We start from the raw sequence: 54,569 nt of genomic DNA on the forward strand, positions 1-54,569 counted from the left end.
GAGCGCGCAGGACGCCGCCGAACTCGGCGCCCGGGCGCAACTCGCCATCGCCATCGTCGTCGCCGTCGCGGCGGCGATCACGCTGGCGGTGGCCTGGATGTCGGTGGTGACGATCTCCCTGCCGATCCGGCGCATGGCGGTGCGGATGGAGCGCCTTGCGGAGGGCGACGCGACGGTCGAGATCCCCCATGCGGGCGAGCGCAGCGAGATCGGCGCGATGGCCTCGGCGGTGCAGGTGTTCAAGGACAACCTGATCCGCACGCGGGCGCTAGAGGAGGAGACCGCCCTGGCCCGCCTCGCCGCCGAGGAGCAGCGCAAGGCCGGGATGCGCCAGATGGCGGACGGGTTCGAGGCGGCGGTGGGCGGCATCATCGGCATGGTGTCCTCCTCCGCGACGGAGCTGCAGGCCACCGCCCAGACCATGACCGCCACGGCGACCGAGACGGCGAGCCAGTCGACCACGGTCGCGGCGGCGGCGGAGCAGGCGGGCTCGAACGTCAACACCGTGGCGGCGGCGGCCGAGGAGCTGGGCTCGTCGGTGCAGGAGATCGGCCGGCAGGTCAGCGGCTCGGCGGAACTCGCCCGCCTCGCCGTGGGCGAGGCCGACCGGACCGGCGCCCTGGTGCTGGAACTGAACACGGCCGTCTCGCGCATCGGCGACGTGGTCGGGCTGATCTCGACCATCGCCGGCCAGACGAACCTGCTGGCCCTCAACGCCACGATCGAGGCGGCCCGCGCGGGGGCCGCCGGCAAGGGCTTCGCGGTGGTGGCCGCCGAGGTGAAGACCCTCGCCGAGCAGACCGCCAAGGCCACCAGCGAGATTTCCGGCCAGATCGCGCAGATCCAGTCCTCCACGACCGATGCGGTCGGCTCGATCACCGGCATCACGGCGCGGATCCGCGAGATCAACGACGTGGCCACCTCCATCGCGGCGGCGGTGGAGGAGCAGGGCGCGGCGACCCAGGAGATCGTGCGCAACGTGTCCCAGGCGGCCATGGGCACGGGGGAGGTCACGACCAACATCGCGGGGGTGGCGAGCGCCGCCGAGGAGACCGGCGCGGCGGCGAGCCAAGTGCTCGGCGCGGCCTCCGAGCTCTCGCGCCAGTCGGAGCATCTGGCCCAGGAGGTCGGGCGCTTCCTCGCCACCGTGCGGGCGGCGTAGTCGGCTCAGATCGTCCGGCGCGACACCGCCGTCAGGGCGACGCCGAGGCCGGCGAGCGCCACGGCGGCGAGCACCGCCAGGGCCGGCAGGGCGGCGGCGAAGCCCTCGCCGAGGGCGGATTGATAGGCCTCGATCGCCCAGGCGTTCGGGGTCAGCCATCCGGCCTGCTGCAGCCAGGGCGGCATGAGGAAGCGCGGCACCATCGAGCCGCCGATGGCCGAGAGGAGCAGCACGCCGAAGGTCGCCGCGAGATGCGCCTGCTGGCGCGAGGCGGCGAGCGCGCAGGCGGCGAGCGCCAGCCCCGCCGCCATGGCCGAGACGAGCAGGCAGGCGGCGAGGAAGGCGGGCCAGTGCGGGCCGATCTCGACCCCGTAGAGCAGCCCCGCCGCGAGGAAGATCAGCCCGGCCTGGATCACGCCCTGGGCGGTGAGGAAGCCGAACTTGCCGAGCACCACCACCGGCAATCCGCCCGGCCCGGCCATCAGGCGGTCGCTGAGGCCGGATTCGCGCTCCTCCACCAGGGAAAGGGCGCCCTGCATCGCCGCGAAGAGCAGGAACACGGCGGTGATCGCCCCGGCATAGTAGCTCACCCGCGCGTTGGCCGTGCCGGAGGCGGTGCTCACCCGCTCCACGAGGCTCGCGAAGGAGAAGGGCTCCTTCTTCGCCCGCTGCTCGGCGAAGGCGTCGTCGAGGAAGCGCCGCTCGTCCGCGCCGATCTTGCCGGTGCGCTCCACGTCCGCGATCACCCGCGAGAGCACCACGTCGGGCAGCGCCTCGTTCAGCACCCGCTGCAACTGGCCGAGCGCGATGGGCGTCGCCAGCGCCTTGGCCGGGTTCTCCACCAGCACGATGGGCTGGTCCGCCGGGGCGGGGGCATCGCCCGTGCTTCCCGCGATCAGGTCGCCGCGCAGGGCGAGCGCCACGTCGACCTCGCCCGCCCGCACCTCCCGCGCCACCTCCGCGAGGCTCTTCGCATCGAGGCGGGTGACGCGCAGCGACGGGTCGGCGGCGAGCGCGTCCATCAGCCGGTGGGTGGCCGGCGTGCCCGCGAGGTCGGCGAGGCCGAGATGGATGCGGATCCGATCACCGATGGCGCCGGAGAAGATCGCCGCGAAGATCGAGAAGATCACCGTCGGCAGCACGAAGGCCATGACGAGGGCCGCCCGGTCCCGCACCAGCGAGAGCAGCATCACCCGGAAGGCGGCGCCGATCATCGGGTCAGCCCGGCGGTGAGGGGCCGCGCGGCGGCCCCGGTCTCGCCCACGTCGCGGGGGCGCAGCGCTTCGAGATAGAGGGTTTCGAGGCGCGGCGAGCGCACCCGCACCTCGCTCACCGGCACGCCCTGGGCGCGCAGGGTCCCGAGGAGCGCCGCCCCGTCGAGGCCCGCCCGCTCGCCCGTGCGCCAGCGCAGACCCGAGGCCCCGGCCGGGGCGAAGCCCGCCCGGCGTAGCACCGCCTCGGCGGCGGCGTCGGGCGCGGTGTCGAGGATCAGCTCCCGCTCCGGCGGGCCGGTGCGCAGGCGCGCGAGGAGGTCGGCCAGATGGCCCTCGCGGACGATCCGCCCCTGCGCGAGGAAGGCCACCCGGTCGGCGAGGCGTTCGGCCTCCGGGAAATCGTGGGTCGCGATGAGGATCGCCGTGCCCTGCTCGCGCAGGCGCTGCAGCACGCCGTGGATCGCGGCACGGGCGGCGAGATCGACGCCGTTGGTCGGCTCGTCCAGCAGCACGAGGGAGGGTTGACCGATCAGCCCGGCGGCGATGTTGACCCGGCGCTGGTAGCCCCCCGACAGGGTCGCCACCACGCGCCCCGCCACGTCGGCGATGTCGGCCAGCGCCAGCACCCGCGCGACGGCCTCCCGCCGGTCCCGGCGGGGCAGGCCGGAGAGTTGGGCGAAGACCGAAAGGTTCTCGGCGACGGTCAGGCGCGGGTAGAGGGCGATCTCCTGCGGCACCCAGCCCACCGCCCGGCGGGCCTCGCCGGAGCGGTGCGGATCGGCTCCCCCGACGCGCACGCTGCCGGCATTGGGCGTCAGACGCCCGGCCACGAGGCGCATCAGGGAGGTCTTGCCGGCGCCGTTCGGGCCGAGCAGCGCCAGGGTCTCGCCGGCCCCGAGGGCGAGGTCGATCCCGTCGAGCACCGTCCGGCCGCGCAGGGCGAGGGAGACGCCGCCGAGGACCGCCACAGGCCCCGAGGGCATAGGCCCCAAGGGGCGCCCCATGGCTATCAGCGCCTCGGCAGGGCGCGGACGAGCCGCACGCGCAGGGAAACGCCCGGTTCGCGCAGGGTGAACGCCGCCTCGCGGAAATCCGGCCGCCCCCGCCGTCCCGATTCGTTGGAGAAGCCGTAGGGCTCCAGCGGCAGGCCGAGGCCGGTGCGGTCGAGCTGGCCGTTGCCGTTGCTGTCCTGGAAGGCCGCCACCGCGTAGGTGCCGGGTGGGACGTCCCGGAACAGGAAGCGGGCGCTGCCCGAGGCGCTGCTTCCCCGGTCGCCCCGGCCGCAGGCATCGCCGGACAGCCCGCCCTGGCAGAGCGCCACGAGCACGGGCCCAGCGCCGGGCTCCGCGCCATCGACCTCCACCTGGATCGCCGCCGCCCGCGCCGCGCCCGTGGGGGCGAGGAGCAGGGCGACGCCGCAGAGCCGGGCGAGGGCGGGGCGCGTCAAGAGACTTCGCCGGGCGCCGCCAGGGGCGCGGTCTCCGGGATTCCAGCATTCTCGGCGGCGCGGGCGCCGGCCAGCTCCTCGATGAGGAGCTTGGCCGAGATGCGCGCGCCCTCGTAGATCACCGGCAGGCCGGAGCCCGGATGGGTGCCGCCGCCGACGAGGTAGAGGCCCGGCCCGAAGCGGTTGTGCGGCCGGAACCACAGCATCTGCATCAGGTCGTGGGCGAGGTTGAAGGTCGCGCCCTCGTAGACGGCGAAATCGCTCTCCCACTGGGTCGGGTCGATGACCCGCTCGTAGCGGATGCGGTCCTCGATGTCGGGGAGGCCGAGGAGCTTCAGCCGCTCCAGCGCCAGGGCGCGGTAGGATTCGCGGATCGCCGGCCAGTCGATCCCGGCCTTCAGGTTCGGCACCGGCACCAGCACGTAGAGGGCGGTGTGGCCGGGGGGCGCCATGCCACCATCGGTGTAGCCCGCGTGCTGGACGTAGAGGGAGGGCTGCATCGGCAGCGTCCCCTCGGTGATCTCGCGGATGTTCTGCTCGTAGTTCTCGGCGAGCAGGATCGTGTGGTGCGACAGGCTCTCGGGCATTTTGCCCTCGATCCCGAGGTAGAGCATGAAGGTCGAGCAGGAGAGCCGGGCGTCGGCGATCTTGGCGTCGCGCCAGCGGGGGCGGCGCTGCTCCGGCACCAGGGCCTTCACCACCTTGGCGAAGTCGCCGTTGATGACCACCGCGTCCGAGCGGAAGGTCTCGCCGTCCACCACGACGCCGTTGGCGCGGTTTCCGTCGAAGGTCACGCGCTCGACGTCGGCGTTGAGGCGCACGTCCACGCCCATCCGCCGCGCCAGCCCCGCCATCGCCTCCGAGATGGCGCCGCAGCCACCCACCGGGTGGTACACCCCGTGCTCGTATTCGAGGAACGAGAGGATCGTGAACAGGCTCGGGCAGCGGAACGGGCTCATCCCGAGGTATTTGGTCTGGAACGAGAAGGCGAGCCGCACCCGCGGGTCGGCGAAGTAGCGCTTCAGGTCCCTGTCGACGCTGCGGCCGGGGTGGAGATGGGGCAGGGCGGCGAGCATGGCCGGGCTCGCCATACTGAGGAAGCGGTGGAACGGCTGTTCCAGGACCGGTTTGAAATAGTCGAGCTTCTTGCGGTTCTCCGTGAAGAACTTCTTCACGTTCTTCGCATCGTCCGGGGCGAGGCGGCCGATCTCCGCCTCCAGTCGGTCGAGGTCTCCGGTGGCGCGAATCTCGCCGGAAATGCCGCCGTCGCCCTCGAAGACGAGGTGGTACTGCGGATCGAGCCGCTCCAGCTTCACGTGGTCTTCGAGGCGTTCGCCGCAGCTGTTGAAGATGTCCGCCAGGATCTGCGGGTAGAGGAAGAATGTCGGGCCGATGTCGAACTTGTAGCCGCCCGGCGCCTCCACCGTCTTGGTGCGGCCGCCGACCTGGCTGTCCTTCTCGAACAGCGTGACGTGGATCCCCGCCCGCGCCAGCAGGAGCGCGGTGGCCAATCCGCCTGGGCCGGCGCCGACAACGGCGACCCGACGCCCCGAGAGCGCCCTCAACCCATCCCGCGCCTGAAGCAACGCCACGAACTCCCGTTCAACCCCTGGTCTTGTAGGGCCAAGCTAGAGATAGCGCGTCGAACGGCAATTGCAGCCCATTGTCGCGCGCCGGATTGCGGATGGAACGGAGGTATCCCCCGTTGATGCGAACCTGGAATCATTGTGCGGGGCCCGCGTTCAACCGTCCCTGTACACGCGCCAGCGCATGTAGGACGATGCCGGCCGCCGTGGCGACGTTGAGCGAATCGAAATCTCCCGCCATCGGGATGCGCAAACCCCGCGCCCGCCGGATCAAACCCGCCTCCAGTCCCGGCCCCTCCGTGCCGAGGATCAGGAGCGCGCGGGTCGGCAGGGGGCGCTCGCCCAGATCCTCCCCCGCGCCGGGGCTGAGCGCGAGGGCTTCGAGGCCGAGCCGGTCGGCCATCGCCAGCCAGTCGGCACCCTCGGACAGCCGCGCGAACGGCGTGACCAGCGCCGCCCCCGCCGAGACGCGGATCGCCTTGCGGTAGAGCGGATCGCAGGTCGTGGCATCGAGGAGCACCGCATCCGCCCCGAAGGCGGCGGCGTTGCGGAAGGCCGCGCCGACATTGTCGTGGTTCGTCAGCCCCGCCAGCGCCAGCACCAGGGCGGGGGTTGGCGCGGGCGGCACGATCGCCTCCGGCGCGGCCTCGTCCCCGCGCAGGCCGATCGCCAGCACGCCCCGGTGGATTGGGAAGCCCGTCACCGCGCTCATCACCGGCTTGTCGGCCACGTAGACCGGCGCCCCACAGGCCCCCAGCACCCCCGCGAGGCCGGAAAGCCGCTCGGGGGCGAGGAGGAGCGATTCGGCCCGGAAGCGTGAACGCGGGCCGAGGAGCAGCCGGAGCGTCACCTCGCCCTCCACCACGAACCGGCCGGCGCGGCCGACGAGGTCGCGCTCGCGCATCCTCGTGTAGGGGTCGAGGCGCGGGTCGGCCGGATCGTGGATCGGCTCAGGCGTCACGGATGTCAGACATCGCTCGGCGCGATGCGGCTCTTCTCCATCCGCGCGGCCAGCGGGTCGGCCTCGGCGCGGTTGGGCACCTTCACCCAGGCCTCGCCGTCGAGCACCGGCTCGCCGGAGACGGCGCAGAGGCAGGCGAGCCGGGCGCGGCGGCGCTCGGGGATCAGCTCGGCCACCGTCACCGTCACGTCCACGGTGTCGCCGATGCGCACGGGTGCGCGGAAGTTCAGGGTCTGGGAGATGTAGACCGCCCCCGGGCCCGGCAGGCGGGTGCCGAGCACGGCGGAGATCAGCCCGGCGGTGTAGAGGCCGTGGGCGATGCGCGTGCCGAAGGGCGTGCGCGCGGCAAAATGCTCGGAGAGATGGATCGGGTTGCGGTCGCCGGTGATCTCGGCGAAGCCCACCACGTCGGACGAGGCGATGGTCTTCGTCAGGGTCTCGGACAGACCGACTTCCAGATCCTCGAAATACAGGACGCGCAGTTCCGGCAGCATGGCTCGACGGGACCTCCGGTTGCGGCCGCTCGTGGATGTCGGCCGTCTCCCCTAGGGGGTCGCACAGGCGCGGCGGCGAATCCACCCGGACCAAGGCGCAACTTTCTTGACCCGTCCGCAGACTTTTCTGACGGCCGGCGCCTCGACAGGAGGGCCGCGCCGGGACAAGAGGCGGGCCGCATCCCTCCCGCCCGGAACCCGGATGAGTCTCGATCCCGCCGCCGCCCCGCCCGCCGCCCTGCGCCCGGTCGTGGCGCGCGTGGCCGCGCTGAACGGGGCCTGCTTCTTTGTGGAGATCGCGGTGGCGCTCGCCATCGCCTCCGTCGCCCTGGTGATGGACAGCCTCGACTTTCTCGAAGACGCGGCGATCAACCTGCTGATCCTCGCCGGTCTCGGCTGGAGCGCCCGCAACCGGGCGCGGCTCGGCACCGGACTCGCGTTCCTGCTGATCCTGCCGGCGCTGGCCGGAGCCTATGCCGCCTGGGACAAGTTCTCGGATTTCACGCCGCCCGCGCCGCTGCCGCTGATGCTCACCGGGCTCGGGGCCTTCGCGGTGAACCTCGCCTGCGCGACGATGCTCGCCCAGCACCGCGCGGGGTCCGGCAGCCTCACCCGCGCCGCCTATCTCTCGGCCCGCAACGACACGGTGGCCAACCTCGCCGTGGTCGCGGCGGGGCTGACGACGGTGTTCGTGCCCTCCCCCTGGCCGGACCTGATCGCGGCGGCGCTCATCGCGGTGATCAACGCCGATTCGGCCCTCGATATCCTCCGCGCCGCCGCCGCCGAGCGGCGCGCCGCCGGGTGAGACCTTTCATGCGCATCTTTCCGCTCTCCGACCTGCATCTCGAACGGCGGCGCCTCGACCTGATCGCGCCGCCCACGGGCAACTTCGACGTGCTCGCCTGCGCAGGAGACCTGTACGAGGGCCATCCCGAGCGGGGGCTCGCGGCGCTGCTGCACCTCGCGCAGGGGCGGCCGGTGGTGCTGGTGCCGGGCAACCACGAGCATTACGCGCCGACCGGCGACACCCGCACGGCGCCGGAACTGCTCGCTGCCCTGGTCGCGGAGGTGGAGCACCTGAACACCCTCGGCGCCGGGATCCATCTGCTCCGGGAGGGGCAATCGGCGGTGATCGACGGCGTGCGCTTCCTCGGCACGACCCTGTGGAGCGACTGGCGCCTCGCCGGCCGCTGGCTCCCGCCCGACGCCCCCGACCGGCCGGCGGACCCGGCCGCCTACGCCGCCGCGCGGATGACCGACCCGGTGACGGGCTCGCGGGAATATCGCGGTTCGATCAAGCGGGCGGACGGCCACGCGTGGCAGCCCGCCGACGCGATGGCGGCGCACCTGACCGAGCGCGAGGGGCTGCTCGCGGCGCTCGCCGCGCCGCACGGGGGCAAGACAGTGGTCATCACCCACCACCCGGCGAGCCCGCTCGCCGCCGACCGGTTCCGGGATGCCCCCGGCGTGCCCTGGTGGGTGCCGGCCTTCTACGCGACGACGCTGCTTGATGATTTAGCCGACGAAGCAAGACCCGATCTGTGGATCTCGGGCCATTTCCACGCCGGGCACGACATGCGGATCGGCCGCTGCCGCTGGGTCGCGAACCCCGTCGAGGGGGCGACCTACCGGGCGGATTTCGTGGTCGAAATCTGAGGGACGCGGGCCGGCGTGCAGCGCACCGGCCCGCAATCCTTCAGCGATGCACCAGCACGTTGCGGAACTGCCAGGGATCGCTGGTGTCGATGTCCTCCGGGAACAGGCCCGGACGGTCGGTGAGCGGGGTCCAGTCGGTGTACACGCCGACGACCGGGCCGAAATACGGCGTCTGCACCTCGAGGCAGCGGCGGAAGTCGATCTCGTCGGCCTCCACGATGCCGGCCTCGGGGTTCTCGATCGCCCAGACCATGCCGGCGAGCACGGCGCTCGTCACCTGAAGGCCGGTGGCGTTCTGGTAGGGGGCGATCCGGCGGGTCTCCTCGATGGAGAGCTGCGAGCCGTACCAATAGGCGTTCTTGGCGTGGCCGTAGACCAGCACGCCGAGCTCATCGATGCCGTCGACGATCTCGGTCTCGTCGAGGATGTGGTGCTTCTCCTGCACCGTGCCGGCATTGCCCCACATCTCGTGAAGCGACAGCACCGCGTCGTCGGCCGGGTGGTAGGCGTAGTGGCAGGTCGGGCGGAACACCGCCTTTTCGCCCTCGCGCACCGTGTAGTAGTCGGCGATGGAGATCGCCTCGTTGTGGGTCACGAGGAAGCCGAACTGCGCGCCGGCGGTGGGCACCCAGGTGCGCACGCGGGTGTCGGCGCCGGGCTGGAGCAGGTAGATCGCGCAGCGCGACCCCTTCTCCTGCTCGCGGGCGTTCTCCGGCATCCAGGTCTCGTTGGTGCCCCAGCCGAGTTCGGCCGGCTGGTTGCCTTCGGAGACGAAGCCCTCGACCGACCACGTGTTGACGAAGACGCCGCGCGGCTTCGGGTTCTTGGCCCGCTGCGTGTCGCGCTCGGCGATGTGCACGCCCTTCACGCCGAGCGTGTGCATGAGCGCGGCCCACTCCTCCCGGCTCTTCGGCTCGGGATCGGTGACGCCGGTGTCCTTGGCGATGTTGAGCAGCGCCTGCTTCACGAACCACGAGACCATGCCCGGGTTGGCGCCGCAGCAAGACACCGCGGTCGGCCCGCCCGGCTTCTGCGCGCGGGCGTCGAGGATGTCCTGGCGGAGCGCGTAGTTGGTACGGTCGCCCTGACTGCGGGTCTTGTCGAAGTAGAAGCCCGGCCACGGTTCGGCGACGGTGTCGACGTAGAGCGCGCCGAGTTCCCGGCACAGCTCCATGATCGCCCGCGAGGAGGTATCCACCGACAGGTTCACGCAGAAGCCCTGGCCGCCGCCCTCGGTGAGGAGCGGGGTGAGCACGTCGCGGTAGTTCTCGGGCGTGAGCGCGACGGTCTCGAAGCGCAGCCCGTGCTTTTCGGCGAGCGCCTTGTGGGTGTCGACCGGGTCGATCACCGTGAAGCGGGCCTTGTCGTAGTCGAAATGGCGCTCGATCAGCGGGAGCGTCCCGCGCCCGATCGACCCGAAGCCGATCATCACGATGGGGCCGCTGATGCGGCCGTGGATCGGCCAGCGCGTGGGCGCGTCGGTCATGCTGGAATCCTCGTCTGGTGGGCGGCGCGGACGCCGCGACTTCGCACGGGCGGCGGTAGGCCGCGCAGGTGACAGTTCAGCGACGGTCGGGCCACCGGGCCGCCATCGCGATCATCCCGCTCCATGGCGTCTCGCCCCGGCAGGGTCAACCGCCCCGCGCGCGGACAAACCTTGACGCTTGGTTAAGGTGCCTCGCATCTCGGTATGTGTTGCGCGCATGCCTCGGCGGCATTCCCGCCCATGGATTGCTAAAATGGGGAGGCTCATATTGCGCTGCAGCAGACGAGAAAAGCCGTCGCGGAAACGTCCGAGCCTTTCGACATGGAGTCGTCAATGCTCGCTCTCATCGCCTCTCGCGTCCCGTCCCCGGTCCAGGAATCCGCCGTCGGGGATCCCGGTTTTCTCACCCTGGCCATCGTCCTGGTGCGCGCGATCCGTCGCGAAAGCGCCGCCGCCCTGAATCGCCATTGCGATTTCATCGCCCGCGCCGGCGGTCCGCTTCCTCTCTGAGCAGGCCGATTGCTTAAGCCCCGGTGAGGCGTTAGGCGGCTTCGCGTCCGATTCGCGTTCCGGGGGAACCGTCTTCATGCCGCCGATCCGTTTGCCTGTCCGCCGCGCGGCCCTGCTCGTCGCGGCGCTGCTCAGCGCCACGGCCGCCAGGGCGCAGGACGCCGACCCGGCCGCCGAGAGCCCGCCCGCCGCCGGATCGGCTGCGGCGCCCAAGGCGCGGCCGAAGCCCAAGCCGGCCCCGAAGCCCGCCGCCAAGCCGGCTCCGACGCCGGCGGCGGCGACCCCCGCCGCGCCCGTCGCGGCGTGGCCCACGGGGGCGACGACCGTCAGCGAGAGCTACGGCGACTGGACGGTTTCCTGCGTGCGCCCGGAGGCCAAGGTGACGTGCATCGTGGTCCAGTCCCAGGGTGATTCGAAGACCGGCCGGCGCCAGTTCGGCTTCGAACTCAGCGTGCCGAAGGACGGCCGCTCCGAGGGCGTGATCCTGATGCCGTTCGGCATGGCGATCGAGCCCGGCGTGTCGTTCAAGCTCGACGAGCAGGCGCTGGGCAAGGGCGCGCCCTATTCCACCTGCACGAGCGATGGCTGCCTCGTGCCGATCAGCTTCCCGACGCTGGCGACGGACGGGATGCGCAACGCCAAGAGCCTCACCGTCTCCGCCCAGAAATCCGGCAACAACGAGCCCGCCACCATCGTGGTGCCGCTGGCGGGCTTCCCGCAGGCGTTCGACCGGGCGGTCGCCCTCGGCGGTTAAGCCGCTATTAGCCGTGCTCGTGCAGGGTCCATCCCATGGCGTCGAGGCGTGGCGGCTTTCGCCCCCGCGCCGGGATCGGATCATTAGCAAGCGATGGCGACGTTGCGCGGGCGAAACCGGACAGGACGCGGCCTTCGCGCCCGATCCGTTCCGCTCGTGGCCGCGCTCCTCGCGCCCACGCTGTTCTGGGCCGCCGGGCTCGATCCGGCGCTCGCCGCCCGCCTCGTGTCGGCCAAGGGGTCCGATACGGACGGCTACGGCCGGCTCGTCCTCACCTTCGACAAGCCCGTCACCGTCAAGGCGACGGTCTCCGGCGGCATCCTGATCCTCGGCTACGGCGAGCGCGCCACGGCGGGGCCGGAACGGCTCTCCGAGGAACTCGCGAGCTACGTCGCCGCCGTCCGCCGCGATCCCGACGGGACCGGCCTGCGCCTCGCCCTGCAGAAGCCGGTGCGGGCCAACGTCCAGCTCGCGGGCGAGCGCGTCTTCGTGGATCTCCTCCCCGAGAGCTGGAAGGGCCTGCCGCCCGCCCTGCCGCAGGACGTCGTGGCCGATCTCGCCCGCCGGGCGCGGATCGCCGAGGAGGCGTTGCAGGCACGCGCCCCCGTTCCGCCGCCGAAGGCGCTGGGCCTCGACCTCGCCCACCTGCCGACGCTCACGCGATTCTCCCTGCGCCTGCCCGAGGGCGTCTCGGCGACCCTGACGACGGAGGGCGCGGCCACGCGCCTGCGCGTCGCGGGCCGCTACACCATCGATGCGGGGGCCGTGCGCGGCCGCCCGAGGCCGGGCGTCGCCGCGCTGGCCACCGACGCCGACGAAGGCTCGGCGAGCGTGATCGTCACCCCCGCCGAGGGCTATGCCGTCCGGGGCGAGCGCGAGGACGGGCTCTACACGATCGACGTGGCCCGCAAGGTGGTCGCGCCGCCCAAGACCACGGAGGTCGCGGTGCCGGAGGGGCCCGCGCCCGTGCCCAAGGATGCGCCCGCCCCGAAGGAAGCCGCCGCCGGCCCGGCGCCCGCGAAGCCGGCTCCGCCGAAGCCCGCGCCCGTCGCCGAGGCGGTGCCGACGAAGCCCGCCGGCTCCGGCCTCGTCTTCCCCTTCGCCCAACTGCCGGCGGCGGCCCTGTTCGAGCGCGGCGGCATCGCCTTCCTCGCCTTCGAGACGACCGACCCCGTCTCCGTGCCGCCCCTCGGCGCCACGGGCCTGCGGGCCCTCGGCGAGCCCCTGCGCTCCGGCCCGCTCACCGTCCTGCGCTTCGAGATCCCGGCGGGGAAGCTCCTCGACCTCGGCGCCGTCGTGAGCGCGGGCGGACCCGCCTGGGAACTCTCGGCGGGCGACGGCCTCAACCCGAGCGCCAGCCTCGATCCCGTCCGCCGCCCGAGCCCGTCCGGGCAGGTGGCGGTCGCCGTGCCGCTGCCCCGCGCGGGCGCCGCCGGATGGCTCGACCTCGACGGCGAGCGGATCGCGGTGGTGCCGTCCTCGGCGCTGGACGCGGTCGGCAACCCCAAGAACCGCCGCTTCGTGGATTTCGAGATCCTGCCGAGCCGCCACGGCCTCGCGGTGCTGGCGGCGGCGGACGACCTCGCCGTGCGGCCCGACCTCGACGGGGTGCTCATCGCCCGCGAGGGGGGGCTCGCCACCTCCAACGCCCCGAAGAGGCCGGAGACGGTGCTCGATCAGGCCGGCACCTCCACCATCGACCGGGCGGCCTGGGAGAAGGTCCGCCTCGGCAACGTGCGCGAGACCCTGCGCGGCCTCCTCAGGGACGCGGCGATGGGCCCCGTCATCGAGCGCGGCCCGGCCCGCATGGCGCTGGCCCGCGCCTCCTTCGCCAACGGCCTGGACGTGGAGGCCCTGACCGCTCTGGAGGCGGCCGCCGCCGACGATCCGCTCGTGGCCGACATGCGCGACACCGCGATGCTGCGCGGCATCATCCTGGAGCATATCGGCCGCCACGCGGAGGCGATGAAGGCGCTCTCCGTGCCGCTGCTGACCGCCGACCCCGAGGCCGCCCTGTGGCGGGCCATGGCGGCGGCGGGGCTGGGCGACTGGACGAGCGCCGAATCGGGCTTCCAGAAGGTGCTGTCGCTCGCCGAGCGCTACCCCGCCGACTTGGCCTCGGAGATCCGGGCCACGGCGGCCGAGGCGGCGATCGAGACCGGCGATGCCGAGACCGCCGCCGCCCGCGCCGTCGAGGGGCGGGACCTGCACCCGCTGGTGCGCGACAGGCTCGCCCTGGTACGGGCGCGGGCCGCCGAGACGACGGGGCAGGATGCGGCCGCCCTGGAGGCCTATGTCAAGCTCGCCGACAAGGCCGAGCGGCCCGTCGCCTCCGCCGCGGCCCTGCGCGGCGCGCTCCTCGCCCGCGCCATGGGCAAGATCGACGTGCCCGCCGCCATCGACAAGCTGGAACGCCTCGCGCTCCTCTGGCACGGCGGTCCCCTCGAAGAGGCGATCAATGCCGGCCTCGCCCGGCTCTACCTTGCGGATGGGCGCTGGCGCCCCGCCTTCGCCGCCGTGCGCCGGGCCAACATGCTGGCCCCGGCCTCGTCGCTGTCGCGCTCCCTCACCTCCGAGGCGCAGGGCGCGTTCGAGGACCTCTATCTCGCGGGCAAGGGCGATTCGCTGCCCGGCGTCGCGGCGGTGGCCCTGTATTTCGACTTCAAGGAACTCGCCCCCATCGGCCGGCGCGGCGACGCGGTGGTGCGCCGCCTCGCGGACAGGCTGGTGGGGCTCGACCTGCTCGATTCGGCCGCCGACCTGCTGCAATATCAGGTCGACAACCGCCTCACCGGCCCGGCGCGCTCGGCCGTGGCGGCGAAGCTCGCCACCGTCCTGCTCATGGACGGCAAGCCGATGCGGGCCCTCACGGCGATCGAGAAGACCGACATGCCGGAACTGCCGCTCGACCTGCGGCGGGCGCGGTCCCTGGTGCGGGCGCGGGCGCTCTCGGACCTCACCCGCACCGACCTCGCCCTCGAAGCCATCGAGGACGAGACCGGGCCGGACGTGGCGCGGCTGCGCGCGGACATCCTGTGGAGCGCGCGGCGCTGGCGCGAGGCGGGCGAGGCGCACGAGGCGCTGCTCGGCGAGGCCTGGCGCGCGGGCGGCCCCCTCGACGAGGGCGCGCGGGGCGATTGCATCCGCGCGGCCATCGCCTACGACCTCGCGGGCGAACGGCTCGGCCTCGAACGGCTGAAGGCGAAGTTCTCCGGGCCGATGGCGCTGGGGCCGGATGCGCGCACCTTCGCGCTCCTCACCAGCGACGGGGCGACCCGCACCCAGGGCTTCCGCAGCATCGCCGCGCGGGCGACCAAGGCCGAGACCCTGTCGGCCTTCCTCGCGGAATACCGCAAGCGCTACCCCGAGGCCGCCGTGCCGGATCGCGGCACCCCGAAGCCCGAGGGCAGCCAGAGCCGCGCCGACACCCCGGCCGCACCGCCGCCGGGGTGAGGCGCCGGCCTCACTTGATGATGCGGGCCACCTTCAGCGCCTGGGAAAACATCTGGTCGAGGGCCTTGTTGATGTCGTCCGGCGTGTTGGCCGTGTAGAAATAGCCTGCCGTGGCGCAGGCCTGCAGCGGCGTCGCCAGGGTCGGGCTGAAGCCGTTGACCCGGCCGTTCTCCCACGCGACCGTGCCGCCGTAATCGACATACGAGATCTGGTTGTACGGGATGTAGAGGACCGAGATCGTCGCCCCGGCGTTCTTGAGCGCCGCGCACGTGTTCGGATCGATCTGCGACGGCTGCGAGCCGTCCCACCACGCCGCGTTGTAGCCCGAGAACTTCGATGGGTTGCCGGGATAGGTGTACTTGCCGTTCCACGTGAAGAAGTGCTGGCCGTTCTGCATCCCGTCCGTGATCAGGAACACGAACGGCTTCGGCTTGGCGGCGGTCGAGCCGTCGCCGTAGACCGCGACGGTCGATTGCATCTGCGGCATCGCCACCTCGAAATGCGTGCCGCCCGACCCCGTCCCGGTGCTCGGGTCGTTGTTGGTGTAGAGCTGCGTCGAGCCGGTATCGAGGAGGTTGGTGAAGGCGAGCGGCCAGGTCTGGCCGCATTGCGCGGCCGTGTTGAGGGTCGCGATGCTGCTCGTCAGCCCCGCCAGCGTGCCGAGCTGGTTGATGAACGGATAGAGGCCCACCCGGTACTGGTTCGGCACGACGGGCGACGCCGCCCGCTTGAGCAGGTTGCACACCGCGTTGTTCACCGCATCCGAGCGCAACTGGATCTTGCCGGCCGCCAGCGTCCAGCCGTTGTTGCCCGGGAAGTGGCAGGCGAACTGGCAGCCCTGCTTGTAGTCCGAGTACATGTCCTTGTTCTGGGCGGCGAGGTCGGTCATGCCCGTCGTGGTCGAGGGCAGGCCCATCGAGCCCGAGACATCGACCATCAGGTAGAAGTCGAGGTAGCTCGGCAGGTCCACCGAGGCCTCGACCGTGTTGCCCAGCGTCGTCGTCGGCGTGCGGAACAGCTTGCCGAAGTTGTTCTGGATCGTGGCCGCGTACTGGATCGTCGATTTGAGCGTCTGGCGGTCGCGCGTCACCGTGTTCGTCGTCAGGTTCACGGTGGTGTAGGGCACCTTGCCGGCGTTGACGTTGAACGAGTTGATCGCCTGCTGCTGCCCCGCCGCGATGGCGTTCTGGTTGAGGTTGGCGTCGGTGGGGTTGGCCGCGATATAGGCCTTGGCCGTCACCACGCCGGCCAGCGCGGCGGCGTCGGCGGCGGCGTTGAGCTTCGTCTTGGTGGTGATGGCCATGCCGTAATCCACCCCGAGGCCCATCAGGCCCAGGATCGGGATCAGGCTCAGCCCGAACATGATGCTGATGTTGCCCTCGCGGGCACGTGGGAGCGCGGCACCCCGGCCGGCGAGCCGGCTCACGCTGGTCAATAGCCTGGACATTTGGTGGCGATGCCGTCGTTGTTGGTGGTGTCGTAGTTGATCAGGGACGCGTAGCGGGGCTGCACGTAGGCGCTCCGGGCGATCTTGATCGCGGGAAAGAACTTCGAGCCCAGCGTCGGCGTGAAGTTGAACACCACGTCGATCACGATGAGCGTGGCCGGGCCGAAGACCGAGCGGGGCAGGGCGGTGCGGCTCGGCGCCGCCGTGTTGTCGGCGGGCAGCTGCGGCGTGGAGCAGGGCCGGTAATTCGCCCCGTAGGGCTGGGCCGTGCCGGTGCTCGTCCAGACCACGTTGGCCGTGTAGCAGGCGCTCTGGTCGGCCGGGTCGTTGCAGGTGGCGTTGCCCTTGAGGAAGGCGATGCTCGCGTAGTTGATCGAGATGTCGCCCCACCACGACAGGTTCTGCCGCTTGGCGTCGTTCAGCAGGTAGGGGAAGATCACCATCGCCGCGTCGAAGCTGAAATGCAGGTCGAGGGCGTTGACGGTCGCGGTCGTCGTGGAATTGTCCGACGGCGGCTTGGCCTGGGAGACCATCTGGCTGATCGAGCGCGCCACCTGCCCGACCTTGCGGCTGGCGTTGATGTAGATCACCACCTGCGTGCCCGTGAGCAGCAGCACCAGCAGGATCGGCAGGATCACCGCGAACTCGATCGCCGCGACCCCGCGCTCCGCGCCGAGGAAGCGACGGATCGGGCGGCCCAGGGCCGCCAGGAAGGCGCGGGCGGGCCGCATCAATACTGCTCGTTGCGGAACGCCGCCGTCGCGATCGCGAGGTAGGCGGCCTGCCCGTTGAAGGTGGCGCCGCCGCTCAGGATGGAGGCGAAGCCGGAGGGCAGGAAGGTGATCGGGTAGATCACCTGCAGGTACTGGAAGTCGCCCTGGGTGCCGAGGTCGAACGTGCCGGTTCCCGGCGTCAGGGCCGGGATCTTCAGGCCGCTCATGTCGGCCTTCACGTAGCTGTAATAGCCCGCCGGCTGCACCGCCTGCGGGATCTTGTAGAGGTTCACGACGAGGTTCGCGCACTTGATGCCCGGCGGCAGCCGGCCGCACAGGCTCTGCGTGAAGCTGCTGGCGGTGACGGAACTGACCTGCGCCGCGCCGGTGAGGATGTCGCGGGCGGCCGCGTTCGTCGCGTAGTCGATGGCCTGGGTGATATACAGGATCGCGCCGACCAGCATGACGAACAGCGTCGTCATGATGAACAGCGTCCCGACGAGGGCGAATTCAACAGCCGCCGCGCCCCGCCGGTCGCCGAGAAAATTCCGGAGCCTGGTCATAAGCGGATTTAAGCCGCGACAGCTTAAATCAGAGATAATTGGATTGCTGATCCCCACACACGTTAGCGGGAGAAACGCTCCAGCCCGGATTTCGGGCGCCGGTAACCTTTAGTTTCCGTAACTCTGAACGAGCGAGCCGGCCACCAGCCCCCACCCGTCCACGAGGACGAAGAAGATCAGCTTGAAGGGCAGGGCGACGGTGGCGGGGGGCACCATCATCATGCCCACCGCCATCAGCACCGAGGCGACGACGAGGTCGATGATCAGGAAGGGGATGAACAGCAGGAAGCCGATCTCGAAGGCGCGCCGCAATTCGGAGATCATGAAGGCGGGGGTCACGATCTCCAGTCCGACCTCCTCCGGGCCCTTGGGCACGGGGGCCTTGGCGAGGTCGAGGAACAACTTGAGATCCTTCTCGCGGACGTTCTTCAGCATGAAGGCCTTGAACGGGCCCGAGGCGCGCTCGAAGGCCTGCGCCTGGGTGATCCGCCCCGCGACCAGGGGCTCGATGCCGGCCGTGTAGGCCTCCCGGCCGGTGGGGGCCATGACGAAGGCGGTGAGGAACAGGGCGAGGCTGATGATCACCGCCGTGGGCGGGGCGGTCTGCGTGCCGAGCGCCGAGCGCAGGATCGAGAGCACCACGACGATGCGGGTGAAGGCGGTGGCCATCACCAGCACCGAGGGCGCCACCGCCAGCACGGTGATGAGCGCCACGAGTTGCAGGGCTCGCTCGGTCGTGCCCCCCGCGCCGAGATCGACGGTGAGGCTCTGGGCCGCGGCCGGTCCGGCGAGGAGCAGCAGCCCGGCAAGGGCGGTCAGGAGACGGGTCATCACGGCGTCGCGGCCGGGCCGATGCCGGTTCTCCGCGCCTCAAGGTTCTGCCACACCAGCAGGGCCGGAAGGCCCAGCACCACATCCGGCACGCGCTTGGCCAGCGACAGGGCGAGCGCCGTCCCGCCGTCGATCCCGAACAGGCCGCAGACCAGCACGAAGCCGCCCTCCTGCACCCCGAGCCCGCTCGGCACGAGGAACGCGACCGCCTTGATCGCCTGCCCCAGGGCCTCGATCACCACCACCTCCGTCAGGCCGAACGGATGGTCGCCGATACAGGCGAGCACGATGGCGACCTCGGCGACGCCGAACAGCCACGCCAGGGCGTGCAGGCCGAAGGATTGGGCGAGATGGCCGCGCCGGCCCTTGCCCCACACCGCGTCGAGGGCGCCCTGCACCTGCGGGCGGGGCTCCGGCTGCACCTCGGCCTCGCGCACGAAGCGGCGGCCGAGGGCGGCGATCCGTTCCTCAAGCACCCGCACGAGGCCGGTGCGCTGGAGGGCGAAGAACCCGCCGAGCAGCAGGGCCGCGACCCCCAGCGACCGCAGGGTCCAGCCCGCCAGCTCCGCCGCCTCCGGGCTCGGGACCCGGCTGAGGAACGCGGCGCCGAGCCCGGCGAACAGGGCGAGGGTGCCGACCTGGAACATCATGTCCGCCAGCACCGAGGCCGCCGCCAGGGCGCCGGGCACCCGCCAGAAGGTGAGGAGCCGCGCGCCGAGCACGTCGCCGCCCACCGAGGCCACCGGCAGGAGCACGTTGATGCCCTCGCGCACGAAGCGCAGGGTCAGGCAGGCGCCGGCCGGGGCAGGGACGAGCCCGTCGAGCAGCCGCGCCCAGGCGAGGCCGCAGACGAGGATCGCCGCCGCCCGCACCAGCACGACGCCCGCGAGGCCGAGGAAGCCGATCTTTCCGAAGGCCGTGGCCACGGCGGTGAGGTCGTTCGTCGCCACGAGCCACGCGGCGAGACCCAGCCCGACGAGCGTGCCGGCGAGCGGCAGCCGCCGCAGCACCGCGCGCCCGATGCGAGCCCGGTGCGACCGGTTCGAAGCGAAATCCAAGGCCGGGGCGTCCTCGCCGTGGCGTCTCAGGGAGAGCGGGGCGAGTCGTTCCCCGCGCCGCCAGTATCCGCGCCAGCGGCTAGACGGGCAATGGGGCCGAATTCGGGGAGCAGGGCGGCGCGGGCCCCCGCGACGCCGTCCGCCGGATCGAGCAGCAGCACCCGGCCCTCCGCGAGGCTCGCCCCCGTCGCGACCGCCACCGCCCGCTTGGGGCAGGGGCCGAGGCAGCCGGATTCGATCACGCAGAGCTTGCGCCGCTTACCCTTGCCCCCCGACGTGGGGGCGAGGTCCGCATGGGCCTCCTTGAGGAGCGTGCGGATCGCCTTGGCCGGCAGGCCCTGCCGCTTGGCGCATTTGGCGCACACCACGACGAGGCCGCCGAACTTGGACTTCGCCCTGCGAGGCTTGGCGGGGCTGGATCGTAATTCAATCGTCATCGGGCGCGACCATCGCAGGAAGGGGCGGGCAGCGGTAGGCGGCGCGATGCGGCGCAGCAACGCGGCCGGGGGGTGCCTTAAAAAGGGCCGAAAAGAACGGGATTCCGGAGCGGCGCACGGCCGTCCTCGGCCGGATTTCCCGCAAGGGAACCGGCGCAGATCAGGAACAGCGAGCGGATGAGCTTGGACGACGTCAAGGAGGACCAGCGCGAGGGCGAACTCGTCACGCTGATCCAGCCGACGATGACCGACCTTCGCCGCGAGGCGGAGACGATCCGGCCCATCCCCGAGAAGCGCGGGAAGCTGGCGCTGCTGCGCTCGGCCTCCACCCGGCTCGACTGGCGGCGCCTGCCGGGCCTGCGCCCGTCGCAGCCGGACGCCGAGGAGGCCAGCTATGCCGGCATGCTCATGCGCCGGGTCGGCCTGTTCGTGCTGCTGCCGACGGCGGTGGTCGCCCTCTACATGTTCGCCATCGCCTCGGACCAGTACACCGCCACGGCCCAGTTCGCGGTGCGCGGCAACGTCGAGCCGATGGAGCACGCCAGCCTCGGCCAGTTCACGGCGCTGATCCAGAAGCACAACAGCCAGGACGGCTACATCGTCCGCGACTACATCCAGAGCCAGGCCATGGTCGAGGCGCTGGAGAAGAGCATCCACATCTCGAAGATGTACTCACGGCCGGAAGCGGATTTCTGGGTACGGTACGACCCGCGCGATCCGATCGAGCAGCTGACGAAATACTGGCACAAGCAGACCAGCGCGGAGATCGACGCCATCTCCGGCGTGATCCGCCTGAACGTGCGCGCCTTCACCCCGGAGGACGCCGTCACCATCGCCCGCGAGGTGGTGACCCGCGCCGAGGTGCTGATCAACGACATCTCGAAACGCGCCCAGGCCGACATGGTCGCCCAGGCGAAGTCGGACGCCACCGCCGCCGAGGAACGCCTGCGCAAGGCGCATCTCGCCATCCAGAGCTTCCGCAACCAATGGGGCCTGATCGACCCGGTGAAGACCGCCGAGGGTACGCTGACGACGCTGACCCTCCTGCGCAAGGAGAAGATCAAGCTCGACAGCGACCTCCAGGTCCTGCGCTCCTCGAACCTCGACGAGCGGTCGCGCTCGATCCAGACGCTCGCGGCCCAGTCCAACGCCCTCGATCAGCAGATGACGAGCCTGCAGAACGAGATGACGAGCAGCGGCTCGGCGGACGGCCGGCAGAACCTCACCGAGGCGCTCCTCGCCTACGAGGGGCTGCTGGTGGAGCGCAGCATCGCCGAGAAGCTCGAGGAATCCGCGCACACGCTCTACGACAAGGCGCGGATCTCGGCCTCGAAGCAGCAGATCTTCCTGGCGACCTTCGAGCGCCCCGTCCTGCCGACGGAATCGCTTTATCCCGAGCGGGGGCGCACCGTCTTCGTGATGCTGTTCTGCTTCACGGTGCTGTGGAGTTCGTTCACCCTGGTCAAGGCAGGCATCAGGGATCAGCGAAGCTGATCTGGCCGGAAGCGGATACCGTTTTCGCGCCGGCTGATTTAGAGCAGGCGGCCATGGCCGCCCCGTCCCCCACCTCCCCACCCATGTCGGATTTCTCGGCCCTCGTTGCGAAGGCGATCAATCCCTCCATGTCGCGCGAGCAGCGCGAGGAGGTCTATGCCCGGGTGCGCGAGGCCGTCCTGAAGCTCCAGGAGCGCGACGGGCTCGACCCGTCCGATCCCCGCGCCGCCTATCGCCGCCACCTCGTGGAAGAGACGATCCGCGACATCGAGATCGACGTCGCGCGCTACGAATCCCTGCGCAAGCTGGACGAGGCCTTCGCCGCCCAGGCGAAGGAGCACAAGGCGCAATCCTCCGGGCGGCGGTAGGCCCCCCGGCCCTCAGCCGATCGCCGCGCTCGCCCGCGCCTGACCGGGCTCGGCCACGTCGAGGCCCGAGGCCACGTACTCGTTGAGCTTGTTGCGCAGGGTGCGGATCGAGATCCCGAGGATCTTGGCCGCATGGGTGCGGTTGCCGAGGCAATGGTCCAGGGTGTCGAGGATCAGGTCGCACTCGACCTGCGCCACCGTGCGCCCCACGAGGCCCCGCGTCACCGCCTCGGCCGCCTGGGCGGCCCGGGCCGCCGGCCCCTCCGGCGCCAGGGTGTCGCCCTCCGGGGTGAGCAGCGCCTCGGGCCCGATCTCCGGGCCGTTGGCCAGGAGCACCGCCCGGTGCAGGGTGTTCTCCAGTTCGCGCACGTTGCCGCGCCACGGGTTCTTCAGCATCAGCGATTGCGCCTGCATCGAGAGCGGGCGCATCGGCAGGCCGTTCGACTCGGCGTAGCGCCGGGCGAAATGCGCGGCGAGTTCGAGGATGTCGCCGGGCCGCTCGCGCAGCGGCGGCAGGCGCAGGGAGACGACGTTCAGCCGATAGAGCAGGTCTTCGCGGAACGTACCCTTGCGGACCTCCTCCGCGAGGTTGCGGTTCGAGGTGGCGAGCACGCGGATGTCGACCTTCACCGACGCGGTGCCGCCGACCCGGTCGATGACCCGCTCCTGCAGCGCCCGCAGCAGCTTGGCCTGCAGCCGCACGTCCATCTCGGAGATCTCGTCGAGGAGCAGGGTGCCGCCATGGGCCTCCTCGAACCGGCCGATGCGCCGGGCGATGGCCCCGGTGAAGGCCCCCTTCTCGTGGCCGAACAATTCCGATTCGAGCAGGGCTTCGGGAATCGCGGCGCAGTTCACCGAGACGAAGGGCTTGGCCGCCCGGTTCGACTTGGCGTGCAGGTAGCGGGCGAGCACCTCCTTGCCGGTGCCGCTCTCGCCGGTGATCAGCACGGAGGCCTCCGCGCGGGCGACCTGCTCGGCCAGCCGCACCACCCGCTCCATCGCCCCGTCGCGCCACACGAACGGGCTGCGGTCGGCGGCTACCGCCTCCAGCACCGCCGCGATCATTTCGGGGTCCGGCGGCAGGGGGATGTATTCCCGCGCCCCCGCCCGGATCGCCGCCACCGCCGCGTTGGCATCCGCCGAGACGCCGCAGGCGACGACCGGCGTGCGAATGCGCTCGGCCTCCAGGGCGCCGATCAGCCCGGCGATGGGCTGGCCGACATCGACCATCACGAGGTCCGCGCCCTTGGCCCGCAGGACGTTGAGGCCCTGCGGCACGCCGTCGGCCTGCGTCACGGACGCGCCGCGCGACATGGCGATCTTCGAGGCGGTGATGAGCTCGCCGTTGAGCCGGCCGATCATCAGGAGCCGCATGGGCCTGTTCCTTCCACAAACCAGTCAGAGGGGTCTGGCAGGGCGCCGCCCTGCACCCGCCGGAGGGCCCGCCCTCCGGCCACCCCGGTTCATTCGCCCTTGACGATCTCGGTCATCGTCACGCCGAGCCGGTCCTCGACGAGGACGACCTCGCCGCGGGCGACCAAGCGGTTGTTCACGTAGACGTCGATGGCCTCGCCGACCTTGCGGTCGAGTTCGAGCACCGTGCCGGGGCCGAGGCGCAGCAGGTCGCCGATGGGCATCCGCGCGGCGCCGAGCACCGCCGAGACCATCACCGGCACGTCGAACAATTGTTCGAGGTCGGCGGCGGACTTCGGCGAGGTCGGCGCGTCGCGGATCGATTCCGGGGCGAAATCGCCGTCGGTGTCGCCGAGCTGGGGCAGGCTGAAATCGTCGGACATGCGTCCTCCGCGTCAGGAGAAGGAGGGGAGGCCGAGGGCCTCCGCGACGGCGGCCTCGATGCGGGCGCGCTCGCGCACGACGCCGCCATCGGCCCATTCGATCCGGGCATCGCCCGGCAGGGTCTCGGGGTCGCCCAGCACCACGAGGCGCCCCTCGAAGCCGCGCTCGCGGGCGAGGCGCTTCACCAGGGTCTCGGCCTCGTCCACGAGACTGTCATGGACCCGCACCACGAGGTGGGGCACCCCGCGCAGGTGCTGCAGGGCGGTGCGGGCCGCCTCGCCGATGCCGATCAGCGGCTGCGCGTCGAGGGCGTCCCCCGCCACCTTGCGGGCGATGAGCATGGCGAGTTCCACGGCCTGCGCCTCGCGCTCGGCCTCCCGCGCGTCGGCGGAGGCCAGGAGCCCGGCGGCCGAGAGGGCGAGCCGGGTCATCGCGTCGGAGAGGCGGGCCTGCGCCTGCCCCTCGGCCTGGAGGCGGCCTTCCTGCACCCCGCGCGCGAAGCCCGATTGCTCGGCCTGCACGGCCTCCTCGGCGGCGCGCATGGCCTCGGCGCTCGGCTGGGGCCGGCGGAAGTCGGTGTCGAACAGGAAGGGCGTCGTCCGGCGCGCGGGGCTCAATAGACCAACTCCTCCTCGGCGCTGTTCTTGGCAATCATGATCTCGCCCTTCTCGGCAAGGTCCTTGGCCGTCTCGGTCATCTTGGCCTGGGCCTCATCGACCTCCTTGAGGCGCACGGGGCCCAGCGCCTGCATCTCGTCCGTCAGGTTCTTGGCGGCGCGGGTCGACATCTGCGCCAGGAAGAAGGCCCGCGTGCGCTCGTTGGCGCCCTTTAGGGCGCGGCACAGGGTGTCGTTGTCGATCTTGCGCAGCAGGGTCTGCACGCTGCCCGGATCGAGCTTCAGCAGGTCCTCGAAGGTGAACATCAACTCGCGGATGCGCTTGGCCGAGCCGCGGTTCGCCTGGTCGAGGGCGGCGAGGAAGCGGCCCTCGGTCTGCCGGTCGAAGGCGTTGAACACGTCCGCCATCATCTCGTGGGCATCGCGCCGCTGGGTCTGGGCGATGGTCGAGACGAACTCGACGCGCAACGTCTCCTCGATGTGGCGCAGGGCCTCCTTCTGCACGGTCTCCATGCGCAACATCCGGTTGAGCACGTCGATGGCGAAATCCTCGGGCAGGATGGTGAGGACCTTGGCGGCGTAGTCCGCCCGCACCCGCGAGAGCACCACCGCGACGGTCTGCGGGTATTCGTTGCGCAGGAACGAGGCCAGGATCTCGGGATCGACCTGGGCGATGGACGCCCAGACGCGCTTGCCCGAGGCGCCCTTGATCTCCGCCATGATCAGGGAGACCTGCTCGCTGGGGAAGATCTTGAGCAGCAGCGCCTCGGTGCGCTCGAAGTTCGAGGAGATGCCGCCGCTGTTGCCGAGCTTGGTGACGAACTCGATGATCAGCTTCTCGACGGTCTGCACCTCGAGGGCGCCGAGCTGCACCATCGCGGCGCTGACCTTCTTGACCTCCTCCTCCTCGAGGGCCTGCCAGATCGGCGCGCCCTCCTCGTCGCCGAGCATCAGCAGCAGCGCGGCCGCCCGCTGGGGGCCGTCGAGCCGCACCAATTCCCCGCCGCCAGCCCTCTCGGGATTGCCGATACCCGCCGCCATCGCTCGACCTCAGCTCCTCAATCCTCGTGGATCCACGAGCGCAGCACCTCGACCGTCTCGGCCGGGCTCGCGCGCACCATGTCCACCACGCGTTGCACCGTTTCGGCCTGCACCTGGCCGTTGATCTTGGCGAATTCCATCAGCCGGGCGGTGGGGTTGTCGCGCTCCACCATCGTCACCGCGCCGCCGCCACCGCCGTTCCCGGTGGTCACGGTGATCGTCGCGCCGGGGGGCAGGCCCTCGATCAGCCCGCCGGCCGCGCCGGCCGCCACCTCGGCGGGGGGCGCCAGCACCTGCCGCACCAGCGGGCGCACCACCGTCATCAGCACGATCAGCGTCAGGATCGCGAGCACGCCGAGTTCGCCCAGGCGCATCACGTCCTCGCGAGAGGGCGAGAGCAGCGACTGGATCAGGCCCGGGTCGTCGAATTGCGGGGTCCCGGCCGGGCCTTCCGCGAAGCGCAGGTTCACCACCTCGATCTGGTCGCCGCGCCCCTTGTCGAAGCCGACCGCGCTGCGCACCAGGGCGGCGATGCGCTCGATCTCGGCGGGCTGGCGCGGGCTGTAGGTGGCCTTGCCGTCCGGCCCGACGGCGTAGACGCCGTCCACCACCACCGCCACCGAGAGCCGCTTGAGCCGGCCGCCCTCGGCCACCTCCGTCTTGGTGACGCGGGAGATCTCGTAGTTCGTCGTCTCCTCGTTCTTGTTGGTGGCGTCCTTCTGGGCGGCGGGCTTGTCGCCGCCGTTGGCGCCCGGCAGCTCGTTGCCGACGGAGGTCGCCCCGCCGTCGGGGCCGCCGGTCAGGGAGGATTCCGTCCGCGTCTGGGAGGAGCGCACCACCCGGCTTTCCGGGTCGAAGGTCTCGGAGCGGCTCTCGATCCGGTTGAGGTCGAGTTCGGCGTTCACCTGCACCCGCGCCCGGCCGGGGCCGACGATGCCGGCCACCACGTCCTCGATCTGCGAGCGCAGGCGCTTCTCCAGGACGAGCTGCCGGTCCTCCATGGCCGCCGCGCCCTCCTGGTCGGCGCCGCGCGCGCCGTCGGCGAGCAGCCGGCCGCGCTCGTCCACGATGGAGACCCGGTCGGGCCGCAGCCCCTCGACCGCCGAGGCCACGAGGTGGCGCACCGCCCGCACCTGCCCCGGATCGAGGTCGCCCATCAGCTTGAGCACGATCGCCGCCGAGGGCGTCTCGCGGTCGCGCTCGAACAGGCGGCGCTCCGGCAGGACGAGGTGGACGCGGGCCGCCTGGACCCGGCCGATGGCGCGGATCGAGCGGGCGAGCTCCCCTTCGAGCGCCCGCAGGTGGTTCACGTTCTGCACGAAGTTCGTGGATGAGAACGCGTCGCCCTTGTCGAAGATCTCGTAGCCGACGCCCGCCTGGGTCGGCAGGCCCTTGCCGGCGAGGTCCATGCGCAGGCGCGGCAGGTCGGCGCGCGGAGCCAGGATGGTCTGGCCGGTGTCGCCCTTGGTCTCGTAGCGGATGCCGCGGGCGTCGAGGTCGCGGATCACGGCGGCCGAATCCTGCATCGACAGGTCGGAGAACAGCACGCCCATGTCGGGGCGCGAGACGCGCAGGATGATGAACGCGAAGAAGCCGATGAGCGTCAGCGTCACGGCCGCCATCGCGGCGAGCCGGGCCGGGCCGAGCTTCGTAACGAGATCGATGATCGGCTTCACGGATGGGACGCTCGGGACGCGGGCGGCCCCGGATCGGGACCACTCGGCAGAAATTGCCCGGCTTGTGGTTAGCGACCCGTTAAGATCCGTGCGGGATGTCCGGACGTGCGAAAGCCGCGCCGGGGGTGATCCGGGCGCGGCTCCAGGCCGAGGCGAAGGTGGGGGTGGACGGCTGCCGGGACCGGCGGGCACGTCCGGCCGCCATCAGTGCCGGTAGTGCTGGATGCGCGTGGTGCGCAGGCCAGCGAGGCCGTGCTGGTCGATGGAGAACTGCCAGCTGAGGAATTCCTCGGTGGTCAGCGTATAACGCTTGCAGGCCTCCTCCAGGCTGAGGAGACCGCCGCGCACGGCGGCCACGACCTCCGCCTTCCGGCGGATCACCCAACGCCGGGTGGTCGGCGGAGGCAGGTCCGCGATGGTCAGGGGACTGCCGTCGGGCCCGATCACGTATTTCACTCTCGGGCGGTGGGGTTCGGTCATGATACGCTCTACACTCGACTAACCCGTCGAGGGATGAAGCTACTTGCGCCCACCTAAGAGATGGTGAAGCGGATCGCTTGGATGTGATTCGTTACGAGCCGCTTGTGGACAACCCGATCAACTGGACGCTGGACAGGGGAACCTTCTGCGATCCCACCAGCAGCATCGGCGTGGTGCCGCTGAGATCGACTTCCGTCACCGTGCCGGTCACGCTCGTATCCACGGCGACGTTGGCGCCGGTGGTGTCCTGCGCCGCGATCTTGATGGAATAGGTGCCGTCCGGCGCCGTGAGGCCCGCCGAGGTCTTGCCGTTCCACGTGAAGGCCTGGCTGCCGGCGGTGAGGGCGGTGGTCTGCGTGGCGACCACGTTCCCCTTGGCATCGCTGATGGTGATGGCGGCCTTCGGCGCCGCGCGGGCGGGATCGAGGGTCCAGGTGGCCGTGCCGTCCTGCAACTGGGCCGAGGTGCCGTCCGTGGTGACGGTCTTGCCGATATAGCTCGTGGCCGTGGCCGTGCTCGCCGTCTTCGAGGCGGTGAGGATGCTGTCGAGCCGGTCGTTCGTCTTCAATTGCTGCTCGACGCCCGCGAACTGCACCAGCTGCTGCGTGAACTGGTTGGTGTCCATCGGGTCGAGGGGGTTCTGGTTCTTGAGCTGCGTGGTGAGCAGGGTCAGGAACTGGGTGAAGTTGTTGGCGATGCCGGTGGCGTCGCTCGTGCTGCTCGACGAACTCGACGTGGACGTGGTGCTGCTGTTGACGAGACTGGAGATGCCGGAGGTCATGGGGGTCGTCTCCTCAAATTCGGATGTCGAGGCCGCCGTAGCCGCGCAGCATGCGCAGGGGCACGGCCTCGGGGGGCATGTCGGTTCGGTCGGTCGACCAGGGGCTGGCCTGACGGCCGTCGCCGCCGGGCTGGCCGTTGGACTGCCCGCCCGCGTTGCCGCCGTCGCCGCGTAGGGACACGTTCACCCCGCCCGCGCTGGGGTCGAGCCCCGCCTGGGTCAGGGCCTGCTGCAACTGGCCGGCGTCGCGCTGGAGCAGGGCGAGGGTGTCGGGCCGGTCCACGACGAGGTGGGTCGCCACGGTGCCCTTGGCCTTGTCAATCTCGAGCTTCACGTCGATCCGCCCGAGCTCGACGGGATCGAGGCGGATCTGGAACTCGCTGGAGCCGGCGAGCGAGCGCAGGCCGATGGTCATCGGCACCTGCCCGAGGGGTACGGGGGCCTGCGTCGGCGCGGGCGCCTGGGCGGACTGAGTCGCTGCCGCCGGAGTGTTGGACGTGGTCTGCGTGACGCCCTGGGTCGCGGCGGCGGCCTGCGGCGCGGTCGTGGCGGTCGTGCCGGTCTCGCCGAGGAGGGCGAGGAAATCCTTGGCGTCGGCGCCCTTGCCGTCCGTAAGCGCGGCGGCGTCGCCGGTCCCGGAGGCCTCGACGGCGCCGGGCACCGACGCGGCGGCACTCGCCACGGTGGCGGCCTCCCCCGTGGCCGTCGCGGCGGCCTGGGCCTGGGCGGCCGGAGACGCCGCCGCCGGGTTCGGCTGGATCGGAATCAGCACCGGAGTCGGCGTGGGCGTCGCCGCCGCAGCCTCCTCCTTGGCCACGCTGTCGGTCGCGGCGGCAGCGGCCTTCGCCGGCTTGGCCCCGGTCTCCGGGGTTGCGTCGGCATCGGCCGTCTTGCCGTCGGCCGCATCCGGCTTGGCCGGGGCCTTGTCGCGGAGGGGCTTGTTGTCGTCGGAACGGGCCGCGCGGGGCGAGTCGTCGGCGGACGAACGGGCCTTGGTCGTCTCGCGGGAGTCGGCGGTTTTGTCGTCCCGGCGGGCGGCGGCGCGGTCCTGGCTCCGGGTGTCCTCGGCCTTGCGCGGGGTCGCGGCCTCCGGCTTGGCGAGCATGGCGTCGAACCGCGACGACTGTGAGTCGGCCGCGCGCCACGCCGGCTCGGCCCTCTGGCCTTGCGCGCGCCACGCCTTGGTCTCCACTCGATCCGTCCCGCCCAATGCCATGCACCTGACTCCTCCCTGCCGAGCGAGCAAGGGCCGAGCCACGGCCGGAAATCGGTTAACTTACTGAAACACAGACAGAATGCCGGAGAAGCGCCCCAGCCTTGGAGCGCCCGCGACGGCGGAAGCTGCCGTCCGGCCGGCAGGATCTGCCGGGTGGCGGTTTTCACACGCGCCCGCAACGGCTATAGACGGGGCCGGCGGACCGGCAGCCTCGGGCGCAAGGCCGCCTCACGCGGCCCGAGATGAACACCCTCGACCTTCCGAACCCACCCCACGAGACGCGCGTCGTCGTCGCCATGTCCGGCGGCGTGGATTCCAGCGTCGTCGCCGGCCTGCTCAAGCGGCAGGGGTTCGATGTGGTGGGCGTCACCCTGCAGCTCTACGACCACGGCGCGGCGACCCATCGCCGGGGCGCCTGCTGCGCGGGGCAGGACATCAACGACGCCCGCGCGGCGGCCGACCATCTCGGCATTCCCCATTACGTCCTCGATTACGAGGACCGCTTCCGCGACGCGGTGATCGACAAGTTCGCCGAGAGCTACCTCGCGGGCGAGACGCCGATTCCCTGCGTCGAGTGCAACCGCACCGTGAAGTTCCGCGACCTGCTCGGGCTGGCCAAGGAACTCGGCGCCGACGCGCTGGCCACCGGCCATTACGTGGCGAGCCGCCCCCTGCCCGGCGGCGGGCGGGCGCTGCACCGGGCGATGGATCCGGCTCGCGACCAGAGCTACTTCCTCTACGCGACGACGCCCGAGCAGCTCGCCTTCCTACGCTTCCCGCTGGGAGAGATGGGCAAGGACGAGACGCGGGCGCTGGCCCGCGACCTCGGGCTCGCCATCTCCGAGAAGCCGGACAGCCAGGACATCTGCTTCGTCCCGCAGGGCCGCTACAGCGACGTGATCGCGCGCCTGCGCCCGGACGCCGCCCGCCCCGGCGAAATCGTGGACCTGTCCGGCCGGGCGCTCGGGCGCCACGAGGGCATCCTGCATTACACGGTGGGCCAGCGCCGGGGGCTCGGCCTCTCGGGACGCGAACCGCTCTACGTCGTGCGGCTGGAAGCCGAGACCGCCCGCGTGGTCGTCGGCCCCCGCGCGGCGCTGGCCACCAGCCGCATCCGGCTCACCGAGGTGAACTGGCTCGGCGACGGCGACCGTGAGGCGGTGCGCGATCTCCCCGTGGCGGTGCGGGTGCGCTCCACCCGTCCGCCCCGGCCGGCTTTGCTCACCCTCGACGACGGGGGTGCGGAGATCGTCCTCGCGGAAGCCGAGGACGGCGTCTCCCCCGGCCAGGCCTGCGTCATCTACGACGACGATGATTCCCGCGCGCGGGTGCTCGGCGGCGGCACCATTCGCCGCGTCGATGCGTTCTCGGCCAAGCCGCTGGAAGCGGCCTAGCTTCTCCCAACCCAGGACCATCCGACAGCCATGTTGAGCGAGCCGCAGGTGGCCGGGCCGAGCACGGCCCTGATGCGCAAGGCCTATGCCCGCTGGGCGCCCGTCTACGACGTGGTCTACGACAAGCTCACCGAGCCCGCCGCGCGGGCGGCGGTGGAGGCGGCCTCCCTCCACGGGCCGCGCATCCTGGAAGCCGGCGTCGGCACCGGGCTGGCGCTGGGCTACTACCCGAAGGGCAGCTTCGTCTGCGGCGTCGACCTGTCCGAGGACATGCTGAAGCGCGCCCGCGGCAAGGTGCATCGCAAGGGCCTGTCGCATGTGCGCGGCCTTCAGGTGATGGATGTGTGCCATCTCGGCTATGCCGATGCGAGCTTCGACGCGGTGGTGGCGCAGTTCCTCATCACCCTCGTGCCGGACCCGGAGGCCGCGCTCTCCGAATTCCTGCGGGTGGTGAAGCCGGGCGGCGGCATCGTGCTCGCCAACCATTTCGGCCAGGATTCCGGGCCGCTCGCCAAGGTCGAGGAGGTGGTGGCGCCCCTCTGCACGAAGATCGGCTGGTCGTCGGACTTCAAGGCCGCGCGGATCGAGGCCTGGGCTCGGCGCAACGGCGTCGAGGTGCTGGGCCTGAAGCCGACCTTCCCCGGCGGCTTCTTCAAGATCCTGCGGATGCGCAAGGCCGGGTGAGCGCGCAGGCGCCCCCAGAGAGCCGCTGGCGGCAAGTGCGCCGCTGGCTGCCCCTGATCCTCCTCGTCGGCCTCTCCGTGGCGGTGCTCGTCTCCGGCGCGGCGCATCTCCTCAGCCTGGACCGGCTGCTCGCCTCCCGCGCCTGGCTGAAGGCCTTCGTGGGGGAGGGCTACGGGCGGGCCATGGTCGTGGCCTTCCTCGTCTATCTCGGCGCGGTCATCGTCTCCGTACCGGCGACGCTGTTCCTCACCATGGTCTGCGGCTTCCTGTTCGGCATCGTGCCGGGAGCCTTGCTCGCCGTCTGCGCGGCCACGACCGGGGGCTCCCTCGTCTTCTCCATCGGGCGCGGCCCCGGCCGGGACCTGCTGCAGCGCTTCGGCGGACCGCGCCTCGACCGGTTCGCGGCTTCCTTCCGGCGGGACGCCTTCGGCTACATCGCGACCTTCCGGGTGCTGCCGCTCTTTCCGTTCTGGGTCACGAACCTCGCGCCGGCCGCCTGCGGCGTGCGGCTGCGGACTTTCGTCGCCGCGACCTTCCTCGGCCTCCTGCCCGGCGCCCTCGTCTACGCGACCACCGGCGCGGGGATCGAGGACGTGGTCGCCGCCCACGAGACGGCGCGGGCCGCCTGCCTCGCGGAGGGCGGGACGGGCTGCGACGACGCCATCGCCCTGTCCGCCCTCGTCACGCCCAAGATGGTCGCGGGCCTCGGCTCCCTGGGCGTCTTCGGCCTCGTGACCCTCATCCTCAGCCGGCGGATGCGGCGCCGGGTGTGAGGCGCGGCATCGTTGCAGAGGTATTCATACGCAGCGGGTGATCCTGCCCTCGACGCTGGGGCGGGCGGGAGCTATCGACGGGGGGCTGCTCCACCGTCCGGCCTTCCGACGGCAGTGGAAGCGGGGGGGTGTGAGTTCGCGTGAAAGCGGAAACCGACAGCCTTGTCGGACCGGCTCGGGAGGTGTCGGCCGCCCCGGTGGCCGGTGTCGACCTGCGCCCGCGCCGGCTCGGCCTGTCCGGGCGGCTGTTCCTCGTCACCGTCGCCTTCGTGGTGGTGGCCGAGATCCTGACCTTCGTCCCTGCCGTCGCCAATTACCGCATCGAGTGGATGGACGACCGGCTGGCCGCCGCGCAGGTGGCGGCCCTGGTCCTCGACGGCCGCACGGCGGAGCCCGTCTCGGAGGATCTGGAGAGCCGGCTGCTCCAGGGCGTCAACGCGCGGGCCATCGTCGTGCGCGGCAGCGGGGCGCAGCGCCTCCTCGCCATCGAGCCGATCCCCGAGCGGGTCGCGGACACGGTCGATCTCGGGCAGGTCACGACCTGGAGCGCCCTGCGTGGGGCGTGGCGGACGCTGGTCTCGCCGGTCACGGAGCCGATCCGCGTCCTCGGCGAGGGCAAGCCCGGCTTCGGGCGGGTGGAAATCCTCCTCGACGAGGCGCCCCTGCGCACGGCGATGATCGACTACGCCCTCCGGCTCGCGGTCTCCTCGCTCATCATCGCGGCGGTGGCGGCGGGGCTCGTCTTCGTGACGCTGCAGGTGCTGATCGTGCGCCCGGTGCGCCGGCTCGCCACCAACATCACCGCCTTCGCGGATGCGCCGGAGGATGCGGCGCGGATCATCACGCCCTCCGACCGTGCCGACGAGATCGGGCAGGCCGAGGCGGCCCTGGCGAAGATGCAGCGCGGCCTCGCGGATCAGTTGCGCCAGAAGCGGCGCCTCGCGGAACTCGGGCTCGCCGTCAGCAAGATCAGCCACGAGTTGCGCAACCTCCTCACGGCGGCGCAGCTCCTCGGGGACCGCCTCGAATCCGCCGCCGACCCCTCGGTGCAGCGCATCGCGCCGCGCCTCGTCGGCACCCTGGCGCGGGCCATCCGCTTCTGCGAGGGCACCCTGGCCTATGGCAGGGCCATCGAGCCGGAGCCGCGCCTCGCGCCGACGCCGCTGGCCCCGCTGCTGGCGGATCTGCCGGACATCGCCGCCCTCGCCGCGCATCCGGTCGCGGTGACGGTCGATGGGGGCGGGCTCTCGGTCCTGGCCGATTCCGAGCAGGTGTCGCGGGCGCTCGCCAACCTCGTGCGCAACGCCGTGCAGGCCCTCGACGGGGCGGCCGTGGCGGGTCCGACGGTGCGGGTGACGGCGGCGGCCGGGCCGGAGGAGAAGGTGACGATCCTCGTCTTGGACAACGGGCCGGGTCTGCCGCAGCGGGCGCGGGAGAACCTGTTCGCGCCGTTCCAGGGCTCGGTGAAGGCCGGCGGTACCGGCCTCGGCCTGCCCATCGCGGCCGAACTCATCGAGATGAACGGCGGCCGCCTCTGCCTCGACGAGACGTCCGACGGCACCCGCTTCCGGATCGTGCTGCCGGCGGCGTGAGGATTGGGGCGAATAGGGAGTAGCGAGTAGCGAATAGTTGATTGGGAACGTGCGCCCGAACTGAACGATCTGCTTTACATTCGCAGGCTCTGAGAGCACGCTATTCGCTATTCGCTATTCGCTATTCGCTATTCGCTATTCGCTATTCGCTATTCGCTATTCGCTATTCGCTATTCGCTATTCGCTATTCGCTATTCGCTATTCGCTATTCCGCCGCCGCGCGGGTCTCCACCGGCACGCGGATGCCGAGATCGGCCAACAGGGCGACGTCCGCGTCCTCGTCGGCGTTGGCGGTGGTGAGCAGGCGCTCGCCATAGAAGATCGAGTTCGCGCCGGCCAGGAAGCACAGGGTCTGCGCCTCGCGGGTCAGGCTCTTGCGGCCGGCGCTCAGGCGCACCCGGGCGCGGGGCATCACGATGCGGGCGGTGGCGCACATCCGCACGAGGTCGAACGGGTCGATGGCCGGCTGGTCGGCGAGCGGCGTGCCCGGCACGGCCACGAGGGCGTTGATCGGCACGCTCTCCGGGTGGGGGGCGTGGTTCGCCAGGACCTGCAGCATCGCGGCCCGGTCGGTCGTCTCCTCGCCCATGCCGACGATGCCGCCGCAGCACACACCGATCCCCGCCGCGCGGACGTTCTCCAGGGTGCGGAGCCGGTCGTCGTAGGTGCGGGTGGAGATGATGTCGCCGTAGAAATCCGGCCCGGTATCGAGGTTGTGGTTGTAGGCGGTGAGCCCCGCCTCGGCGAGGCGCCCGGCCTGCGAGGGCGAGAGCATCCCCAGCGTCACGCAGGCTTCCATGCCCATGGCGCGCACGCCGCGCACCATGGTGAGCACCGCGTCGAATTCCGGTCCGTCCTTCGGCTGGCGCCACGCCGCGCCCATGCAGAAGCGGTGGGCGCCGGCGGCCTTGGCGGCGGCGGCCTCGGCCAGCACGGCCTCCGGCTTCATCAGCCGCTCGCGCTCCACCCCAGCCTCCTTGTGGTGGGCCGATTGCGGGCAATAGGCGCAATCCTCGGGGCAGCCCCCGGTCTTGATCGAGAGCAGCGAGGCCCGCTGGATGTCCGCCGGGTCGTTGTAGCGGCGATGGATCGTCGCCGCCCGGAACACGAGGTCCATCAACGGGGCATCGTGGATCGCGCGGATCTCCTCCACGGTCCAATCGTGGCGGATGTCGTCCCGGAGGGTCACGGCAGGCTCGCTCATGCCGTTTCTTGCCGGGCTCGGCCGGGAAAAATCAAGCCCCCGCGGCGGCCTTCGCGGTCCAGGCGTCGAAGGCGACGACCTTCTGGCGTTGCTCGCCGAGCCTGGCGATGCGCAGCACCATCTCGTCGCCCTCCTTCAGGTAGGTCGGCGGGTTCATGCCGAGCCCGACACCGGGGGGCGTACCGGTGGTGATGACGTCGCCGGGTTCCAGCAGCATGAAATGCGAGCAATAGGCGACGATCTGCGGGACATCGAAGATCATCGTCGCCGTCGAGCCGGTCTGGCGGCGCTCGCCGTTCACGTCGAGGCTCATGGCGAGGCTCTTGAGGTCGCCGACCTCGTCGAGGGTCACGAGCCAGGGACCCAGCGGCCCGAAGGTCGGCGCGCTCTTACCCTTGGTCCAGGTTGGGCCCCGGTTCATCTGCCAGTCCCGCTCGGAGACATCGTTGCAGATGCAGGCGCCGGCCACGTAGTCCAGCGCCTCGTTGGCGTGCACGTAGCTCGCCGGGCGGCCGATCACCACCGCCAGCTCCACCTCCCAGTCGGTGCAGGAGGAGCCCTTGGGCAGGATCACCGTGTCGTTGGGGCCGCACAGGCTCGACGGCGCCTTGTTGAACACGATGGGTTCGGAGGGGATCGCCGCGCCGGTCTCGGCGGCGTGGTCGGCGTAGTTCAGGCCGATCGCCACCACGTTGCGGGTGCCGCCGACGCAGGGCCCGAGCCGTGTGTCAGGCGGCAGGAGCGGCAGGCGCTCGGGGTCGATCAGCTTCAGCCGCGCGAGGGATTCGGGCGAGAGCGCCGGGCCGGCGATGTCCCTCACCATGCCCGAGAGGTCGCGAAGGCCCCCCTTCGCATCCACGAGACCGGGCTTCTCGTCTCCGGGCGCGCCGTGGCGGATCAGCTTCATCCTGCGACCTTTCCGTGTGCGGCGTCCGGGCCCGTCAGGACCGGACGCGGACATAGGTGCCCGGCGCCGGGCCGAGGGAGGGCAGGGCGCCTCCGCCGGGGCTGCGGGCGGGTACCCGCTCGGGGGCCTGCGCCTCCATCCAGCGCAACCAGTAAGGCCACCACGAGCCGGACGTCTCGGCGGCCTTCTCCAGCCATTCCTCGAATTGGCCCTTCACCGGACCGCCGGTCCAGAACCCGTATTTCGGCTTGGCCGGCGGGTTGACCACCCCCGCGATATGGCCCGACCCCGCCAGGACGTAATCCACGGTGCCGCCGAAGCGCTTCGAGCCCTTGAACACCGACAGGGCGGGGGCGATGTGGTCCTCGCGGGTGGCGAGGTTGAAGACCGGGACCTTCACCCGCTTCAGGTCGAGGCGCACGTTGCTGAGCACCATCCGGCCCTTGGCGAGGTTGTTCTCCAGGTAGCAGTTGCGCAGGTAGAAGGAATGGTTCGCCGCCGGCATCCGGGTGGCGTCCGAATTCCAGTAGAGCAGGTCGAAGGCCGAGGGCGCCTTGCCCTTGATGTAGTTGTTGACGACGTAGGGCCAGATCAGGTCGTTTGGCCGCAGCATGTTGAAGGCGTTGGCCATGCGCGCGCCCTCGAGGTAGCCGCGCTCCCCCATGGTCTTCTCGACCTGCTTGATCTGCTCCTCGTCCGCGAAGACCTTCAGGTCGCCGGCATGGGTGAAGTCCACCTGCGTGGTCAGCAGCGTCGCGCTGGTGATGCGCTTGCGGCCGGTCGCGGCCTGCATGGCGAGGGTCACCGCGAGCAGCGTGCCGCCGACGCAATAGCCCGCCGCCGCCACCTCGTTCTCGCCCGTCGCGGCGCCGACCGCGTCGATGGCGGCCTCGATCCCCTCGTTCATGTAGGACTCGAAGTCCTTCTCGGCGTGCCGCTCGTCGGGGTTCACCCACGAGATGCAGAACACCGTCAGCCCCTGGTCCACCATCCACTTGATGAAGCTCTTCTGGGGGTTCAGGTCGAGGATGTAGAACTTGTTGATCCACGGCGGCACGATCAGGAGCGGGCGCTTGAACACCGTCTCCGTCGTGGGCGCGTACTGGATCAGCTCGATCAGGTCGTTGCGGAACACGACCTCGCCCGGCGTCACCGCCATGTTGCGGCCGACCTCGAAGCCGGACGGGTCGGTCTGGCGCACGCGCAGCGCCCCGTTCCCGGCCTGCATGTCCTCCTCGTACATCTTGAGGCCGCGCACGAGGTTGGCGCCGTTCTCCGCCAGCGTGTGGCGGATCAGTTCCGGGTTGGTCGCCAGGAAGTTCGAGGGCGAGAGCATGCTCGTCACCTGCCGCAGGTAGAACTGCGCCTTGTGCCGGGTGTGCTCGTCGATGCCCTCGGCATCCTCCACCAGATCCTCCGCCCAGCGGGTGGCGATCAGGTAGCCCTGCTTGATGAAGTCGAAATATGGGTTCTCCGACCAGTCGGGATGCGCGAAGCGGTTGTCGCGCGGCTCCGGCGCGGCCACGGGCGGCGTCTGCTGGCCCTGCAGCTTCTGGTAGGTCGAGCCCCAGAGGGTGAGGAAATCCTGCGACAGGCGCGTCTGCGCCTCGACGGTGCGGCTCGGGTCGGTCAGCCACGATTCCGCGACCTTGCCGAGGGTGCGCACCATCTCGCCGACCTCGGGGGAGGCGCCGGCCGGCGTCTCGGGCGTCAGGTAGCGGGCGGCGCTGCGGCCCAGCGCCTCGACCAGTTGGCCGGCATTGCGCGACATCGCCTCGAAATCGGGCAGGGCGGGAGAGGCCTCCGGGGCCGCCGGAGTGGGCGCGGCTTTCTCCGCCGCCTGCCTGTGCTGCGGGCTCGTCACGGCTTGCCTCCCTGGATCATCGCGACCCGCCTGTGCCGGCGAGCCTCGTTTCCGACACATTAAGGAGCGAGCCGGACGTTTCGCCACCCCGGCGCGGGTTTCCCCGCGACAACCGACCCATGTTCTCATCGCGCAACCGCTAACCGGCGCGGGAGGATCCTTGATGACGCCCGCCCTGCGACGCTGCGTTGCCCTTGCCCTCCTCGTCACGCCCTTGGGCGCCTGCTCGGGCGACACGGTGCGCACCCTCGCGGCCGACGCCGGCTACGGCCCTCGCAAGGTCGATGCCCCGGACTTCGTGACGAACACCCGGCCGAAGGACACGCCCGATTTCATGGCGGTGGGGGTCGATGCGCCCAAGCGGACGGTCCGCGCCAAGAACGCCGAGAGCCAGAAGGCCCTCGAATCCGAGCTGGAGAACGCCCGCGGGCGCAACGTGGCGCGGGGCCGGGCGGCCGAGAGCGCGGCCAAGGGCGTCGCCAAGGGCATCGCGCCCCCACCCGACCCGGCCGCGCCGAAGCCCGCCACGCCCCCGCCGCAGTGACGGATTTTTAAGGGTCGGCGGGCGAGGCCGGCTCTGCTATATGCAGCGGTTCGCGCCCCACAGGGACCTGACGACACGGGCGCGCCCATGGAAACGCCGATGACCGACTTTCACCGCATCAAGCGACTCCCGCCTTACGTGTTCGAGCAGGTGAACCGGATCAAGGCGGCCGCCCGAGCTAACGGCGCCGACATCATCGATCTCGGCATGGGCAACCCGGACCTCGATGCGCCCCGGCACGTCATCGCCAAGCTGTGCGAGACGGCGGGCCGTCCGCGCACCGACCGCTATTCCGCCTCCAAGGGCATCGCCGGCCTGCGCCGCGCCCAGGCCGGCTATTACGCGCGCCGCTTCGGCGTGAAGCTGAACCCCGACACCCAGGTGGTGGCGACGCTCGGCTCGAAGGAAGGCTTCGCCAACATGGCCCAGGCGATCACCGCCCCGGGCGACGTGGTGCTGGTGCCGAACCCGAGCTACCCGATCCACGCCTTCGGCTTCCTGATGGCCGGCGGCGTGATCCGCTCCGTGCCGGCCGAGCCGACCCCGGCCATGTTCCCGGCCCTGGAACGGGCGATGCAGCACTCGATCCCGAAGCCGGTGGCTTTGGTCGTCTGCTATCCCTCGAACCCGACCGCCTATGTCGCCGGGCTCGATTTCTACCGGGACCTCGTGGCCTTCGCGAAGAAGCACGAGCTGATCCTGCTCTCCGACCTCGCCTATGCCGAGGTCTATTTCGACGGCGAGCCGCCGCCCTCGGTGCTGCAGGTGCCGGGCGCGATGGATTGCACGGTGGAGTTCACCTCCCTGTCGAAGACCTATTCCATGGCCGGCTGGCGCATGGGCTTCGCGGTGGGCAACGAGCGGCTGCTCGCGGCGCTCACGCGGGTGAAATCCTACCTCGATTACGGCGCCTTCACGCCGATCCAGGTGGCGGCCACCGCCGCCCTGAACGGGCCGGACGATTGCATCCACGAGATGCGCGCCATCTACAAGAAGCGCCGCGAGGCCCTGGTCGATTCCTTCGGCAAGGCCGGCTGGAAGATCCCGGCCCCGGCCGCCTCGATGTTCGCCTGGGTGCCGATCCCCGAGCGCTACCGCTCCATGGGCAGCCTCGAATTCTCGAAGCTGCTTCTGGAGAAATCCGACGTGGCGGTCGCCCCCGGCATCGGCTTCGGCGAGCACGGCGACGATTACGTCCGCATCGCCATGGTCGAGAACGAGCAGCGCATCCGGCAGGCCGCGCGCAACCTGCGCAAGTTCTTCGATGCGGCCGACAAGTCCCTGCACAACGTCGTGCCGATGGCGCAGGCCGTCTGACGGGGCTCCGGCCCCGCCACCGCATGTTGCCGCCGGGCGACACGGCTCGCCAAAGGGCTGTCTCGCCCGGCGGCGGCGCTTGTCAGGCGCCGTCCAGCTGCGCAGGGTCGGCGCGGGGGTGTCCCGTCCCGCGTCCCGAGAGCCGCATGCGCCGTCTGTCCACCATCGCCGCCCTGCTGCTCGCCGCCGCCGCCTCGGCCTGCGCGCCCAACCCGATCATCGCGCGGGATCCCGTGCCGGCCCCCGGCCCGACGGACGTCTATGCCTGCGATTCGCGTCCGCTGCCGCTGAACGCCTTCCGCTCGAATTGCCGCCCGGTGCCGACGACGCCGCCGGTGGTTCTCCAGTCCCGCGGCTGAGCCGGCGTTTGTCGGGGCCGGCGGATCTGCTACGGTTCCCGCCCAAGCCAGTGACGGAGCATCGCGTGAGTTCCTCGACCCTGCGCCGTGCGGTGACAGCCGCCGCCTTCCTCGCCCCGGCCCTCTGCGCCGGGGGCGCCTGGGCTCAGGAAGTCCCCGTGCCCGTGCGCCCGGAGGGCTTCGTGTTCACCGCGCCGGATGCGCCGAGCGTCCTCGACGGCACGATCCTCGGCCCGGTCGCCCCGGCGACCCGTCCCGACCTTGCCCGCCCCGCCGTGCCGGTGGCGCAGGTGATGAACGGCGGCGGCTTCGGCCTCACCGGCTTCGACTATTTCCACGACCAGTATTCCGAGGGGCTCCTCGGCCAGCGCAAGCGGCCGAAGGAATACGTGATCGCCCCGTCCTGGATCGTGCCGCCGCGCTACTGAGCGAGGGCGCGGGGCCGCCTCAATCCTTCTGCGGATCGTGGCCCCAGTTCATCAGGGACAGGCGCCACGCGGAATCCGGGTCCTTGCGCGCCTCGCCGCCCTGCTTGAGATGGCGGTGGACGTAGCCGACCACCTTCTTCATCGCGGCGTAATCGTCGTCGGTCAGGTCGGCCTTCTTCTTGTCCTTGATCTCCAGGATGCGCCGGCCCATCGCATGGCCGGTGGATTCGCCGCCGCCCTTCTTCTGGCCGACCTCCTTACTGTCTTCGCTGTCGAGATGCTTGCGCAGGGCCGCCGGGGTCATGTTGACCGCGTCCTTGAACTCGTCCCAGATCGCCGCGTGATCGTCCGACATTGGCCTGCCCTGTCCGCTGGAGAGTGAAATCCAGCGGGCAACGCCCGACGCCCGGAGCGGTCCCTGCGATGCGCCGCCGCAGGCTCAGGCGGCCTTGCGGCGCTCCGGGTAGAGGCCGAGCAGCCCCTCCGCGCTCGCCGCGCAGACGCCGCGCTCGGTGATGATGCCGGTCACGAGCCGGTTCGGCGTCACGTCGAAGGCCGGGTTGGCGACGGGGCTGCCGGGCGAGACCACCTGCACCGTGGCGAAGCGGCCATCCTCGGTGCGCCCGGTGAGATGCGTGACCTCGCGGGCGTCGCGCTCCTCGATCGGGATCTCGGCGACGCCGTCGCGCAAGGTCCAGTCGATCGTGGAGAAGGGCAGGGCGGCGTAGAACGGCACGTTGGTGTCCCGCGCCGCCAGGGCCTTCAGGTAGGTGCCGATCTTGTTGCACACGTCGCCCTCGGCCGTGGTGCGGTCGGACCCGACGATGCAGAGATCGACCTTCCCGTGCTGCATCAGGTGGCCGCCGGCATTGTCGGCGATCACCGTGTGCGGCACCCCGTGGCCGTGAAGCTCGAAGGCGGTGAGCGCCGCGCCCTGGTTGCGGGGGCGCGTCTCGTCCACCAGCACATGCACCGGGATGCCCCGTTCATGGGCGTCGTAGATCGGCGCGAGGGCGGTGCCCCAATCGACGGTGGCGAGCCAGCCGGCGTTGCAATGGGTCAGCACGGTGATCGGCCGGCCCTTGGCTTTGTGGAGATCGTCGATCAGCCGGCCGCCATGGGCGCCGATGGCGCGGCAGCTCGCCACGTCCTCCTCGGCGATCCGCCCGGCCTCGGCGAAGGAGCGGGCGAAGCGCTCGTGCGGCTCGATTTGGCGCAGGTTGGCGGAGACCCGGTCCAGCGCCCAGCGCAGGTTGATGGCGGTGGGGCGCGTGGCAGCGAGGGTGGCGCAGGCCCGCTCGATCCCCTCCAACGAGGGATCCTCGCGCAGGGCGAGCGCCAGCCCGTAGGCGGCGGTGACGCCGATGAGCGGCGCCCCGCGCACGATCATGGTGCGGATCGCCACCGCCGCGTCGTCCAGGGTGGCGAGGCGCTTCAGTTCGAAGGCGAAGGGCAGGCGCGTCTGGTCGATCACCTGGACGCTGAGGCCGTCCGGGTCGGCGAAGATGGTGCGATAGGAGCGGCCGTCGATCTTCATGCGAGGCATGTGCCACAACGGGACCGGCTTTGCACGCGCCCGAAGACGGGACCACGCGCTGCGTGTCCGCTCAAGCCTTCCTCAACCTTAGCCGGTCGTTAAGCCCTCTCTGCCAGCGTCTGGAACGAGTCCTTCGTTCTGCGTCCGGTCCCGCATGCGCTCGCTTCGCCGCCCTGCGTCGCCCTACGAGACCTTCGTCGATGGCTTTCGCCCGTTCATGGGCAAGCGCCTGACGGAGCTCGGCGGCCTTGTGCTCTTCACGGCCGCCGTCGCCATGACGGTGGCGCTGGCCACATGGTCGGTGGACGACCCGAGCCTCAACCATGCCACCGAGCACGCGGCCCACAACGTCCTCGGGCAGGTGGGGGCGGTGGTCTCGGACCTCGCCATGCAATTGCTCGGGCTCGGCTCGCTGGCCTTCGTCCTGCCGCCGGCCCTGTGGGGCGTGCGGCTGATGCGCGAGCGCGACCTGCCCGGCGGCGGAGCGCGCATCGCCCTCTGGATCATCGGCTTCTGCGCCGCCAGCGCGGTGGCGAGCGCCCTGCCGCCCACCGCCCGCTGGCCCCTGCCCACCGGCCTCGGCGGCGTGGCCGGCGACGGGTTGCTCCACATGGTCCGCCGCATCCTCGGCAGCATGTTCTCCGGCCTCGCGCCGCTCTCCGGCTTCGGCTTCGCGGCGGTGGCGATCGTCTGCCTCACGGGCGCCTGCCGCTTCGTGCCGGCGGAGGAGGAGAGCCCGGACGAGCCCTATCCTGTCCGCCGCCTGCCCGACCGGAACCGCGACGGCCGCGACGGCGACACCGACGAGCCCGGCCTCGGCCTCGTGGGCATCGGCGCCCTGGCGCAGGGGCTGATGCGTGCCCGCGCCTCCGTCGCGAACCGCGTCGAGGGCCTGCGCGCCGGCCGGGGCGACGAGATCGACAGCGCCTCCCCGGTGCTGGCGGCCAAGCGCGCCTTCTCCGATGGCGATGCCCCCTGGGCCGACCACATCCCCGAGGCCGAGCGCGGCGCGGCCAAGCGGCGCGAGCCGGTCTTCGATCCGGCCCCACGCGCCGAGCCCATCCTCCACGACGAATTGGACGAGGACGAGCCCGAGCCGGTGCCGGCCGCCCCCATGCCCGTGCCCACGGCGGCGCCCTCGCGGGTCGCCGCGCCCGTGGCGAGCCCGGCCCCCGCCCGGCGCCCGGCGCCGCAGCGCGAGCCGCACGATTATGAATTGCCGGCTCTCGACCTCCTGGCCGAGGCGCGCGGTCCTTCGCAGGCGAGCCTCGTCTCGGCCGATTCGCTGGAGCAGAACGCGACCCTGCTGGAGGCGACGCTGGGCGATTTCGGCGTGCGCGGCGACATCCTCGCCGTGCGCCCCGGCCCGGTCGTCACCCTGTACGAGTTGGAGCCGGCGCCCGGCACCAAATCGAGCCGCGTCATCGCGCTGGCCGACGACATCGCCCGCTCCATGTCGGCGGTCTCGGCCCGCGTCGCCGTGGTGCCCGGCCGGAACGCCATCGGCATCGAACTGCCGAATGCCCGGCGGGAAATGGTCTTCCTGCGCGAACTCCTTGCGTCGGAAGACTTCGTGGACACCAAGCACAAGCTCGCTTTGTGCCTCGGCAAGAACATCGGCGGCGAGCCGATCATCGCCGACCTCGCCCGCATGCCCCACCTGCTGGTGGCCGGCACCACCGGCTCGGGCAAGTCGGTCGCCATCAACACGATGATCCTGAGCTTGCTCTACCGGCTGAAGCCGGAGGAGTGCCGCCTCATCATGGTCGATCCGAAGATGCTGGAACTGTCGGTCTACGACGGCATCCCGCATCTCCTCTCCCCCGTCGTGACGGACCCGAAGAAGGCGGTGATCGCCCTTAAATGGGCCGTGCGCGAGATGGAGGAGCGCTACAAGAAGATGGCCAAGATCGCCGTGCGCAACATCGACGGCTACAATGCCCGCGTGGCCGAGGCCGCCGCCCGTGGCGAGGTCCTGACGCGCACCGTCCAGACGGGCTTCGACCGGCAGACGGGCGAGGCGGTCTACGAGGACGAGGAGATGGATCTCGCCCCGCTGCCCTACATCGTGATCGTCGTCGATGAGATGGCCGACCTGATGATGGTGGCGGGCAAGGACATCGAGGGCGCCATCCAGCGCCTCGCGCAGATGGCCCGTGCCGCCGGCATCCACCTGATCATGGCGACGCAGCGTCCGTCGGTCGATGTCATCACCGGCACGATCAAGGCGAACTTCCCGACCCGGATCTCCTTCCAGGTGACGAGCAAGATCGACTCGCGCACGATCCTCGGCGAGATGGGCGCGGAGCAACTGCTCGGCCAGGGCGACATGCTGTTCATGGCCGGCGGCGGGCGCACGACCCGCGTCCACGGGCCGTTCTGCTCGGACAACGAGGTCGAGAGCGTCGTGGCGCACCTGAAGCGCCAGGGCCGCCCGAGCTACCTCGACGCCGTCACGGCGGACGATGAGGAGCCGGCTTCCGAGAAGGGCGGCAAGGGCAAGGGCGGAGCGTCCGCCGACCTCGAGATCGACGGCGCGGTGTTCGATGCCGGCGCCTTCGGCGAGAGTGGGGGCGATCTGTACGACCAAGCGGTGCAGGTCGTGCTGCGCGACCAGAAGGCCTCGACCAGCTACATCCAGCGCCGGCTGCAGATCGGCTACAACCGCGCCGCCTCGCTGATGGAGCGCATGGAGATGGAAGGGCTCGTCGGTCCGGCCAACCATGCCGGCAAGCGCGAGATCCTCGTGGAGGGCGCGGCGGTCTGAAGGGCCGGGGCGCGTCGCCTCGGCCTCTTGCAGGGCGCCGCCCTGCACCCGCAAAAGGTCGCATGACCTTTTGAAACCGTGACGGGTCCGATGCGGCGGCTGCTCAAGTTCCTGCACACGATGGGATCCATCGGCCTCATGGGCGCCATGGCGGCGCTGCTCGTGATGTTCTCCGTCGCGCCGCCGCCGTCGCAATTGGCCGGCTATGCGCTGATCCGGGGGGCCATGGGCGCCGTCGCGACCTGGATCTTCCTGCCCTCCCTCGCCCTCGTGCTGATCGCCGGCCTGCTCGCCATGGCGATCCACCCCGTCTACCGGGGCGCGGGCTGGGCGTGGCTGAAGCTCGCCACGGGCGTGCTGATGTTCGAGGGCGGCTTCGTCTACATCCAGGGGCCGATGCAGCGCGAGGCGGGCATGAGCGCGGCGGCGCTCGCCGGAAAGCTCGATCCCCTGCTCCTCGGCGCCACCATCGGGCCGGAGCGCAACAGCCTCTGGGTGCTGCTGGCCGTCGCGACCGCCAACGTGGCGCTCGGCATCTGGCGCCCGAAGGTGCTGCGGCTTCCCGTGACCTGACGGGCCTCAGCGCCCGAGCAGGCCGGTGATCCGGCGCACGGCCTCCCGCGCCAGCTCCGGGCTAATCGCGTAGCAAAGCCGCACGAAGCCCTCGCCCTCGGGGCCGAAGGCGGTGCCGGGCGCCACGCCGACCTTCGCCTGCTCCAGCAAGCGAAGGGCGAAGGGCAGGCTCGGCTCGTCCTCCACGAGGCGGGCCATGAGGTAGAAGGCCCCCTCCGGCGGCGCGATGGACGCCCCCGGCAGGCGCGAGAGCCCGTCGATCAGGATGGCGCGGGCCTCGGCGCAGCGCTCCACCATGGTGCGGATGAAGCCGTCGCCCTCGTCCAGCGCCGTGACCGCCGCGTGCTGCACGAAGGTCGGGATCGAGGTCGTGTTGTATTGGCCGAGCTTGGCGAAGGTCTCGGCGAGCCCTTTCGGGAAGATCAGCCATCCGGCGCGCCAGCCGGTCATCGCCCAGTTCTTCGAGAAGGTGTTGGCGACGATCAGCCGGTCGTGCTCCGTGCAGATCTGTAGGAAGGACGGCGCGATCGGCCCGTCATAGGTGAAATGCGCGTAGACCTCGTCCGCGAGGATCCACAACCCGCGCTCGCGGGCGAGGTCGCGCAAGGCCACCATCTCGTCGGCCGGCATGATCCAGCCGGTGGGGTTCGAGGGCGAGTTCACCATGATGACCCGCGTGCGCGGGGTCAGCGCCGCCTCGATGTCCGCGAGCGGCAGGGAGAACCGGCCCTCCGCATCCACCCGGTACGGCACCGACACGGGCACGCCGCCCGTGACCCGCACCGCCTCGCCCAGATTCGGCCACGCGGGGGAGGGGATGATGATCTCGTCACCGGGCTCCAGCAGGGCCTGGGCGGCCTGCATCACCGCGTTCATGCCGCCCGCCGTCACGGCGAAGCGGTCGGGCGGGATCGCCACGCCCCAGTGGCGCGCGTGATAGGCGCCCAGCGCCTCGCGCAGGCGCGGCAGGCCGAGCGAGGTGGCGTAGCGCGTATGCCCCGCCTGCATCGCCCGGTGGGCGGCCTCCACGATGAAGGGCGGCGTCGGCAAATCGCCTTCGCCGATCCAGAGCTTCACCACGTCGGGATCGTCGCGCCCCCGGTCGGCCACGAGGCCGATCTGGCTCGTGCGGATGCCACGCACGCGGGGGGACAGGAGACCGGAGACGTCCACCGCCTCCGGACGAAGGGCCGGACGATCCATCTGTGGCGAATTCCGAGTGCTACCAGCAGGCGCGGGGCAGGCGGGCCTTCCAGCGCTGCCCGGCCGGCAGGGCGGCGCGCGCCGAACGCTCGTCGCGCGGCGACAGGCGCGGCGCGGCGGACAGGGGCTTCGGCGCGGCCACCGGCATGGGGGCGGGCGCGGCGGGCGCCTCGGCTACCACCACCGGGGCCGCCGGCCTCGGCGCGGCGGCGGCGCGAGGCTTCACCCGGCGCACGCGCGGCAGCGGCGCCTCGACGGCGAGCTCCACCTCCGGCTCGGCGGGCGCCGGCTCGGGGGCTTCCATGATGTTCGGGAGGATGCGCCGCTCGGCCGTGGGATGGGCCGGCGCCGGCGTCGTGACCGCCGCCCAGGGATCGAAGAGGGGGCGCGACGCGGCCTGGAGGGCCTGCTGCGATGGCGGGGCCGGCTGAACCCGCCTCGGGATCGCGACGGAACCGCCATCACGGGAAGAGCCACGGGATTCGACGATGAACGGACGCCGCACGCGAGGGTGGCGCATGGACAGGATAATCTCGATGAAAGAGGGTCAAGCCGCGCTTTCGCGGCGCGGAGCACCGCTCAAACGTCGTGGTGCCGAGACGAAGAGTGAAGAAGTGCTTTGATAAAATCAAGCCGTCCAACTCTCTCGGTCACACAATAAATCGATCTTCCGCTTTCGCCGCAGCCATACCAGCTATTCACCGTGTGCCAGCGTCTTCCTGCCTGGACCGGCATGATGATCAGGCTTGCTACACGCACCGGGTCACGCATGAGCGCACGGGAATGCTGTGCGTGCATGTGCGCGTCGAGGGGGGCTTCGAGAAAGGAGGGATCGGTCAGGAAAGGTTCGGTGGCTCTCGGCGCTGTCGCGCGCCGGTCTTCGCCAGATACGAGCACCACTGTTTCGGAAGAACAGTTGGTGCGGCCAAGAGGACTCGAACCTCCACCCCTCGCGGGACTAGCACCTCAAGCTAGCGCGTCTACCAATTCCGCCATGGCCGCATCGGACAGGTGGTAAAGTCTGTCCGGAAACACCGTCGTCCTGCGCCCCGTGGGGCGCCGTTTCGTCCGGCGCGGCAGGCGATAACAGATCGCTTCCGCGCCGACAAGCGAATGTTGCCCGCTTCCCGTCAGCCGCCCATCGGGTCGTCGAGGAACGGGGCCGCCCCGTCGCCGATGGTGACGGTCGGGTCGATGATCGCGGCTTCCTTGCGGATCAGCTCCGTCACCTCCACGGAGATGCGGTCGCCGGTGACGACGATCTGGCCGCGCGCGACGGGGTGGTCGTTGGCGAGGATCTCCACCATGTCGGAATCCGAGGCATCGAGGGCGATGACGGCGCCGCGCCCCATGCGCAGCAGCATGTGCAGCGGCATCTGCGCCCGGCCGAGCACGACGGTGAGATCGACCTTGAGGGTCTCGAACACGCCCACGCCCAAACCGACCTTGCCACCGTTCATCCGGAATGATTGTGAGACCATCCCTTCATGATGGTGAAGTCTTGGTAAACGCTGCCCGCCTCGCGGTCTCTCCGGCCGCCTTCCTGCCCGCTCCCGGCTCGCCCCCCGTCGCGTGGCGGGTGAGCGAAGGGCTCGTCGGCTACGAGGAGGCGGTCGCCTGGATGGAGGCGCGGGCCGCCGCCATCGCGGCGGGGCGGGCGGCGGAATGCGTCTGGCTGCTGGAGCACCCGCCGCTCTACACGGCGGGCACGTCGGCCCGGGCGGAGGATCTCGTCGCGCCGGAGCGTTTCCCGGTCTTCCCGAGCGGGCGGGGCGGGCAATACACCTATCACGGTCCCGGCCAGCGGGTGGCCTACGTGATGCTGGACCTCACCCGCCGCCGGGCCGACCTGCGGGCCTACGTAGCGAGCCTGGAGGCGTGGCTGATCGCGACCCTCGACGCCTTCAACGTCCGCGCCGAGCGGCGGGAGGACCGGGTCGGCGTCTGGGTGCGCCGGCCGGAGAAGGGCGCCACCGTCGAGGACAAGATCGCCGCCATCGGCATCCGGGTGCGCCGCTGGGTAAGCTTCCATGGCGTCAGCCTGAACGTGGAGCCGGACCTCACCCACTTCGCCGGCATCGTGCCCTGCGGCGTGCGCGAGCACGGCGTGACGAGCCTCGTGGATCTCGGCCACGTGGTGAGCATGGCGGAGGTCGACATGCAGTTGCGGGCGGCGTTCGAGGCGGTGTTCGGGGAAACGGTGGCGGAGGAGTGAGGGACGGTGCTCAGCGCACCAGTTCGATCCCCACCCCCGTCTCGGCCGGCAGGCGGGCCCAGGCCCTGTCGGCGGTCAGGGCCGTCGCCCCCCGCAGGCGCGCCGTGGCGAGGCAGGCCCGGTCGCCCAGGGACAGGCCGGCGGCGCGCGTCAGCGGGCGCAGGCGGGCGCTGTCCCGGGCATGAGCGGCCTCGAAGGGCAGGACCGTCAGCTGAAGGTCCTCGACGATCGCCTCGACCGTGGCGTCCGGCATGCCGAGGTCGCGGAGCTTCGCCAGCACTTCGGCGAAGTTGACGGCCGAGATCGCCCCGCCCGGAAGATGCGCCGCGACTTGGTCGGAGCCGGCCTCGTCGAAGATCGCGGCGAGCACGGCGGAGGCGTCGAGGACGGGGCTGGGCACCGTACCGTCCTCACTCCTCGCCGCTGTCGGCACGGCGCTCGGCGATGAACTCGTCCACGACCGAGCCCCTGCGGAACGGGGCGGCCAGTTCGCGCACGCGCCGTAGCGAATCCTCGGCGGTCGTCAGGTGGATCCCGTCTTCGTCCTGCATCAGGACGATCCGGCCGGCGCCGCTCAAGCCCAGGTCGCGCCGGATGTCGGCCGGGAGATTCATCCTCCCGTCCTCCGCCACCTGGATCGTCCGGCGTTGCGGCATCGTCGCCCTCGCAATGCGGATCGTCCGATCCGATTGGGTATGATGGCAGTCGAACCGCCGCCTGTCACTGCGACGGTGTTCCTTCGTCAAAAATCCGCGTGCAGCCGCGAGGCGAAGAAGTGCGCCGGGCCCCGGTCGCGGTTGTAGGCGGGGTTGTCGATGAACTGGTAGTCGAAGGTCAGCGTCACGAACTTCGTGAGGTTCAGGGCGTAATAGGTCTCGATCGCCCGCTCGGTGCCGTAGCGGAGCTGCCCGTCGCCGATCAGCAGGCCGTAATAGCCGTTGGCGAAGGCGGCGCGGTGCGAGGGCGAGAGGCCGTTCATGGCGGCGCCGAGGCCCACCGTGTCGTCCGGCCGGTCCCAGGCCTTGCCCTTCAGCGAGAGGCCGCCGGAAAAGCTCTGGTCAATGTCGGTGAAGGAGATGTTCTCCGTGCGCCCGTCGCCGACGCTGGCGCGGGCGAAGAGGCCGAGGTCCGGCGTCAGCGCCTGTTCGAGGTTGATGTAGCCGCCGCTCTTGCGGCGCGGCCGGCGGGTGGCCGCGGCGGCATCGTTGATGTCGCCGAAGGCGCCGAGCTGGGTGAGGGTGACGATGTCGCGGTAGTTGGCCGAGTTGCCCTCGTTCGAGAACAGGCCGATGCGCACCTTGCCCGGCTGGTCGAGGAACGGCAGCACGTGGCGCTCCTCGAACTCGATGTTGAGCCCGGCGCGCTCGAACACCCGGGGGTCGAGGACATCGCTGGAGGGTTGCTTCGGCACCTGCGTGTAGGCGGCCCGCACCGCGAATTCCGGCCGGTTGTATTCGGCGTAGAGCCCTTGCGTGAAGCCGGGGAGGTTGGCCGGGAAGTCCCAGGCCGAGGCGCCCCACAGGGACCAGTTGAAGAAGTCCACGCGCGGGTCGTGGGCGTAGACGTTGCCGTCGAAGAAGTCGCCCAGTGCGAACTTGCCGGCGATCAGGGTGATGCGCTCCGCATCGTAGCGGGTGGCCACCTGGTTCGGGCCGTCCGGCACCTCGACGGTCTCGCCGCCGAGCCCGATCGTCTGCTTGATGTAGTAGCGGTTGGAGCGCAGCTTCGGAAACGGCGCCCCGGCCTTCTGCGCCTCGCCGTTGACGAAGCCCGCGACGCCGAGCGTCCGCGACAGGCCGAAGCCCTGGCTGAATTCCGGGTTGTAATAGAGCTCCGTCCCCTCCGCGAGCTTCAGCCCGAGGAAGATCGTCGCCGTCGTGGTCTGGCGGGCCTGATGCGGGATCAGGCTCTGGTCGCCGAGATAGGGCGAGCGGAAGCCCGGCACCCCTTGCGCGATCAGCGTGGTCTGCCCGTGGAGCGAGAACCGCCCGGTGTCGCCGTTGTCGGGATCGTGCGGGGCGGTCTCGTCCGGGTCCGGCGGCACCGTCAGACCCCCAGGAAACCACATCAACCGCAGGAACATCTGGTTCGAGGTGAGGCTCGCCCGGCTCGTCACCGGCCCGAGCCCCGGCACCGCGCCCAGCGAGAAGCGCCCGCTCTCGCCGAGGTCGACGTAGCGGTAGTCAAGTCCGAGCGCGAGGGTGTCGGAGATGGCGTATTGCACCCCCGCGCCGAGGGTGAAGCCGACATAGCCGAGGTTGGCCTTCGCGGTGCCGACCGCGCCGGTGGCGAGATCGGGATAGGTGGCCAGCACCCGCGCATTCGCCCCGGCGAGGCCGAAGGTGGCGTAGACCAGATAGCGGTCGAAGCTGTAGCCGAGCCGCGCCCGCAGGGTGCCGTACACGTCCGTCTTGGCGCGGATCACGTCGAAGGCCGGGTCCACGCCCTGGTAGCCGAAGCCGGCGATGGTCGAGGGCACGGGACGCTTCAGGTTCGCCGCGTCGAGGGCGGCCTCGATCCCGTAGAGCCATGGCCCGTTCTGCCAGTTCCAGCCGGCATAGGCGCCGCCGACCGCCGTCGTGGCGTCGCGGCCCCGGTCGCTGCGGCCGGTGGAATCGCCGCTCTTGAAGGCCGGCACGCTGCGCCCGCCCACCGTCGAGGGTCCGAAGGAATAGGCGCCGTAGGAGCCGCTGGCGCTGCCCTCAAGGCCGAGATACGGGCCGGACCAATCGGTGTAGCGCGCTGCCGGGGGGAGGGGCGCCGCGAGGTCGGCGGCCAGCGCGGCGGCCGGACCCAGGACGGCGAGACCGGCAAGGGCAAAGGTCCGGCGCAGCCGCCCGGGCGTGGTCGTTGTCGCCGTGGTCCGGGATGCGCTCGCCCCCTGCTGGCCCATCACCTGTTCCCTTGAATATAGCAATTGCTATAATCGGTGTTCGTAGCTGTGCCGCGTGAGGTTCGCAAGGGGGGTGCCGCATCTCTGCGACGCTGCCGTGACGGTCCTGCACCATTGGGTGACGGCATGCCACAGGCCATCCCGAGCGGCTATTCTCGTCCCCATACCTTGTGAATATTCGAGGCCTTCCAACAAGCTCACCAGAACGTCTATGTCCACCGCTCTTATTTAGAACTGTTATGATTTGATTGTGGATGGGAGCTCTTTGAACTTCGCCTCATTCGGCTTATGTGGCGCAGCCATGCGTGCCCCCGCCCCGATCCGACTCGCCCTCGCCGTTCCGGCCCTGCTGCTCGCCGTCGCGACGGCCTCCGCCAAGGAGGTGCCGATCGGCCCGCATCTCACCAAGAACGGGCTCGAAGTGGCCGCCGTCTATCTCCAGCCCATCGAGATGGACCCGCCGGACATGATGCGTCCGGCCGCGCAATCGGACATCCACCTCGAAACGGATATCCGCGCCGCCAAGGACAACCGCAACGGTTTCGCCGAGGGCGATTTCGTGCCCGCGCTCGAGGTTCGGTTCACCCTGGTGAAACTCGATGGGGACAAGCCCACCGATCAGAAGGTCGAGGGCGCACTGATGCCGATGGTGGCCAACGATGGCCCCCATTACGGCGACAACGTCAAGCTGTTCGGGCCGGGCCGCTACCGGATCACCGTCACCGTCGCGCCGCCCGGCAAGCACAGCCATTTCGGCCGCCACGTCGACAAGGAGACCGGCGTCGGCCCGTGGTTCGAAGCCTTCGACATGACCCAGGACTTCACCTTCGCCGGCACCGGCAAGAAGGGGGCCTACTGACAAGGATGGGGACTTCCGTGATCCGGCCTCTCACCCTCGCGGCCCTTCTCCTGCTCTCTTCGGGGGCTTCGGCGCGCGCCGACGACATGCCGGTGATCAAGGTGGAGATGCGCGACGGGGTGATCCTGCCCGCCATCATCGAGGTGCCGGCCAACACCCGCTTCAAGCTGGAGATCTCGAACACCGGGCAGTCGCCGGTCGAGTTCGAGAGCCTGGAATTGAAGCGCGAGAAGGCGCTCGCCGCCGGCTCGACCTCCTCCATCGTGTTCCGCACCATCGAGGCGGGCAGCTACGACGTGTTCGACGATTTCCACCCGGACGCGAAGGCCAAGCTGGTGGCCAAGTGACGGCGGGCGCGGGTGGATTCAGAGCCGGCGACCTCGACGCCGGAATCGCCCGCCTCGGCGATTGGCTGCGCGCCCATGCCGGCGCGATCCGCGCGGTGCAATGGGCCGTGGTGGCCTTTTACGTGTTCCTCGTAGCGGTGCCGGCCTTCCTGCCGCTACCCGACAACACGCAGCACATCTGGTCCAACCTGACGCTGGCCGCCCAGTTCGCCTTCTGGGGCATCTGGTGGCCCTTCGTGCTGGTGAGCATGGTGCTCGTCGGCCGGGTCTGGTGCGGCGTGTTCTGCCCCGAGGGCGCCCTGTCCGAGGCCGCGAGCCGGTGGAGCCGGGGCTATGCCGTGCCGCGCTGGATCACATGGAGCGGCTGGCCGTTCATCGCCTTCGCCGGCACCACGGTCTACGGGCAGATGACCAGCGTCTACGGCTATCCGAAGCCGGCGCTCGCCGTGCTCGGGGGCTCGACGCTGGCGGCCATCGTCGTCGGCCTGCTCTACGGCCGTAACAAGCGGGTCTGGTGCCGCTACCTCTGTCCGGTGAACGGCGTGTTTGCGGTGCTGTCGAAGCTCGCCCCCCTGAGCTTCCAGGTCGATCGCGGCGTTTGGGCCGCCTCGCCCAAGCCGGCCCAGGGCACGGCGAGCTTCAACTGCGCGCCGCTGGTGCCGGTGAAGGCCATGCGCGGGGCCGGGGCCTGCCACATGTGCGGGCGCTGCTCCGGCCATCGCGGCGCGGTGCGCCTCGCCCTGCGCTCGCCCAATGACGAGATCGTCCATGTGGCGGGCGACGAGCCCTCCTGGGAGCAGACGAGCCTGATCCTGTTCGGGATGCTGGGGCTGGCGGTCGGCGCGTTCCAATGGTCGTCGAGCCCGTATTTCCTCGACATGAAGCAGGCGGCGGCGACCTGGCTGATCGAGCACGGTACGACCTGGCCGCTCGAAGCCTCCGCGCCGTGGTTCGTGCTGACGAACTATCCCGACAAGAACGACGTCATGACGCTCCTCGATGGGGCGATCCTGCTGGTCTATATCGGCGCCGCGACCCTGGTGCTCGGCCTCGGCCTGTCGGCCCTCGTGGCGCTCGCCGCGCGGATGCTCGGGCCGTTCTCCCTGCGGCGCTTCCACCATCTCACGCAGACGCTGATTCCCATCGCGGGCTGCGGCGTCTTCCTCGGCCTCTCGGCGCTCACGATCACCTTCCTGCGCGGGGACGGGATCGTCGTGCCCTACGTGGCCGAGATCCGGGCGGCGCTGCTGACCGGGGCGGCCTTGTGGAGCGCGTGGCTCGCGTGGCGGGTCGCGGGCCTCTCGGCCGGGGGCTTCCGGCGGGCGCTCGCCTGCGCCTGCATCGCCGGGGCGGCGGCGGTCTCCGTCGCCAACTGGGTGCTGCTGTTCTGGGTCTGGTAGCGCGGGTCCCGCGCATCTTCAGGGATTACGCATCATGATCGGTGCCTTCGTCATCGCCTTCCGCGAGGTCATCGAGGCGGGCCTCATCATCTCCATCGTGCTCGCGGCGACGCGGGGCATTCCCGGCCGGATGCGCTGGGTGCTGCTCGGCGTGGCGGGGGGCCTCGGCGGCGCGGCCCTGGTCGCGCTGTTCGCGGAGCGGATCTCCGACGCCTTCGAGGGCAGCGGGCAGGACATCCTCAACGCGGCTGTGCTGATCGTCGCGGTGCTGCTGCTGATCTGGCACAACACCTGGATGAGCAAGCACGGCCGCGAAATGGCGGGCGAATTGCGCGCGGCGGGCGAGGCGGTCCGCAGCGGCCAGCGCGAGGCGGCGGCGCTCGCCATCGTCGTCGGCGCGGCGATCCTGCGCGAGGGCGCGGAGCTGGTGCTGTTCCTCTACGGCCTCGTGGCCTCGGGCACCTCGGG

At 70.9% G+C, this 54,569-nt stretch carries 55 protein-coding genes and 1 tRNA gene (2 of these 56 cut by a window edge); 23 read left to right on the forward strand and 33 right to left on the reverse strand.

Translation table 11 applies throughout. From position 1 onward, the window contains the following. A protein-coding gene (locus AAHF99_RS01410) for a methyl-accepting chemotaxis protein (RefSeq protein ID WP_342162338.1) crosses the window boundary here: on the forward strand, positions 1 to 1,162 show its 3' portion. 518 nt of this gene lie to the left of the window's left edge; only the last 1,162 of its 1,680 coding nucleotides appear in the window; its start codon lies beyond the left edge, outside the window; it ends in the stop codon at positions 1,160 to 1,162. Positions 1,163 to 1,167: 5 nt separating this feature from the next. Here AAHF99_RS01410 and AAHF99_RS01415 read toward each other — a convergent pair whose 3' ends face one another. The 6 genes from AAHF99_RS01415 to croR all read right to left on the reverse strand — a co-directional run bounded on the left by AAHF99_RS01415 (position 1,168) and on the right by croR (position 6,864). Then, complete coding sequence (locus tag AAHF99_RS01415) at positions 1,168 to 2,376, reverse strand: ABC transporter permease (RefSeq protein ID WP_342162339.1); 1,209 nt, start codon at positions 2,374 to 2,376, stop codon at positions 1,168 to 1,170. Then, positions 2,373 to 3,359: an ABC transporter ATP-binding protein gene (locus AAHF99_RS01420; protein ID WP_342162340.1), complete on the reverse strand. Its 987-nt coding sequence runs from the start codon at positions 3,357 to 3,359 to the stop codon at positions 2,373 to 2,375. The genes AAHF99_RS01415 and AAHF99_RS01420 overlap by 4 nt, the downstream gene beginning before the upstream one ends. 26 nt (positions 3,360 to 3,385) lie before the next feature. Beyond that, positions 3,386 to 3,823 (reverse strand): DUF2141 domain-containing protein, encoded by a 438-nt coding sequence (locus AAHF99_RS01425; protein WP_342162341.1) that lies wholly within the window; start codon positions 3,821 to 3,823, stop codon positions 3,386 to 3,388. Beyond that, positions 3,820 to 5,409, reverse strand: a complete 1,590-nt coding sequence (gene crtI / locus AAHF99_RS01430; RefSeq protein ID WP_342162854.1) for a phytoene desaturase family protein — start codon at positions 5,407 to 5,409, stop codon at positions 3,820 to 3,822. Before crtI ends, AAHF99_RS01425 begins: the two co-directional genes overlap by 4 nt. Before the next feature lie 136 nt (positions 5,410 to 5,545). Then, complete coding sequence (locus AAHF99_RS01435) at positions 5,546 to 6,313, reverse strand: TrmH family RNA methyltransferase (protein WP_342162855.1); 768 nt, start codon at positions 6,311 to 6,313, stop codon at positions 5,546 to 5,548. 62 nt (positions 6,314 to 6,375) lie between these two features. Beyond that, a complete protein-coding gene (croR, locus tag AAHF99_RS01440; RefSeq protein WP_243959526.1) occupies positions 6,376 to 6,864 on the reverse strand; it encodes a 3-hydroxybutyryl-CoA dehydratase in 489 nt (162 codons plus the stop codon). A gap of 202 nt (positions 6,865 to 7,066) precedes the next feature. Between croR and AAHF99_RS01445 the strand changes: the two genes are divergently transcribed. Both AAHF99_RS01445 and AAHF99_RS01450 read left to right on the forward strand, forming a co-directional pair. Further along, on the forward strand, positions 7,067 to 7,669 hold the full coding sequence (locus AAHF99_RS01445) for a cation transporter (RefSeq protein ID WP_342162342.1): 603 nt from the start codon (positions 7,067 to 7,069) through the stop codon (positions 7,667 to 7,669). Positions 7,670 to 7,677: 8 nt separating this feature from the next. Beyond that, a complete protein-coding gene (locus AAHF99_RS01450; RefSeq protein ID WP_342162343.1) occupies positions 7,678 to 8,520 on the forward strand; it encodes a metallophosphoesterase in 843 nt (280 codons plus the stop codon). Between the two features lie 40 nt (positions 8,521 to 8,560). Here AAHF99_RS01450 and AAHF99_RS01455 read toward each other — a convergent pair whose 3' ends face one another. After that, on the reverse strand, positions 8,561 to 10,006 hold the full coding sequence (locus AAHF99_RS01455; protein ID WP_342162344.1) for a homospermidine synthase: 1,446 nt from the start codon (positions 10,004 to 10,006) through the stop codon (positions 8,561 to 8,563). A 333-nt stretch (positions 10,007 to 10,339) separates the two neighbouring features. Between AAHF99_RS01455 and AAHF99_RS01460 the strand changes: the two genes are divergently transcribed. The 3 genes from AAHF99_RS01460 (at position 10,340) to AAHF99_RS01470 (ending at position 14,723) form a co-directional block, all read left to right on the forward strand. Beyond that, positions 10,340 to 10,516: a hypothetical protein gene (locus AAHF99_RS01460; protein ID WP_342162345.1), complete on the forward strand. Its 177-nt coding sequence runs from the start codon at positions 10,340 to 10,342 to the stop codon at positions 10,514 to 10,516. A gap of 76 nt (positions 10,517 to 10,592) precedes the next feature. Further along, positions 10,593 to 11,270, forward strand: coding sequence for an invasion associated locus B family protein (locus AAHF99_RS01465; protein WP_342162346.1), 678 nt, complete (start codon positions 10,593 to 10,595; stop codon positions 11,268 to 11,270). 93 nt (positions 11,271 to 11,363) lie between these two features. Then, a complete protein-coding gene (locus AAHF99_RS01470) occupies positions 11,364 to 14,723 on the forward strand; it encodes a hypothetical protein (protein WP_412759814.1) in 3,360 nt (1,119 codons plus the stop codon). A 10-nt stretch (positions 14,724 to 14,733) separates the two neighbouring features. Here AAHF99_RS01470 and AAHF99_RS01475 read toward each other — a convergent pair whose 3' ends face one another. From AAHF99_RS01475 to AAHF99_RS01500, 6 genes are all read right to left on the reverse strand, one after another. Continuing rightward, positions 14,734 to 16,170: a TadE/TadG family type IV pilus assembly protein gene (locus tag AAHF99_RS01475; protein WP_342162348.1), complete on the reverse strand. Its 1,437-nt coding sequence runs from the start codon at positions 16,168 to 16,170 to the stop codon at positions 14,734 to 14,736. Continuing rightward, on the reverse strand, positions 16,155 to 16,901 hold the full coding sequence (locus AAHF99_RS01480) for a TadE/TadG family type IV pilus assembly protein (RefSeq protein WP_342162349.1): 747 nt from the start codon (positions 16,899 to 16,901) through the stop codon (positions 16,155 to 16,157). The genes AAHF99_RS01475 and AAHF99_RS01480 overlap by 16 nt, the downstream gene beginning before the upstream one ends. Further along, on the reverse strand, positions 16,901 to 17,446 hold the full coding sequence (locus AAHF99_RS01485; RefSeq protein WP_342162350.1) for a TadE/TadG family type IV pilus assembly protein: 546 nt from the start codon (positions 17,444 to 17,446) through the stop codon (positions 16,901 to 16,903). The genes AAHF99_RS01480 and AAHF99_RS01485 overlap by 1 nt, the downstream gene beginning before the upstream one ends. A gap of 108 nt (positions 17,447 to 17,554) precedes the next feature. Then, positions 17,555 to 18,277 (reverse strand): flagellar type III secretion system pore protein FliP, encoded by a 723-nt coding sequence (fliP, locus tag AAHF99_RS01490; RefSeq protein ID WP_342162351.1) that lies wholly within the window; start codon positions 18,275 to 18,277, stop codon positions 17,555 to 17,557. Next, positions 18,277 to 19,335 (reverse strand): lysylphosphatidylglycerol synthase domain-containing protein, encoded by a 1,059-nt coding sequence (locus AAHF99_RS01495; RefSeq protein ID WP_342162352.1) that lies wholly within the window; start codon positions 19,333 to 19,335, stop codon positions 18,277 to 18,279. Before AAHF99_RS01495 ends, fliP begins: the two co-directional genes overlap by 1 nt. Positions 19,336 to 19,361: 26 nt before the next feature. Continuing rightward, positions 19,362 to 19,772, reverse strand: a complete 411-nt coding sequence (locus AAHF99_RS01500) for a hypothetical protein (protein WP_342162353.1) — start codon at positions 19,770 to 19,772, stop codon at positions 19,362 to 19,364. A gap of 177 nt (positions 19,773 to 19,949) precedes the next feature. On the opposite strand from AAHF99_RS01500, the gene AAHF99_RS01505 reads away from it, so the two are divergent. Both AAHF99_RS01505 and AAHF99_RS01510 read left to right on the forward strand, forming a co-directional pair. After that, positions 19,950 to 21,266 carry a capsule biosynthesis protein gene (locus tag AAHF99_RS01505; RefSeq protein WP_342162354.1) on the forward strand — a complete coding sequence of 439 codons (1,317 nt, stop codon included), beginning with the start codon at positions 19,950 to 19,952 and terminating at the stop codon, positions 21,264 to 21,266. Positions 21,267 to 21,349: 83 nt separating this feature from the next. Next, positions 21,350 to 21,634 carry a hypothetical protein gene (locus AAHF99_RS01510; RefSeq protein WP_342162856.1) on the forward strand — a complete coding sequence of 95 codons (285 nt, stop codon included), beginning with the start codon at positions 21,350 to 21,352 and terminating at the stop codon, positions 21,632 to 21,634. Positions 21,635 to 21,646: 12 nt separating this feature from the next. On the opposite strand, the gene flbD is transcribed toward AAHF99_RS01510, so the two are convergent. The 8 genes from flbD to AAHF99_RS01550 form a co-directional block, all read right to left on the reverse strand. Next, entirely contained in the window at positions 21,647 to 23,008 is a 1,362-nt protein-coding gene (gene flbD / locus AAHF99_RS01515; RefSeq protein ID WP_342162355.1) for a sigma-54-dependent transcriptional regulator FlbD, read from the reverse strand. Positions 23,009 to 23,097: 89 nt separating this feature from the next. Further along, entirely contained in the window at positions 23,098 to 23,430 is a 333-nt protein-coding gene (fliN, locus tag AAHF99_RS01520) for a flagellar motor switch protein FliN (protein WP_342162356.1), read from the reverse strand. Positions 23,431 to 23,442: 12 nt separating this feature from the next. Further along, positions 23,443 to 24,048, reverse strand: a complete 606-nt coding sequence (locus AAHF99_RS01525) for a FliH/SctL family protein (protein WP_243959496.1) — start codon at positions 24,046 to 24,048, stop codon at positions 23,443 to 23,445. Further along, positions 24,045 to 25,088 carry a flagellar motor switch protein FliG gene (locus AAHF99_RS01530; protein ID WP_342162357.1) on the reverse strand — a complete coding sequence of 348 codons (1,044 nt, stop codon included), beginning with the start codon at positions 25,086 to 25,088 and terminating at the stop codon, positions 24,045 to 24,047. The genes AAHF99_RS01525 and AAHF99_RS01530 overlap by 4 nt, the downstream gene beginning before the upstream one ends. A 17-nt stretch (positions 25,089 to 25,105) precedes the next feature. Continuing rightward, positions 25,106 to 26,764, reverse strand: coding sequence for a flagellar basal-body MS-ring/collar protein FliF (gene fliF, locus AAHF99_RS01535; RefSeq protein ID WP_342162358.1), 1,659 nt, complete (start codon positions 26,762 to 26,764; stop codon positions 25,106 to 25,108). Positions 26,765 to 26,968: 204 nt separating this feature from the next. Continuing rightward, the gene (gene sciP / locus AAHF99_RS01540) at positions 26,969 to 27,244 is read right to left on the reverse strand and encodes a CtrA inhibitor SciP (protein ID WP_238204121.1); all 276 of its coding nucleotides are present in this window, start codon (positions 27,242 to 27,244) and stop codon (positions 26,969 to 26,971) included. A gap of 91 nt (positions 27,245 to 27,335) precedes the next feature. Next, entirely contained in the window at positions 27,336 to 28,025 is a 690-nt protein-coding gene (locus AAHF99_RS01545) for a flagellar hook assembly protein FlgD (RefSeq protein ID WP_342162359.1), read from the reverse strand. Between the two features lie 13 nt (positions 28,026 to 28,038). Next, a complete protein-coding gene (locus tag AAHF99_RS01550) occupies positions 28,039 to 29,241 on the reverse strand; it encodes a flagellar hook-length control protein FliK (RefSeq protein WP_342162360.1) in 1,203 nt (400 codons plus the stop codon). Positions 29,242 to 29,483: 242 nt separating this feature from the next. Here AAHF99_RS01550 and mnmA point away from each other — a divergent pair, with 242 nt between their 5' ends. The 4 genes from mnmA to AAHF99_RS01570 all read left to right on the forward strand — a co-directional run bounded on the left by mnmA (position 29,484) and on the right by AAHF99_RS01570 (position 33,684). Continuing rightward, positions 29,484 to 30,635, forward strand: a complete 1,152-nt coding sequence (mnmA, locus tag AAHF99_RS01555; RefSeq protein WP_342162361.1) for a tRNA 2-thiouridine(34) synthase MnmA — start codon at positions 29,484 to 29,486, stop codon at positions 30,633 to 30,635. Positions 30,636 to 30,665: 30 nt separating this feature from the next. Further along, a complete protein-coding gene (locus AAHF99_RS01560; protein ID WP_342162362.1) occupies positions 30,666 to 31,319 on the forward strand; it encodes a class I SAM-dependent methyltransferase in 654 nt (217 codons plus the stop codon). Continuing rightward, positions 31,316 to 32,092, forward strand: coding sequence for a TVP38/TMEM64 family protein (locus tag AAHF99_RS01565; protein ID WP_342162363.1), 777 nt, complete (start codon positions 31,316 to 31,318; stop codon positions 32,090 to 32,092). The genes AAHF99_RS01560 and AAHF99_RS01565 overlap by 4 nt, the downstream gene beginning before the upstream one ends. A 182-nt stretch (positions 32,093 to 32,274) precedes the next feature. Beyond that, a complete protein-coding gene (locus AAHF99_RS01570) occupies positions 32,275 to 33,684 on the forward strand; it encodes a sensor histidine kinase (RefSeq protein ID WP_342162364.1) in 1,410 nt (469 codons plus the stop codon). 205 nt (positions 33,685 to 33,889) lie between these two features. On the opposite strand, the gene bioB is transcribed toward AAHF99_RS01570, so the two are convergent. The 3 genes from bioB to AAHF99_RS01585 are packed head-to-tail and all read right to left on the reverse strand — an operon-like array spanning position 33,890 to position 37,566. Continuing rightward, positions 33,890 to 34,888 carry a biotin synthase BioB gene (gene bioB, locus AAHF99_RS01575; RefSeq protein ID WP_342162365.1) on the reverse strand — a complete coding sequence of 333 codons (999 nt, stop codon included), beginning with the start codon at positions 34,886 to 34,888 and terminating at the stop codon, positions 33,890 to 33,892. A gap of 31 nt (positions 34,889 to 34,919) precedes the next feature. After that, positions 34,920 to 35,795, reverse strand: coding sequence for a fumarylacetoacetate hydrolase family protein (locus tag AAHF99_RS01580; protein ID WP_342162366.1), 876 nt, complete (start codon positions 35,793 to 35,795; stop codon positions 34,920 to 34,922). Positions 35,796 to 35,829: 34 nt separating this feature from the next. Continuing rightward, positions 35,830 to 37,566 (reverse strand): PHA/PHB synthase family protein, encoded by a 1,737-nt coding sequence (locus AAHF99_RS01585; RefSeq protein WP_342162857.1) that lies wholly within the window; start codon positions 37,564 to 37,566, stop codon positions 35,830 to 35,832. Positions 37,567 to 37,822: 256 nt separating this feature from the next. Here AAHF99_RS01585 and AAHF99_RS01590 point away from each other — a divergent pair, with 256 nt between their 5' ends. The 4 genes from AAHF99_RS01590 (at position 37,823) to AAHF99_RS01605 (ending at position 40,307) form a co-directional block, all read left to right on the forward strand. Beyond that, on the forward strand, positions 37,823 to 38,203 hold the full coding sequence (locus AAHF99_RS01590; protein ID WP_342162367.1) for a hypothetical protein: 381 nt from the start codon (positions 37,823 to 37,825) through the stop codon (positions 38,201 to 38,203). Between the two features lie 99 nt (positions 38,204 to 38,302). After that, entirely contained in the window at positions 38,303 to 39,520 is a 1,218-nt protein-coding gene (locus AAHF99_RS01595) for an LL-diaminopimelate aminotransferase (RefSeq protein ID WP_243959476.1), read from the forward strand. Positions 39,521 to 39,666: 146 nt separating this feature from the next. After that, entirely contained in the window at positions 39,667 to 39,879 is a 213-nt protein-coding gene (locus AAHF99_RS01600) for a hypothetical protein (RefSeq protein ID WP_342162368.1), read from the forward strand. A gap of 65 nt (positions 39,880 to 39,944) precedes the next feature. Continuing rightward, a complete protein-coding gene (locus tag AAHF99_RS01605) occupies positions 39,945 to 40,307 on the forward strand; it encodes a hypothetical protein (protein ID WP_342162369.1) in 363 nt (120 codons plus the stop codon). A 19-nt stretch (positions 40,308 to 40,326) separates the two neighbouring features. Here AAHF99_RS01605 and AAHF99_RS01610 read toward each other — a convergent pair whose 3' ends face one another. Both AAHF99_RS01610 and mtnA read right to left on the reverse strand, forming a co-directional pair. Then, positions 40,327 to 40,662, reverse strand: a complete 336-nt coding sequence (locus AAHF99_RS01610; RefSeq protein ID WP_342162370.1) for a DUF3140 domain-containing protein — start codon at positions 40,660 to 40,662, stop codon at positions 40,327 to 40,329. Between the two features lie 84 nt (positions 40,663 to 40,746). Next, positions 40,747 to 41,844, reverse strand: coding sequence for an S-methyl-5-thioribose-1-phosphate isomerase (mtnA, locus tag AAHF99_RS01615; RefSeq protein ID WP_342162371.1), 1,098 nt, complete (start codon positions 41,842 to 41,844; stop codon positions 40,747 to 40,749). 154 nt (positions 41,845 to 41,998) lie between these two features. Between mtnA and AAHF99_RS01620 the strand changes: the two genes are divergently transcribed. Then, a complete protein-coding gene (locus tag AAHF99_RS01620; protein WP_342162372.1) occupies positions 41,999 to 44,611 on the forward strand; it encodes a DNA translocase FtsK in 2,613 nt (870 codons plus the stop codon). Positions 44,612 to 44,701: 90 nt separating this feature from the next. Beyond that, on the forward strand, positions 44,702 to 45,184 hold the full coding sequence (locus tag AAHF99_RS01625; RefSeq protein ID WP_243959464.1) for a hypothetical protein: 483 nt from the start codon (positions 44,702 to 44,704) through the stop codon (positions 45,182 to 45,184). A gap of 6 nt (positions 45,185 to 45,190) precedes the next feature. Here the strand turns inward: AAHF99_RS01625 and AAHF99_RS01630 are convergent, their stop codons facing one another. The 4 genes from AAHF99_RS01630 to AAHF99_RS01645 all read right to left on the reverse strand — a co-directional run bounded on the left by AAHF99_RS01630 (position 45,191) and on the right by AAHF99_RS01645 (position 47,847). After that, positions 45,191 to 46,387: a pyridoxal phosphate-dependent aminotransferase gene (locus tag AAHF99_RS01630; RefSeq protein WP_342162373.1), complete on the reverse strand. Its 1,197-nt coding sequence runs from the start codon at positions 46,385 to 46,387 to the stop codon at positions 45,191 to 45,193. Positions 46,388 to 46,406: 19 nt separating this feature from the next. Then, complete coding sequence (locus tag AAHF99_RS01635) at positions 46,407 to 46,907, reverse strand: hypothetical protein (protein WP_342162374.1); 501 nt, start codon at positions 46,905 to 46,907, stop codon at positions 46,407 to 46,409. A 397-nt stretch (positions 46,908 to 47,304) separates the two neighbouring features. Further along, positions 47,305 to 47,389: transfer RNA gene (locus tag AAHF99_RS01640), tRNA-Leu, on the reverse strand. A 128-nt stretch (positions 47,390 to 47,517) separates the two neighbouring features. Then, positions 47,518 to 47,847: a FliM/FliN family flagellar motor switch protein gene (locus tag AAHF99_RS01645; RefSeq protein WP_412759815.1), complete on the reverse strand. Its 330-nt coding sequence runs from the start codon at positions 47,845 to 47,847 to the stop codon at positions 47,518 to 47,520. 41 nt (positions 47,848 to 47,888) lie between these two features. Here AAHF99_RS01645 and lipB point away from each other — a divergent pair, with 41 nt between their 5' ends. Next, the gene (lipB, locus tag AAHF99_RS01650; protein ID WP_342162375.1) at positions 47,889 to 48,602 is read left to right on the forward strand and encodes a lipoyl(octanoyl) transferase LipB; all 714 of its coding nucleotides are present in this window, start codon (positions 47,889 to 47,891) and stop codon (positions 48,600 to 48,602) included. Between the two features lie 10 nt (positions 48,603 to 48,612). Here the strand turns inward: lipB and AAHF99_RS01655 are convergent, their stop codons facing one another. From AAHF99_RS01655 to AAHF99_RS01665, 3 genes are all read right to left on the reverse strand, one after another. After that, positions 48,613 to 49,002, reverse strand: coding sequence for a type II toxin-antitoxin system VapC family toxin (locus tag AAHF99_RS01655; RefSeq protein ID WP_342162376.1), 390 nt, complete (start codon positions 49,000 to 49,002; stop codon positions 48,613 to 48,615). Positions 49,003 to 49,012: 10 nt separating this feature from the next. Next, the gene (locus AAHF99_RS01660) at positions 49,013 to 49,258 is read right to left on the reverse strand and encodes an AbrB/MazE/SpoVT family DNA-binding domain-containing protein (protein ID WP_342162377.1); all 246 of its coding nucleotides are present in this window, start codon (positions 49,256 to 49,258) and stop codon (positions 49,013 to 49,015) included. Between the two features lie 86 nt (positions 49,259 to 49,344). After that, positions 49,345 to 51,495 (reverse strand): carbohydrate porin, encoded by a 2,151-nt coding sequence (locus AAHF99_RS01665; protein WP_342162378.1) that lies wholly within the window; start codon positions 51,493 to 51,495, stop codon positions 49,345 to 49,347. Between the two features lie 301 nt (positions 51,496 to 51,796). Here AAHF99_RS01665 and AAHF99_RS01670 point away from each other — a divergent pair, with 301 nt between their 5' ends. The 4 genes in view from AAHF99_RS01670 to AAHF99_RS01685 are tightly spaced (at most 34 nt apart) and all read left to right on the forward strand, a layout consistent with a single transcriptional unit that may run on beyond the window. After that, positions 51,797 to 52,354, forward strand: a complete 558-nt coding sequence (locus tag AAHF99_RS01670) for an iron transporter (RefSeq protein WP_313898780.1) — start codon at positions 51,797 to 51,799, stop codon at positions 52,352 to 52,354. A 5-nt stretch (positions 52,355 to 52,359) separates the two neighbouring features. After that, complete coding sequence (locus tag AAHF99_RS01675) at positions 52,360 to 52,701, forward strand: cupredoxin domain-containing protein (protein ID WP_342162380.1); 342 nt, start codon at positions 52,360 to 52,362, stop codon at positions 52,699 to 52,701. Next, a complete protein-coding gene (locus AAHF99_RS01680; RefSeq protein WP_342162381.1) occupies positions 52,698 to 54,101 on the forward strand; it encodes a 4Fe-4S binding protein in 1,404 nt (467 codons plus the stop codon). Before AAHF99_RS01675 ends, AAHF99_RS01680 begins: the two co-directional genes overlap by 4 nt. 34 nt (positions 54,102 to 54,135) lie before the next feature. Next, positions 54,136 to 54,569, forward strand: partial view of an FTR1 family iron permease gene (locus tag AAHF99_RS01685; RefSeq protein ID WP_342162382.1) — the 5' portion only. Its footprint extends 391 nt past the window's final position; the window shows 434 of its 825 coding nt (coding positions 1-434); it begins with the start codon at positions 54,136 to 54,138; its stop codon lies beyond the right edge, outside the window.

The sequence above is a fragment of the Methylobacterium litchii genome (assembly GCF_038442315.1).
In the GTDB taxonomy this organism is placed as follows: Bacteria; Pseudomonadota; Alphaproteobacteria; order Rhizobiales; family Beijerinckiaceae; genus Methylobacterium; species Methylobacterium litchii.

Excerpts from the sequence above, each read along its gene's own strand:
- AAHF99_RS01435 (WP_342162855.1), bottom strand. The coding sequence starts at position 6,313 with ATGCGCGAGCGCGACCTCGTCGGCCGCGCCGGCCGGTTCGTGGTGGAG.
- mnmA (WP_342162361.1), top strand. The coding sequence starts at position 29,484 with ATGAACACCCTCGACCTTCCGAACCCACCCCACGAGACGCGCGTCGTC.
- AAHF99_RS01610 (WP_342162370.1), bottom strand. The coding sequence starts at position 40,662 with ATGTCGGACGATCACGCGGCGATCTGGGACGAGTTCAAGGACGCGGTC.
- AAHF99_RS01665 (WP_342162378.1), bottom strand. The coding sequence starts at position 51,495 with ATGGGCCAGCAGGGGGCGAGCGCATCCCGGACCACGGCGACAACGACC.
- AAHF99_RS01620 (WP_342162372.1), top strand. The coding sequence starts at position 41,999 with ATGCGCTCGCTTCGCCGCCCTGCGTCGCCCTACGAGACCTTCGTCGAT.
- AAHF99_RS01595 (WP_243959476.1), top strand. The coding sequence starts at position 38,303 with ATGACCGACTTTCACCGCATCAAGCGACTCCCGCCTTACGTGTTCGAG.
- AAHF99_RS01585 (WP_342162857.1), bottom strand. The coding sequence starts at position 37,566 with ATGTCGCGCAATGCCGGCCAACTGGTCGAGGCGCTGGGCCGCAGCGCC.
- AAHF99_RS01415 (WP_342162339.1), bottom strand. The coding sequence starts at position 2,376 with ATGATCGGCGCCGCCTTCCGGGTGATGCTGCTCTCGCTGGTGCGGGAC.
- AAHF99_RS01470 (WP_412759814.1), top strand. The coding sequence starts at position 11,364 with ATGGCGACGTTGCGCGGGCGAAACCGGACAGGACGCGGCCTTCGCGCC.
- AAHF99_RS01420 (WP_342162340.1), bottom strand. The coding sequence starts at position 3,359 with ATGCCCTCGGGGCCTGTGGCGGTCCTCGGCGGCGTCTCCCTCGCCCTG.
- AAHF99_RS01630 (WP_342162373.1), bottom strand. The coding sequence starts at position 46,387 with ATGGATCGTCCGGCCCTTCGTCCGGAGGCGGTGGACGTCTCCGGTCTC.
- AAHF99_RS01510 (WP_342162856.1), top strand. The coding sequence starts at position 21,350 with ATGTCGGATTTCTCGGCCCTCGTTGCGAAGGCGATCAATCCCTCCATG.
- AAHF99_RS01545 (WP_342162359.1), bottom strand. The coding sequence starts at position 28,025 with ATGACCTCCGGCATCTCCAGTCTCGTCAACAGCAGCACCACGTCCACG.
- mtnA (WP_342162371.1), bottom strand. The coding sequence starts at position 41,844 with ATGAAGATCGACGGCCGCTCCTATCGCACCATCTTCGCCGACCCGGAC.
- AAHF99_RS01475 (WP_342162348.1), bottom strand. The coding sequence starts at position 16,170 with ATGTCCAGGCTATTGACCAGCGTGAGCCGGCTCGCCGGCCGGGGTGCC.
- AAHF99_RS01530 (WP_342162357.1), bottom strand. The coding sequence starts at position 25,088 with ATGGCGGCGGGTATCGGCAATCCCGAGAGGGCTGGCGGCGGGGAATTG.
- croR (WP_243959526.1), bottom strand. The coding sequence starts at position 6,864 with ATGCTGCCGGAACTGCGCGTCCTGTATTTCGAGGATCTGGAAGTCGGT.
- AAHF99_RS01635 (WP_342162374.1), bottom strand. The coding sequence starts at position 46,907 with ATGCGCCACCCTCGCGTGCGGCGTCCGTTCATCGTCGAATCCCGTGGC.
- AAHF99_RS01600 (WP_342162368.1), top strand. The coding sequence starts at position 39,667 with ATGCGCCGTCTGTCCACCATCGCCGCCCTGCTGCTCGCCGCCGCCGCC.
- AAHF99_RS01450 (WP_342162343.1), top strand. The coding sequence starts at position 7,678 with ATGCGCATCTTTCCGCTCTCCGACCTGCATCTCGAACGGCGGCGCCTC.
- AAHF99_RS01500 (WP_342162353.1), bottom strand. The coding sequence starts at position 19,772 with ATGACGATTGAATTACGATCCAGCCCCGCCAAGCCTCGCAGGGCGAAG.
- flbD (WP_342162355.1), bottom strand. The coding sequence starts at position 23,008 with ATGCGGCTCCTGATGATCGGCCGGCTCAACGGCGAGCTCATCACCGCC.
- fliN (WP_342162356.1), bottom strand. The coding sequence starts at position 23,430 with ATGTCCGACGATTTCAGCCTGCCCCAGCTCGGCGACACCGACGGCGAT.
- AAHF99_RS01455 (WP_342162344.1), bottom strand. The coding sequence starts at position 10,006 with ATGACCGACGCGCCCACGCGCTGGCCGATCCACGGCCGCATCAGCGGC.
- AAHF99_RS01465 (WP_342162346.1), top strand. The coding sequence starts at position 10,593 with ATGCCGCCGATCCGTTTGCCTGTCCGCCGCGCGGCCCTGCTCGTCGCG.
- AAHF99_RS01660 (WP_342162377.1), bottom strand. The coding sequence starts at position 49,258 with ATGCCGCAACGCCGGACGATCCAGGTGGCGGAGGACGGGAGGATGAAT.
- sciP (WP_238204121.1), bottom strand. The coding sequence starts at position 27,244 with ATGACCGAACCCCACCGCCCGAGAGTGAAATACGTGATCGGGCCCGAC.
- AAHF99_RS01645 (WP_412759815.1), bottom strand. The coding sequence starts at position 47,847 with ATGAACGGTGGCAAGGTCGGTTTGGGCGTGGGCGTGTTCGAGACCCTC.
- AAHF99_RS01485 (WP_342162350.1), bottom strand. The coding sequence starts at position 17,446 with ATGACCAGGCTCCGGAATTTTCTCGGCGACCGGCGGGGCGCGGCGGCT.
- AAHF99_RS01590 (WP_342162367.1), top strand. The coding sequence starts at position 37,823 with ATGACGCCCGCCCTGCGACGCTGCGTTGCCCTTGCCCTCCTCGTCACG.
- AAHF99_RS01675 (WP_342162380.1), top strand. The coding sequence starts at position 52,360 with ATGGGGACTTCCGTGATCCGGCCTCTCACCCTCGCGGCCCTTCTCCTG.
- AAHF99_RS01445 (WP_342162342.1), top strand. The coding sequence starts at position 7,067 with ATGAGTCTCGATCCCGCCGCCGCCCCGCCCGCCGCCCTGCGCCCGGTC.
- AAHF99_RS01580 (WP_342162366.1), bottom strand. The coding sequence starts at position 35,795 with ATGAAGCTGATCCGCCACGGCGCGCCCGGAGACGAGAAGCCCGGTCTC.
- bioB (WP_342162365.1), bottom strand. The coding sequence starts at position 34,888 with ATGAGCGAGCCTGCCGTGACCCTCCGGGACGACATCCGCCACGATTGG.
- AAHF99_RS01480 (WP_342162349.1), bottom strand. The coding sequence starts at position 16,901 with ATGCGGCCCGCCCGCGCCTTCCTGGCGGCCCTGGGCCGCCCGATCCGT.
- AAHF99_RS01550 (WP_342162360.1), bottom strand. The coding sequence starts at position 29,241 with ATGGCATTGGGCGGGACGGATCGAGTGGAGACCAAGGCGTGGCGCGCG.
- AAHF99_RS01505 (WP_342162354.1), top strand. The coding sequence starts at position 19,950 with ATGAGCTTGGACGACGTCAAGGAGGACCAGCGCGAGGGCGAACTCGTC.
- AAHF99_RS01460 (WP_342162345.1), top strand. The coding sequence starts at position 10,340 with ATGCTCGCTCTCATCGCCTCTCGCGTCCCGTCCCCGGTCCAGGAATCC.
- AAHF99_RS01560 (WP_342162362.1), top strand. The coding sequence starts at position 30,666 with ATGTTGAGCGAGCCGCAGGTGGCCGGGCCGAGCACGGCCCTGATGCGC.
- fliP (WP_342162351.1), bottom strand. The coding sequence starts at position 18,277 with ATGACCCGTCTCCTGACCGCCCTTGCCGGGCTGCTGCTCCTCGCCGGA.
- AAHF99_RS01670 (WP_313898780.1), top strand. The coding sequence starts at position 51,797 with ATGCGTGCCCCCGCCCCGATCCGACTCGCCCTCGCCGTTCCGGCCCTG.
- AAHF99_RS01625 (WP_243959464.1), top strand. The coding sequence starts at position 44,702 with ATGCGGCGGCTGCTCAAGTTCCTGCACACGATGGGATCCATCGGCCTC.